The organism is Pseudomonas sp. Lz4W (assembly GCF_000346225.2).
Taxonomy (GTDB): Bacteria; Pseudomonadota; Gammaproteobacteria; order Pseudomonadales; family Pseudomonadaceae; genus Aquipseudomonas; species Aquipseudomonas paraversuta.
Genome location: NZ_CP017432.1, coordinates 1 through 57671 on the forward strand (window position 1 = coordinate 1; position 57671 = coordinate 57671).

The 57671-nt window shown below is 59.1% G+C and carries 52 protein-coding genes and 1 pseudogene (1 of these 53 running past the window's edge); 24 read left to right on the forward strand and 29 right to left on the reverse strand.

Annotated features, from left to right (window positions below; all coding sequences use genetic code 11):
* Positions 1-563: 563 nt before the first annotated feature.
* The 6 genes from dnaA to B195_RS00030 all read left to right on the forward strand — a co-directional run bounded on the left by dnaA (position 564) and on the right by B195_RS00030 (position 10480).
* Positions 564-2072 (forward strand): chromosomal replication initiator protein DnaA, encoded by a 1509-nt coding sequence (dnaA, locus tag B195_RS00005; protein WP_003437978.1) that lies wholly within the window; start codon positions 564-566, stop codon positions 2070-2072.
* A gap of 38 nt (positions 2073-2110) precedes the next feature.
* Complete coding sequence (gene dnaN / locus B195_RS00010; protein ID WP_003437977.1) at positions 2111-3214, forward strand: DNA polymerase III subunit beta; 1104 nt, start codon at positions 2111-2113, stop codon at positions 3212-3214.
* A gap of 21 nt (positions 3215-3235) precedes the next feature.
* Entirely contained in the window at positions 3236-4339 is a 1104-nt protein-coding gene (gene recF / locus B195_RS00015) for a DNA replication/repair protein RecF (protein WP_003437976.1), read from the forward strand.
* A gap of 5 nt (positions 4340-4344) precedes the next feature.
* Complete coding sequence (gene gyrB, locus B195_RS00020; protein WP_003437974.1) at positions 4345-6762, forward strand: DNA topoisomerase (ATP-hydrolyzing) subunit B; 2418 nt, start codon at positions 4345-4347, stop codon at positions 6760-6762.
* A gap of 344 nt (positions 6763-7106) precedes the next feature.
* Positions 7107-8762, forward strand: a complete 1656-nt coding sequence (locus B195_RS00025) for a GMC family oxidoreductase (protein ID WP_003437973.1) — start codon at positions 7107-7109, stop codon at positions 8760-8762.
* Between the two features lie 95 nt (positions 8763-8857).
* Positions 8858-10480: an MFS transporter gene (locus tag B195_RS00030; protein WP_003437971.1), complete on the forward strand. Its 1623-nt coding sequence runs from the start codon at positions 8858-8860 to the stop codon at positions 10478-10480.
* A 232-nt stretch (positions 10481-10712) separates the two neighbouring features.
* Here the strand turns inward: B195_RS00030 and B195_RS00035 are convergent, their stop codons facing one another.
* The 4 genes from B195_RS00035 to glyQ form a co-directional block, all read right to left on the reverse strand.
* Positions 10713-11495, reverse strand: coding sequence for a 1-acyl-sn-glycerol-3-phosphate acyltransferase (locus B195_RS00035; RefSeq protein ID WP_003437968.1), 783 nt, complete (start codon positions 11493-11495; stop codon positions 10713-10715).
* Between the two features lie 77 nt (positions 11496-11572).
* On the reverse strand, positions 11573-12109 hold the full coding sequence (gene gmhB, locus B195_RS00040; protein WP_029612713.1) for a D-glycero-beta-D-manno-heptose 1,7-bisphosphate 7-phosphatase: 537 nt from the start codon (positions 12107-12109) through the stop codon (positions 11573-11575).
* 8 nt (positions 12110-12117) lie between these two features.
* A complete protein-coding gene (gene glyS, locus B195_RS00045) occupies positions 12118-14172 on the reverse strand; it encodes a glycine--tRNA ligase subunit beta (protein ID WP_003437966.1) in 2055 nt (684 codons plus the stop codon).
* On the reverse strand, positions 14169-15122 hold the full coding sequence (gene glyQ, locus B195_RS00050) for a glycine--tRNA ligase subunit alpha (protein ID WP_003437964.1): 954 nt from the start codon (positions 15120-15122) through the stop codon (positions 14169-14171). The genes glyS and glyQ overlap by 4 nt, the downstream gene beginning before the upstream one ends.
* A gap of 81 nt (positions 15123-15203) precedes the next feature.
* Here glyQ and B195_RS00055 point away from each other — a divergent pair, with 81 nt between their 5' ends.
* Positions 15204-15761: a DNA-3-methyladenine glycosylase I gene (locus tag B195_RS00055; protein ID WP_003437962.1), complete on the forward strand. Its 558-nt coding sequence runs from the start codon at positions 15204-15206 to the stop codon at positions 15759-15761.
* 76 nt (positions 15762-15837) lie between these two features.
* Positions 15838-16725: a lysophospholipid acyltransferase gene (locus B195_RS00060; RefSeq protein ID WP_003437960.1), complete on the forward strand. Its 888-nt coding sequence runs from the start codon at positions 15838-15840 to the stop codon at positions 16723-16725.
* 80 nt (positions 16726-16805) lie between these two features.
* Here the strand turns inward: B195_RS00060 and B195_RS00065 are convergent, their stop codons facing one another.
* The 5 genes from B195_RS00065 to def form a co-directional block, all read right to left on the reverse strand.
* Positions 16806-17117: a hypothetical protein gene (locus B195_RS00065; RefSeq protein ID WP_003437958.1), complete on the reverse strand. Its 312-nt coding sequence runs from the start codon at positions 17115-17117 to the stop codon at positions 16806-16808.
* Positions 17118-17127: 10 nt separating this feature from the next.
* Positions 17128-18504 carry a Trk system potassium transporter TrkA gene (gene trkA, locus B195_RS00070; RefSeq protein ID WP_003437955.1) on the reverse strand — a complete coding sequence of 459 codons (1377 nt, stop codon included), beginning with the start codon at positions 18502-18504 and terminating at the stop codon, positions 17128-17130.
* A 19-nt stretch (positions 18505-18523) separates the two neighbouring features.
* Positions 18524-19834: a 16S rRNA (cytosine(967)-C(5))-methyltransferase RsmB gene (gene rsmB / locus B195_RS00075; protein WP_003437953.1), complete on the reverse strand. Its 1311-nt coding sequence runs from the start codon at positions 19832-19834 to the stop codon at positions 18524-18526.
* Positions 19831-20790 carry a methionyl-tRNA formyltransferase gene (gene fmt, locus B195_RS00080; RefSeq protein WP_003437951.1) on the reverse strand — a complete coding sequence of 320 codons (960 nt, stop codon included), beginning with the start codon at positions 20788-20790 and terminating at the stop codon, positions 19831-19833. Before fmt ends, rsmB begins: the two co-directional genes overlap by 4 nt.
* Positions 20791-21001: 211 nt before the next feature.
* Entirely contained in the window at positions 21002-21508 is a 507-nt protein-coding gene (def, locus tag B195_RS00085; RefSeq protein WP_003437949.1) for a peptide deformylase, read from the reverse strand.
* 396 nt (positions 21509-21904) lie between these two features.
* On the opposite strand from def, the gene dprA reads away from it, so the two are divergent.
* Both dprA and B195_RS00095 read left to right on the forward strand, forming a co-directional pair.
* Positions 21905-23002, forward strand: coding sequence for a DNA-processing protein DprA (gene dprA / locus B195_RS00090; protein WP_037001082.1), 1098 nt, complete (start codon positions 21905-21907; stop codon positions 23000-23002).
* A gap of 35 nt (positions 23003-23037) precedes the next feature.
* Positions 23038-23595 (forward strand): L-threonylcarbamoyladenylate synthase, encoded by a 558-nt coding sequence (locus tag B195_RS00095; protein WP_003437945.1) that lies wholly within the window; start codon positions 23038-23040, stop codon positions 23593-23595.
* Between the two features lie 150 nt (positions 23596-23745).
* Here the strand turns inward: B195_RS00095 and B195_RS00100 are convergent, their stop codons facing one another.
* Complete coding sequence (locus B195_RS00100) at positions 23746-24723, reverse strand: NADPH:quinone reductase (RefSeq protein WP_003437943.1); 978 nt, start codon at positions 24721-24723, stop codon at positions 23746-23748.
* Positions 24724-24884: 161 nt separating this feature from the next.
* Between B195_RS00100 and hemF the strand changes: the two genes are divergently transcribed.
* Both hemF and aroE read left to right on the forward strand, forming a co-directional pair.
* On the forward strand, positions 24885-25811 hold the full coding sequence (gene hemF / locus B195_RS00105) for an oxygen-dependent coproporphyrinogen oxidase (RefSeq protein ID WP_003437941.1): 927 nt from the start codon (positions 24885-24887) through the stop codon (positions 25809-25811).
* Complete coding sequence (aroE, locus tag B195_RS00110) at positions 25811-26632, forward strand: shikimate dehydrogenase (protein WP_003437938.1); 822 nt, start codon at positions 25811-25813, stop codon at positions 26630-26632. Before hemF ends, aroE begins: the two co-directional genes overlap by 1 nt.
* 84 nt (positions 26633-26716) lie before the next feature.
* Here the strand turns inward: aroE and B195_RS00115 are convergent, their stop codons facing one another.
* Complete coding sequence (locus tag B195_RS00115; RefSeq protein WP_003437937.1) at positions 26717-28285, reverse strand: SulP family inorganic anion transporter; 1569 nt, start codon at positions 28283-28285, stop codon at positions 26717-26719.
* A gap of 146 nt (positions 28286-28431) precedes the next feature.
* Complete coding sequence (gene betC / locus B195_RS00120) at positions 28432-29940, reverse strand: choline-sulfatase (protein WP_003437936.1); 1509 nt, start codon at positions 29938-29940, stop codon at positions 28432-28434.
* A 112-nt stretch (positions 29941-30052) separates the two neighbouring features.
* Here betC and B195_RS00125 point away from each other — a divergent pair, with 112 nt between their 5' ends.
* The 3 genes from B195_RS00125 to betT all read left to right on the forward strand — a co-directional run bounded on the left by B195_RS00125 (position 30053) and on the right by betT (position 33637).
* Positions 30053-30964, forward strand: coding sequence for a LysR family transcriptional regulator (locus B195_RS00125; protein ID WP_003437935.1), 912 nt, complete (start codon positions 30053-30055; stop codon positions 30962-30964).
* Between the two features lie 28 nt (positions 30965-30992).
* Positions 30993-31319, forward strand: a complete 327-nt coding sequence (locus B195_RS00130) for a DOPA 4,5-dioxygenase family protein (protein ID WP_003437934.1) — start codon at positions 30993-30995, stop codon at positions 31317-31319.
* A 320-nt stretch (positions 31320-31639) separates the two neighbouring features.
* Positions 31640-33637 carry a choline transporter BetT gene (gene betT, locus B195_RS00135; RefSeq protein ID WP_003437933.1) on the forward strand — a complete coding sequence of 666 codons (1998 nt, stop codon included), beginning with the start codon at positions 31640-31642 and terminating at the stop codon, positions 33635-33637.
* 91 nt (positions 33638-33728) lie between these two features.
* Here betT and B195_RS00140 read toward each other — a convergent pair whose 3' ends face one another.
* From B195_RS00140 to B195_RS00155, 4 genes are all read right to left on the reverse strand, one after another.
* Positions 33729-34469, reverse strand: coding sequence for an SDR family oxidoreductase (locus B195_RS00140; RefSeq protein WP_003437932.1), 741 nt, complete (start codon positions 34467-34469; stop codon positions 33729-33731).
* A 227-nt stretch (positions 34470-34696) separates the two neighbouring features.
* Positions 34697-37759, reverse strand: coding sequence for an efflux RND transporter permease subunit (locus B195_RS00145; protein WP_003437931.1), 3063 nt, complete (start codon positions 37757-37759; stop codon positions 34697-34699).
* A complete protein-coding gene (locus B195_RS00150; RefSeq protein WP_003437930.1) occupies positions 37756-38838 on the reverse strand; it encodes an efflux RND transporter periplasmic adaptor subunit in 1083 nt (360 codons plus the stop codon). The genes B195_RS00145 and B195_RS00150 overlap by 4 nt, the downstream gene beginning before the upstream one ends.
* Complete coding sequence (locus B195_RS00155) at positions 38835-39926, reverse strand: efflux RND transporter periplasmic adaptor subunit (protein ID WP_003437929.1); 1092 nt, start codon at positions 39924-39926, stop codon at positions 38835-38837. The genes B195_RS00150 and B195_RS00155 overlap by 4 nt, the downstream gene beginning before the upstream one ends.
* Before the next feature lie 118 nt (positions 39927-40044).
* Between B195_RS00155 and B195_RS00160 the strand changes: the two genes are divergently transcribed.
* A complete protein-coding gene (locus B195_RS00160) occupies positions 40045-41211 on the forward strand; it encodes an AAA family ATPase (protein WP_003437928.1) in 1167 nt (388 codons plus the stop codon).
* A 51-nt stretch (positions 41212-41262) separates the two neighbouring features.
* Here the strand turns inward: B195_RS00160 and B195_RS00165 are convergent, their stop codons facing one another.
* The 3 genes from B195_RS00165 to B195_RS00175 form a co-directional block, all read right to left on the reverse strand.
* Complete coding sequence (locus B195_RS00165; RefSeq protein ID WP_003437927.1) at positions 41263-42045, reverse strand: MetQ/NlpA family ABC transporter substrate-binding protein; 783 nt, start codon at positions 42043-42045, stop codon at positions 41263-41265.
* Positions 42046-42245: 200 nt separating this feature from the next.
* Positions 42246-43142, reverse strand: coding sequence for a sigma 54-interacting transcriptional regulator (locus B195_RS00170; RefSeq protein ID WP_003437926.1), 897 nt, complete (start codon positions 43140-43142; stop codon positions 42246-42248).
* 50 nt (positions 43143-43192) lie between these two features.
* Entirely contained in the window at positions 43193-43774 is a 582-nt protein-coding gene (locus B195_RS00175) for an alpha/beta hydrolase (protein ID WP_003437925.1), read from the reverse strand.
* 154 nt (positions 43775-43928) lie between these two features.
* Between B195_RS00175 and B195_RS00180 the strand changes: the two genes are divergently transcribed.
* Positions 43929-44408 carry a DUF962 domain-containing protein gene (locus tag B195_RS00180; protein WP_003437924.1) on the forward strand — a complete coding sequence of 160 codons (480 nt, stop codon included), beginning with the start codon at positions 43929-43931 and terminating at the stop codon, positions 44406-44408.
* Between the two features lie 65 nt (positions 44409-44473).
* Here the strand turns inward: B195_RS00180 and B195_RS00185 are convergent, their stop codons facing one another.
* Both B195_RS00185 and B195_RS00190 read right to left on the reverse strand, forming a co-directional pair.
* On the reverse strand, positions 44474-45121 hold the full coding sequence (locus tag B195_RS00185) for an HAD family hydrolase (RefSeq protein ID WP_003437923.1): 648 nt from the start codon (positions 45119-45121) through the stop codon (positions 44474-44476).
* A gap of 22 nt (positions 45122-45143) precedes the next feature.
* Positions 45144-45692, reverse strand: a complete 549-nt coding sequence (locus tag B195_RS00190) for a gamma carbonic anhydrase family protein (RefSeq protein WP_003437921.1) — start codon at positions 45690-45692, stop codon at positions 45144-45146.
* Between the two features lie 75 nt (positions 45693-45767).
* Between B195_RS00190 and prlC the strand changes: the two genes are divergently transcribed.
* Positions 45768-47846, forward strand: coding sequence for an oligopeptidase A (gene prlC / locus B195_RS00195; protein ID WP_165878373.1), 2079 nt, complete (start codon positions 45768-45770; stop codon positions 47844-47846).
* The gene (locus B195_RS00200) at positions 47843-48124 is read left to right on the forward strand and encodes a YheV family putative zinc ribbon protein (protein ID WP_003437919.1); all 282 of its coding nucleotides are present in this window, start codon (positions 47843-47845) and stop codon (positions 48122-48124) included. The genes prlC and B195_RS00200 overlap by 4 nt, the downstream gene beginning before the upstream one ends.
* A gap of 47 nt (positions 48125-48171) precedes the next feature.
* Here B195_RS00200 and B195_RS00205 read toward each other — a convergent pair whose 3' ends face one another.
* The 5 genes from B195_RS00205 to oscA form a co-directional block, all read right to left on the reverse strand.
* Positions 48172-49152, reverse strand: coding sequence for a sulfate/molybdate ABC transporter ATP-binding protein (locus B195_RS00205; protein ID WP_003437918.1), 981 nt, complete (start codon positions 49150-49152; stop codon positions 48172-48174).
* 3 nt (positions 49153-49155) lie between these two features.
* Entirely contained in the window at positions 49156-50028 is an 873-nt protein-coding gene (gene cysW, locus B195_RS00210; protein WP_003437917.1) for a sulfate ABC transporter permease subunit CysW, read from the reverse strand.
* 13 nt (positions 50029-50041) lie between these two features.
* The gene (gene cysT, locus B195_RS00215) at positions 50042-50860 is read right to left on the reverse strand and encodes a sulfate ABC transporter permease subunit CysT (protein ID WP_003437916.1); all 819 of its coding nucleotides are present in this window, start codon (positions 50858-50860) and stop codon (positions 50042-50044) included.
* A 90-nt stretch (positions 50861-50950) separates the two neighbouring features.
* Positions 50951-51964 carry a sulfate ABC transporter substrate-binding protein gene (locus tag B195_RS00220; protein WP_003437914.1) on the reverse strand — a complete coding sequence of 338 codons (1014 nt, stop codon included), beginning with the start codon at positions 51962-51964 and terminating at the stop codon, positions 50951-50953.
* A gap of 68 nt (positions 51965-52032) precedes the next feature.
* Entirely contained in the window at positions 52033-52215 is a 183-nt protein-coding gene (oscA, locus tag B195_RS00225; RefSeq protein ID WP_003437913.1) for a sulfur starvation response protein OscA, read from the reverse strand.
* A gap of 406 nt (positions 52216-52621) precedes the next feature.
* Here oscA and B195_RS00230 point away from each other — a divergent pair, with 406 nt between their 5' ends.
* Complete coding sequence (locus B195_RS00230) at positions 52622-52891, forward strand: TIGR02647 family protein (RefSeq protein ID WP_003437912.1); 270 nt, start codon at positions 52622-52624, stop codon at positions 52889-52891.
* Between the two features lie 179 nt (positions 52892-53070).
* Positions 53071-54345 (forward strand): annotated as a pseudogene (locus B195_RS00235) (class I adenylate cyclase); the annotation flags it as partial.
* A gap of 56 nt (positions 54346-54401) precedes the next feature.
* On the opposite strand, the gene rnk reads toward B195_RS00235, so the two are convergent.
* From rnk to cyaY, 3 genes are all read right to left on the reverse strand, one after another.
* Positions 54402-54815, reverse strand: coding sequence for a nucleoside diphosphate kinase regulator (gene rnk, locus B195_RS00240; protein ID WP_003437910.1), 414 nt, complete (start codon positions 54813-54815; stop codon positions 54402-54404).
* 144 nt (positions 54816-54959) lie between these two features.
* Complete coding sequence (locus B195_RS00245) at positions 54960-55181, reverse strand: DUF1289 domain-containing protein (protein ID WP_165439565.1); 222 nt, start codon at positions 55179-55181, stop codon at positions 54960-54962.
* Positions 55178-55510, reverse strand: a complete 333-nt coding sequence (cyaY, locus tag B195_RS00250) for an iron donor protein CyaY (RefSeq protein ID WP_003437908.1) — start codon at positions 55508-55510, stop codon at positions 55178-55180. The genes B195_RS00245 and cyaY overlap by 4 nt, the downstream gene beginning before the upstream one ends.
* Before the next feature lie 203 nt (positions 55511-55713).
* On the opposite strand from cyaY, the gene B195_RS00255 reads away from it, so the two are divergent.
* The 3 genes in view from B195_RS00255 to dapF are tightly spaced (at most 9 nt apart) and all read left to right on the forward strand, a layout consistent with a single transcriptional unit that may run on beyond the window.
* Positions 55714-55875 carry a lipoprotein gene (locus B195_RS00255; protein WP_003437907.1) on the forward strand — a complete coding sequence of 54 codons (162 nt, stop codon included), beginning with the start codon at positions 55714-55716 and terminating at the stop codon, positions 55873-55875.
* Between the two features lie 9 nt (positions 55876-55884).
* Positions 55885-57132, forward strand: coding sequence for a diaminopimelate decarboxylase (gene lysA / locus B195_RS00260; protein ID WP_003437906.1), 1248 nt, complete (start codon positions 55885-55887; stop codon positions 57130-57132).
* Between the two features lie 4 nt (positions 57133-57136).
* Positions 57137-57671, forward strand: partial view of a diaminopimelate epimerase gene (gene dapF / locus B195_RS00265; RefSeq protein ID WP_003437904.1) — the 5' portion only. The gene runs 296 nt beyond the window's last position; the window shows 535 of its 831 coding nt (coding positions 1-535); its start codon is at positions 57137-57139; the stop codon falls past the right edge of the window.

Here is a 57671-nt window from a genome sequence, read left to right on the forward strand (position 1 = left end):
GTCGTGCTACCTGGTTCGTCCACAACGGGCCGGAATGGCCCCCGTTTTAAGAGACCGGCGATTCTAGAGAAAGCAAGCCGATAGGTCAATTTCCAACCAACGTTTACTGCTAAATAGATGTTTGGCCTTTTGCACAGCCCATTCACCAGCCAACTATAAAAATAAAGAAACGAAGTATTTAAAGCTCTTTTATAAAGCTTATTAAACTTAGGGAAGCCATCTTCTGTGGATAACTCGCTCTAGGCTAGATAAATCAACGTTCTCAGAGGATGACAACACTGTCGAGAAGCCGTGCTCTGCCTGTGCTGCACCTTCGGATAAGCTGTGCACGAAAGGGCTATTTATCCACAGGCCAGTTATGCACAGAGTTTCGACCCCACTTGTGCAACGAGCTTAGGCCCGCTTATCCACAGACCTTATGCACATACCATTTGTCGCTTTGTTCACAGCCAAAAGGCGAATCTCCCCTTATAGGCAGGCAACCTACATGTGGATAAGTGGGCGAGTGCTCGCTACAATGGCGCCTGTTTTTGCCTCACCGGCTTTCAACTTAGGGGATATCCGTGTCAGTGGAACTTTGGCAGCAGTGCGTAGAGCTTTTGCGCGATGAACTGCCTGCCCAGCAATTCAACACCTGGATCCGTCCACTACAGGTCGAAGCCGAAGGCGACGAGTTGCGTGTGTATGCACCCAACCGCTTTGTTCTCGACTGGGTCAACGAGAAGTATCTGAGCCGTTTGCTCGAACTGTTGAATGAGCACAGCAATGGCATGGCGCCTGCGTTGTCCTTATTAATAGGCAGCAAACGCAGTTCAGCTCCTCGTGCAGCACCCAATGCGCCGCTGGCGGCCGCGGCTTCTCAACAAGCCCCGGCCCCGGCGAGCGCACCGACTGCCTCGGCTCCTGCGTCAGCGCCCGCACCTAAACAGTCGGCTCAAGCAAGCGAAGAACCTTCGCGTGCCAGCTTCGACCCGATGGCGGGTGCCAGTTCGCAACAGGCGCCTGTACGCGCCGAGCAGCGAACTGTTCAGGTTGAAGGTGCGCTCAAGCACACCAGCTACCTGAACCGCACCTTTACCTTCGAAAACTTCGTAGAAGGCAAGTCCAACCAACTGGCCCGCGCTGCGGCGTGGCAGGTGGCGGATAACCCCAAGCACGGTTACAACCCGCTCTTCCTTTATGGCGGCGTTGGCCTGGGTAAGACTCACTTGATGCACGCGGTGGGTAACCACCTGCTGAAGAAGAACCCGAATGCCAAGGTCGTGTACCTGCATTCCGAGCGTTTTGTAGCTGACATGGTCAAGGCCTTGCAGCTCAACGCAATCAACGAATTCAAGCGCTTCTACCGTTCGGTGGACGCCTTGCTGATCGATGATATTCAGTTCTTCGCACGCAAAGAGCGCTCGCAAGAAGAGTTCTTCCATACCTTCAACGCCCTGCTTGAAGGCGGCCAGCAAGTCATCCTCACCAGTGACCGTTATCCGAAAGAAATTGAAGGTCTTGAAGAGCGTCTCAAGTCGCGCTTCGGCTGGGGTCTGACGGTTGCTGTTGAACCGCCGGAGCTTGAGACCCGGGTCGCGATCCTGATGAAGAAAGCCGATCAGGCCAAGGTCGACCTGCCTCACGACGCAGCGTTCTTCATTGCCCAGCGCATTCGTTCCAACGTGCGTGAGCTCGAAGGTGCGCTCAAGCGTGTCATCGCTCACTCGCACTTTATGGGCCGTGACATCACCATCGAGCTGATTCGCGAATCCCTTAAAGACCTGCTGGCGCTACAGGACAAACTGGTCTCTGTGGATAACATCCAGCGCACAGTGGCCGAGTACTACAAGATCAAGATTTCGGACCTGCTGTCCAAGCGCCGTTCGCGCTCGGTGGCGCGACCACGTCAGGTCGCCATGGCACTGTCCAAAGAACTGACCAACCACAGTCTGCCGGAAATCGGTGACGTGTTTGGCGGTCGCGATCACACCACGGTCTTGCACGCATGCCGCAAGATCAACGAACTCAAGGAATCCGACGCGGACATCCGCGAGGACTACAAGAACCTGCTGCGAACTCTGACAACCTGATGACACCAGCGCAGCTTATTAAGGCAAGGGACTAGACCATGCATTTCACCATTCAACGCGAAGCCCTGTTGAAACCCCTGCAACTGGTCGCAGGCGTTGTTGAACGCCGCCAGACCTTGCCGGTATTGTCCAACGTGCTGTTGGTTGTCGATGGCCAGCAACTGTCGCTGACCGGTACCGACCTTGAAGTCGAGCTGGTCGGTCGGGTACAGCTGGAAGAGCCGGCTGAGCCAGGCGAAATCACCGTGCCTGCTCGCAAGCTGATGGATATCTGCAAAAGCTTGCCCAACGATGCCCTGATCGACATCAAGCTCGACGACAACAAGCTGGTGGTCAAGGCCGGGCGTAGCCGCTTTACGTTGTCCACCTTGCCAGCCAACGATTTCCCGACTGTGGAAGAAGGCCCGGGTTCGCTGACCTGCAACTTGCAGCAAAGCAAACTGCGACGCCTGATCGAGCGCACCAGCTTCGCGATGGCCCAGCAGGACGTGCGTTACTACCTCAACGGCATGCTGCTGGAAGTATCGGCCGGCATCATCCGTGCCGTGGCCACTGACGGTCACCGTCTGGCCATGTGCTCGATGAAAGCCGATATCGGCCAGCCGGACCGTCACCAGGTGATTGTCCCGCGCAAGGGTATCCTTGAGCTGGCGCGCTTGCTGACCGAACCGGATGGTGAAGTCAGCATCGTTCTGGGTGCTCACCACATCCGTGCCACCACCGGCGAGTTCACCTTCACCTCCAAGCTGGTAGACGGCAAGTTCCCGGACTACGAGCGTGTGCTGCCCAAAGGCGGTGACAAGATCGTGATTGGTGATCGCCAGGCACTGCGTGAAGCGTTCAGCCGTACCGCGATCCTGTCCAACGAGAAATACCGTGGTATCCGCCTGCAACTGGCCAATGGCCAGCTAAAGATTCAGGCCAATAACCCGGAACAGGAAGAAGCGGAAGAAGAAGTGGGCGTTGACTACAACGGCGGTTCGCTGGAAATCGGCTTTAACGTAAGCTATCTGCTGGACGTGCTGGGCGTAATGACCACTGAACAAGTGCGACTGATCCTGTCTGACTCCAACAGCAGTGCCCTGGTGCAAGAGTCTGACAACGACGACTCGGCCTACGTTGTTATGCCGATGCGCCTGTAACTTATGCACAGCCCAAGCTAGATGTCCCTCAGTCGTGTCACAGTCACCGCGGTGCGTAACCTGCACCCGGTGACCTTCTCCCCTTCCCCCCGCATCAATATCTTGTACGGCGCCAACGGCAGCGGAAAAACCAGCGTGCTTGAAGCCATTCACTTGTTGGGGCTGGCGCGTTCGTTTCGAAGCGTGCGGCTCAATCCGGTAATTGCCCACGAGCAACAGAGCTGTACAGTTTTTGGCCAGGTCGAGCTGGCTGAGGGCGGGCACAGCGCGCTGGGTATCTCCCGGGACCGGCAAGGGGAGTTTCAAATTCGGATCGACGGCCAGAACGCACGCAGTGCGGCACAGCTGGCCGAGATCCTGCCGCTGCAATTGATCAACCCGGACAGCTTCCGCTTGCTGGAAGGCGCCCCCAAGATCCGCAGGCAGTTTCTCGATTGGGGTGTGTTCCATGTGGAACCGCGCTTCATGTCGACCTGGCAGCGGCTACAGAAGGCCCTGCGGCAGCGGAACTCATGGCTGCGGCATGGTACACTCGACGCCGTTTCACAAGCGGCCTGGGACCGGGAACTGTGCCTGGCCAGTGCCGAAATTGATGAATACCGCCGCGCCTACATCAAAGCCTTGAAACCAGTCTTTGAGCAGACCTTAAGCGAGTTGCTACAACTCGAAGGCTTAACGCTGAGCTATTACCGTGGTTGGGACAAAGACCGTGAGCTGAGTGCCGTACTCGCCGCGTCCGTCCACCGGGACCAGCAAATGGGTCACACCCAGGCCGGACCACAACGTGCTGATTTGCGCCTTAAGTTGGGCTCAAACAACGCAGCAGAGATCCTGTCGCGGGGGCAGCAGAAGTTAGTGGTCTGTGCATTGCGTATTGCTCAAGGGCACTTGGTTAGCCAGGCCCGACGCGGCCAATGTATTTATCTGGTGGATGATTTGCCGTCCGAGCTGGACGAGCAGCATCGCAACGCCTTGTGTCGCTTGTTGGAAGACTTACGCTGCCAGGTATTTATTACCTGTGTAGATCACGAATTATTGAGGGAAGGCTGGCAGACGGAAACGCCAGTTGCCCTGTTCCACGTGGAACAGGGCTGTATCACCCAGACCCACGACCATCGGGAGTGAAGGCATTGAGCGAAGAAAACACGTACGACTCAACGAGCATTAAAGTGCTGAAAGGCCTTGATGCCGTACGCAAACGTCCCGGTATGTACATTGGTGACACCGACGATGGCAGCGGTCTGCACCACATGGTGTTCGAAGTAGTCGACAACTCCATCGACGAAGCGCTGGCTGGCCATTGCGACGACATCACCATCACCATCCACCCGGATGAATCCATCACCGTGCGCGACAACGGCCGCGGCATTCCGGTAGATGTGCATAAAGAAGAAGGCGTTTCTGCAGCCGAGGTCATCATGACCGTGCTGCACGCTGGCGGTAAATTCGATGACAACTCCTACAAAGTATCCGGCGGCCTGCACGGTGTAGGTGTGTCTGTTGTAAACGCCCTTTCCGAATTGCTGGTACTGACTGTACGTCGTAGCGGCAAAATCTGGGAACAGACCTACGTTCACGGCGTGCCTCAAGCTCCGATGGCTATCGTTGGCGAGAGCGAGACCACCGGCACCCAGATCCATTTCAAGCCGTCTGATCAGACCTTCAAAAATATCCACTTCAGCTGGGACATCCTGGCCAAGCGGATTCGTGAACTGTCCTTCCTGAACTCCGGTGTCGGCATCGTCCTCAAGGATGAGCGCAGCGGTAAAGAAGAGCTGTTCAAGTACGAAGGCGGTCTGCGTGCATTCGTCGATTACCTGAACACCAACAAGACTCCGGTCAACCAGGTGTTCCACTTCAGTGTTCAACGTGAAGACGGCATCGGCGTAGAAATCGCCCTGCAGTGGAACGACAGCTTCAACGAGAACCTGTTGTGCTTCACCAACAACATTCCGCAGCGCGATGGCGGTACGCACCTGGTGGGCTTCCGCTCTGCCCTGACGCGTAACCTCAACACTTACATCGAAGCAGAAGGTCTGGCCAAAAAGCACAAGGTCGCCACCACCGGTGATGACGCCCGTGAAGGCCTGACCGCGATCATCTCGGTGAAAGTGCCGGATCCGAAGTTCAGCTCCCAGACCAAAGACAAGCTGGTTTCTTCTGAAGTGAAGACCGCTGTTGAACAGGAAATGGGCCGCTTCTTCTCCGACTTCCTGCTGGAAAACCCGAACGAAGCCAAGCTGATCGTCGGCAAGATGATCGACGCGGCACGTGCCCGTGAAGCAGCACGTAAAGCCCGTGAGATGACCCGTCGTAAAGGCGCGCTCGACATCGCAGGCTTGCCGGGCAAACTGGCCGACTGCCAGGAAAAAGATCCGGCGCTGTCCGAACTGTACCTCGTGGAAGGTGACTCTGCTGGCGGTTCCGCCAAGCAGGGACGTAACCGCCGTACCCAAGCGATCCTGCCGTTGAAAGGCAAGATTCTTAACGTTGAGAAAGCGCGTTTCGACAAGATGATCTCTTCGCAAGAAGTGGGCACCTTGATCACTGCACTGGGTTGCGGTATTGGCCGCGACGAGTACAACATCGAAAAACTGCGTTATCACAACATCATCATCATGACCGATGCTGACGTCGACGGTTCCCACATCCGTACCCTGCTGCTGACCTTCTTCTTCCGTCAGCTGCCGGAACTGATCGAGCGTGGCTACATCTACATCGCTCAGCCGCCGTTGTACAAAGTGAAAAAGGGCAAGCAAGAGCAATACATCAAAGACGACGAGGCCATGGAAGAGTACATGACCCAGTCGGCCCTTGAAGATGCGAGCCTGCACTTGAACGAAGATGCCCCTGGCATCTCCGGAGAAGCGCTGGAGCGTCTGGTACACGACTTCCGCATGGTAATGAAGACGCTCAAGCGTTTGTCGCGCCTGTACCCACAGGAGCTGACCGAGCACTTCATCTACCTGCCGGCCGTTACCCTCGAGCAGTTGGGTGACCACGCTGCCATGCAGGAGTGGATGGTGAAATACGAAGCCCGCCTGCGTCTGGTCGAGAAGTCGGGTCTGGTCTACAAGGCCAGCCTGCGCGAAGATCGCGAGCGTAATGTCTGGTTGCCGGAAGTCGAACTGATCTCCCACGGCCACTCGACCTTCATCACCTTCAACCGAGACTTCTTCGGCAGCAACGACTACAAAACCGTTGTGACCCTGGGCGCTCAACTCAGCACTCTGCTGGACGAAGGCGCTTACATCCAGCGTGGCGAGCGCAAAAAAGCCGTGACCGAGTTCAAGGAAGCACTGGACTGGTTGATGGCCGAAAGCACCAAGCGTCATACCATCCAGCGCTACAAAGGTCTGGGTGAAATGAACCCGGATCAGCTCTGGGAAACCACGATGGACCCAAGCGTGCGTCGCATGCTGAAAGTCACCATCGAAGACGCGGTCGGTGCCGACCAGATCTTCAACACCTTGATGGGCGACGCCGTAGAACCGCGCCGTGAATTCATCGAGAGCAACGCACTGGCAGTGTCCAACCTGGACTTCTGATGGTGTAGCGAGCAGTACAAAAAAAGCCAACGCTAAGCGTTGGCTTTTTTTATGGGAAAAAATCCTGTGGCGCCAATAACAGTCCATGCTCAGTTACACAAAATTCCAGCAAACATCCCCACTACCCGCTGCCTTACAGATTTGTGCAAGGTGCATCGGGTGCTGATCCAGTCGCTGGGTTGCAGCGACTTTTGCGGGTCATGCAGTTGGGGATGCGCAATACCCGTCCCGGCACTTTTGAGGGGGCAGTGCAAAAACGCACAAGCCATGGGCGAAATCACGCGTTTCAAACTCGGAATTAATCAATACGATGGTGCAGGACAAGAACAATAAAAAGGTGATGCATGACATCAGCCAGCAAGGTGTACGACTTTATCGTGGTGGGCGCCGGACCTGCGGGTTCAGTGCTGGCGAATCGGCTGTCTGCCGATCCCCGTCATAGCGTGCTGCTGCTCGAAGCGGGCGGTCAGGATAACTACCCGTGGATTCACATCCCCGTGGGCTACCTCTATTGCATTGGTAACCCGCGTACCGACTGGTGCTTCAAAACCGAGGCCCAGGCCGGTTTGCAAGGCCGCAGCCTGAGTTATCCACGGGGCAAGGTGCTGGGTGGCAGTTCGTCGATCAACGGCATGATTTATATGCGTGGCCAGTCGAGCGATTACGACCGCTGGGCCGAGCTGGGCAATTCGGGCTGGGCCTGGAAAGACGTACTGCCGCTGTTCAAACGCAGTGAAAAACACTTTGCCGGCAACTCGGATTTGCACAGTGCTGACGGCGAGTGGCGGGTCGAGCAACAGCGCTACTCGTGGCCGATTCTGGATGCGTTCCGTGATGCCGCCGAGCAAAGCGGCATTGCCACCGTTGACGATTTCAACGGCGGCGACAATCAGGGCTGTGGATATTTTCAGGTTAACCAGCGGGCCGGTGTGCGCTGGAATGCTTCCAAGGCATTTTTACGGCCAGTACTCAAACGGCCTAACCTGACCGTATTGACCGATGTGCAGGTCGAAAAAGTCGTACTTGATCAAGGTCGCGCCACCCGGGTCAACGCCCGCAGGCAAGGTATCGAACAGGCCTTTACCGCCCGTCGCGAAATCATCCTGTGTGCCGGCTCCATTGGTTCTCCGGGCATCTTGCAGCGCTCGGGCATCGGCCCTCGCCCGCTCCTGGAAAGCCTGGGGATAACTGTGCAGCACGAACTGCCCGGCGTCGGCGGTAACCTGCAGGACCACCTGCAACTGCGTCTGATCTTCAAACTGACCAGGGCGCGCACCCTTAACCAGGTGGCCAATAGCCTGTGGGGCAAGATCGGCATGGGCCTGCGATATGCATACGACCGCAGTGGTCCACTGGCCATGGCACCGAGTCAATTGGGGGCTTTCGTCAAATCCGCTGCGGATCAACCTTCGGCCAACCTGCAATACCATGTGCAGCCGCTGTCCCTTGAGCGTTTTGGCGAGCCGCTGCACAGCTTCCCGGCTTTCACCGCTTCGGTGTGCAACTTGCGCCCCAAAAGCCGTGGCCGGGTTGATATCCGCTCGGCCAACCCGGACGACGCGCCGCTTATCGATCCCAATTACCTGAGCCACCCCGATGATCTAAAGGTCGCGGCAGATGCCATTCGCATGACCCGCCGCATCGTGGCCAGCCCTGCCCTGCAAGTCTTTTCACCCGAGGAATACCTCCCGGGCCTGGCGTTGCAGACCGAGCAGGAGCTCTATGAGGCTGCCGCGCGCATCGGCACCACGATCTTTCACCCGGTGGGCACTTGTCGCATGGGGCAGGACGCAGACGCGGTGGTCGATGCCGAGCTGCGGGTACACGGGGTGCCAGGCTTAAGGGTGGCAGACGCGTCGATCATGCCCCTCATCGTTTCAGGCAATACCTGCTCACCAACCTTGATGATTGGCGAAAAGGCCGCGCAGCTGATTCTTGCGGCGCCTGTTCACACACGAGAAACAGAAAACACCCGCACACAAGCAGCACCGGTCGCCTGAATGCGATCGTGGTTTCGGACGCAGTCATCCGCAACCGACAGTGGACAACAACAATAATCACTGTGGCCCCATTCATGGGGCTGAGGGCATTGCACATGTCAGACTCAATTGCACAACAGGCTGTTTCTGCCAAGGGAACAACCGGCCGTGAAGAACGAAAGATCATTTTTGCGTCATCCCTCGGGACGGTTTTCGAGTGGTATGACTTTTTCTTGTATGGCGCTTTGGCGACCGTTCTCAGCAAACAGTTTTTTGCCGGGGTCAACGACACCACAGCGTTCATTTTTGCCTTGATGGCCTTCGCCGCCGGCTTTCTGGTGAGACCCTTCGGTGCATTGGTATTTGGCCGGTTGGGCGACATGATCGGGCGTAAATACACCTTCCTCATGACCATCATTCTGATGGGTTTATCGACCTTTGCCGTGGGGCTGCTACCCACTTACACCAGCATCGGCATTGCGGCACCGATCATGCTCGTGCTGTTACGCATGCTCCAGGGGCTGGCGTTGGGCGGTGAATACGGCGGCGCGGCGACCTACGTGGCGGAGCACGCAGCGCCCGGCAAACGCGGTTTCAATACCAGCTGGATTCAATCAACTGCCACCCTGGGGCTGCTGCTGTCGCTGGTGGTGGTACTGAGCTGCCGCTACCTGACCGGTGACCAGTTTGAAGTCTGGGGCTGGCGCCTGCCGTTCCTGTTGTCCATCGTGCTGCTGGGCATCTCGACCTGGATCCGCATGAGCATGCATGAGTCCCCGGCCTTCGTAAAAATGAAGGCTGAAGGTAAAACCAGTAAATCGCCGATCCGGGAATCGTTCGGCAAGTGGGAAAACCTCAAGATCGTGCTGATTGCACTGTTCGGCATCAACGCCGGCCAGGCCGTGACCTTTTACACGGCACAGTTTTACGTACTGTTCTTCCTTACCCAGATGCTCAAGATGGACCCGGCCCAGGCCAATATGCTGCTCATCATCAGTGTGGTTATCGGCGCCCCGTTCTTTATCTTTTTCGGCTGGCTGTCGGACCGCGTAGGTCGTAAACCCATTCTGATGCTCGGGCTATTGCTGGCCACGGTGCTGTATTTCCCGCTGTTCAAAGGCCTGAGCCACTATGCCAACCCGCAAATCGATACGGCCAGCCGTCAGTCGCCGATTGTAGTGATGGCTGACCCGGCAACCTGCACCTTCCAGTTCGATCCGGTGGGTAAGGCGCGTTTTGACAGCCCCTGTGACAAGGTCAAGACCTTCCTGGTCAAACAGGGCCTGCCTTACACCTCCCAGGCCGTGGCGCCGGGCACTGATGTCCAGGTGTCGGTGGGTGAGACGCAGATCAAAGGCTTTGACGAAGCGGCCATGCGCGCTGCGATCAACGAAGCGGGCTACCCCGCCAAGGCAGATCCGAGTGCGGTCAACCAGCCGATGGTGGTGCTGATGATGGTTCTGCTGACGCTCATCGCAACCATGACCTACGGCCCACTGGCTGCAGTGATGGTGGAACTGTTCCCGACCCGGATCCGCTACACCTCCATGTCCCTGCCGTATCACATTGGCAATGGCTGGTTCGGCGGCTTTTTGCCCACCGTCTCCTTTGCCCTGGTGGTCTACACCGGGGATATCTTCTACGGGCTGTGGTACCCGGTGGTGATCACCGGGGTCAGCCTGGTAGTGGGCATGCTCTGCCTGAAGGAAACCCGAAACGTGGATATCGACAAGATATAAACGGCGATTACCCTGCAGGAGCGACGCTCGATTGCTTGCGAGCCCTTGAAAAGCTCGCTCCTACACAGGACAGGTATATGTCAGGCACAAAAAAACCGGCTAATCAGCCGGTTTTTTTAGTGCCTGGAAAAACTTATGCACGTTTTTCATTGAAAAGTCATGCCGCGAAATAAGTATATAAATCATTAAGTTACGGATGTTTTATGAAGATAATCCAAAACTTGTGCACAAGTTATCCACAATTCGCCTGGTCTGTGGTTGCAGTGGGTGCCGTCACCGGTGGCAGTGAACCCATTTCGCGCTGAGTGCTCTCGTTCCAGGCTTGCACCCGGTCATTGAGCTCTGCAATTGCCCGGGGCCCAGTGCCATTGGCGTACATCGGTTCGCCAATCACCAGCTCAATGGTGCCGGGTTTTTTCGCCCAGCCTGTCTTGGGCCAGTATTTGCCGGCATTGTGGGCTATCGGCAATACCGGCAACTCGGCGTTTACGGCCAGTGCGGTACCGCCTCGGGAAAACTTGCCCACCTGACCGAATGGCACACGTGTGCCTTCCGGAAAGATCAGCACCCAAATGTTGTCCTTGAGCAGCTCGTCGCCCTTTTTGGCGATGTGCTTGAGCGCCGCCTTGGGGTTGTCGCGGTCAATGGCAATCGGGCGCAGCATCGCCATCGCCCAGCCAAAGAACGGTACATACAGCAGCTCGCGCTTGAGTACCTGACTCAACGGCTGAAAGTAGGCCGAGAGAAAAAACGTCTCCCAGGTACTTTGATGGTTGGCCAGGATCACGCAAGGCTGTTGCGGAATATTTTCAGCACCCTTCACTTCAACCTGAATGTTAAGAAACACCCGGGTCAGCCACAGAGCGCAGCGGCACCAGTACACGTTAATAAACCGGTAACGCGCACGAAACGGCAGGAACGGGGCGACAAAAAAGCTCAGTGAGCACCACAGCAGGGCGCTGGTGCCCAGCAGCAGGTAAAAGAAGAAGGTTCTGATGGCCTGCAGTATCGACATAGCGACTTTTACCGTTGCGGATAAAGCACCGCTTAACCGGCCTGCACGAAGGGTTCAGGCGGGTGTTCGGGGGTGCTTTATTTGTGGATAAGTTCTGCGGCAACTGCCGCCAGATCGTCAAATATTAGGGTATTGACCGGTAACTTCTTGGCCAAAGTCAGCAGGCCTTTTCCGGTCTTTACCAAAACTGGCTGAGAATCGACGGCTTGTGCGGCCTGCAAGTCACCCAAACTGTCGCCGACAAACCAACATTCGGCCAAATCAGCACCGTAATGCTCGGCAATGGTCTGCAACATGCCCGGTTTTGGCTTGCGGCAAGCGCAACCCTCGTCGGGGCCGTGAGGGCAGTAAACAATCAAGCCGACCTCGCCACCCTGCTCGGCCACGAGCGCCCGTAAACGCTCATGCATGGCCTCCAGGGTCGCGACGCTGTAGTAGCCGCGGGCAATGCCGGACTGGTTGGTCGCGACCGCGACGGTCCAGCCCGACTTGCTCAACTGCGCAATGGCCTCGATCGCGCCAGGGAGCGGGAGCCACTCCTCGACAGACTTGATGTAAGCGTCGGAGTCATAATTGATCACTCCGTCCCGATCGAGAATCAGCAGTTTCAACAGTAAACCCCTTAGCCCAGCAGCGAAATGTCGGCAACGCCCAGGAACAGACCGCGCAAGCGCGCCAGCAGTGCATAGCGGTTAGCCCGCACACTCGGGTCTTCAGCGTTGATCATGACCGCTTCAAAGAACGCATCCACAGGCTCGCGCAACGATGCCAGACGTGTCAGCGCTTCGTTGTACTGGCGGGCAGCTGCCATTGGCTGTACTGCTTCGTCGGCTTTCTGGATGGCCGAGAACAGCGAGAACTCACTGGCATTATCGAAATAACGCGCCTCGACATGGGTCGAAACCGTGCCTTCAACTTTGCTCAGCAGGTTCGATACGCGCTTGTTCACCGCGGCCAGGGCGGCGGCTTCCGGCAATTGACGGAAGGCCTGTACTGCTTGCACACGCTGATCGAAATCCAGTGCCGAGGTCGGGTTCAACGCACGTACCGAAAGGTAAGTGGCGACGTCCACGCCTTCATCTTCGTAACGCGCACGCAGGCGGTCGAAGATGAACTCCAGCACCTGGTCAGCCAGGCCGGCCGACTTGATCTTGGCGCCGAATGCGCTGACAGCGAAGTTCACCGCTTCGGTCAGGTCGAGGTCGAGTTTCTTGTCGATCAGTATCCGCAAGATACCCAGCGCTGCACGACGCAGTGCATAGGGGTCTTTGCTACCGGTAGGCAGCATGCCGATGCCGAAAATACCGACCAGGGTGTCGAGCTTGTCAGCAATGGCCACTGCCGCGCCGGTCAGGGTACCCGGCAACTCGGCGCCAGCACCGCGTGGCATGTACTGTTCGTTCAATGCCAGCGCAACATCCTGCGGCTCGCCATCGTTGAGGGCGTAGTAGTAACCGGCAATGCCTTGCATCTCCGGGAACTCGCCGACCATTTCAGTGGCCAGGTCGCACTTGGACAGCAGGCCGGCACGGGCTGCGCGCTGTGCGTCGCCACCAATGCGCGGAGCAATCAACGCTGCCAGCTTGGAAACCCGCACCGCCTTGTCGTAAACGCTGCCCAGCTGCGCCTGGAACACTACGTTTTGCAGGCGCAGGTTGAAGCTTTCCAGAGTCTGCTTCTTGTCTTGCTTGAAGAAAAACTCGGCGTCGGTCAGGCGCGGGCGAACCACTTTCTCGTTACCCGAGACGATCTGCTGCGGGTCTTTGCTCTCGATGTTGGCCACAGTAATGAAACGCGGCAGCAACTTGCCATCAACGTCCAGCAGGCAGAAATACTTCTGGTTGTCCTGCATGGTGGTGATCAGGGCTTCTTGCGGCACATCGAGGAAGCGCTCTTCGAAAGAGCACACCAGCGGTACCGGCCATTCAACCAGCGCGGTCACTTCGTCCAGCAGGGCTGGCGGCACGATTGCGGTACCTTCCTGCATGGTTGCCAGTTCGGCCACACGCTTGGAAATCAACTCGCGACGCTCGTTGAAATCCGCCAGCACGTGGGCTTGGCGCAGGTCTTCGAGGTAGTTGGCCGGAGCGCTGATGCGCACACTTTCCGGGTGGTGGAAGCGGTGACCACGGGAGTCGCGACCGGATTTCTGAGCCAGGATCGTGCAGTCGATGACTTCATCGCCCAGCAACATCACCAGCCATTGGGTCGGACGCACGAACTCGACCTTGCGGGCACCCCAGCGCATGCGCTTGGGAATAGGCAGATCGTTCAGCGAGTCTTCAACGATGGTCGGCAGCAGGCTGGCGGTCGGCTTGCCGACGATGACCTGGCTGAAACGCAGTTTTGGACCGCTCTGATCGATTTCGCTCAGTTCAACGCCACATTTCTTGGCAAACCCGAGGGCCGCCTGGGTCGGGTTACCTTCAGCATCGAAGGCGGCCTGGCGTGGCGGGCCGTCGATGTTGATGCTGCGATCCGGTTGCTGGGTTTCGAGCTGAGTCAGCAGCACGGCCAGACGACGGGGCGCGGCGTAAACTTTTTTCGCGCTGAATTTCAAACCTGCGCTTTGCAGGCCTTTTTCAATCCCGGCCAGGAAAGCTTCGGCCAGGGTATTCAGGGCTTTTGGCGGCAGTTCTTCAGTGCCCAGTTCAACCAGAAAATCTTGAGCACTCATTGTGCAGCCTCCAACTTAGCCAACACTTCATCACGCAAATCAGGTGGAGCCATCGGGAAGCCGAGCTTGGCGCGGGCTTCGAGATACGCCTGGGCCACCGAGCGCGCCAGGGTCCGCACACGCAAGATGTACTGCTGGCGTGCAGTGACCGAAATGGCCCGGCGCGCATCCAGCAGGTTGAACGTGTGGGATGCCTTGAGCACCATCTCGTAGCTTGGCAGCGGCAGCGGTTGATCGAGCTCGATCAGACGCTTGGCTTCGCTTTCATAGAAATCGAACAGTTCGAACAGTTTGTCGACGTTGGCGTGTTCGAAGTTGTAAGTCGATTGCTCGACTTCGTTCTGGTGGAACACGTCGCCGTAGGTCACTTTGCCGAACGGGCCGTCAGTCCATACCAGGTCGTAGACTGAATCCACACCCTGCAGGTACATCGCCAGACGCTCGAGGCCGTAGGTGATTTCGCCGGTTACCGGGTAGCACTCGATGCCGCCTACTTGCTGGAAGTAAGTGAACTGCGTGACTTCCATGCCGTTGAGCCAGATTTCCCAGCCCAGACCCCAGGCGCCCAGTGTCGGCGATTCCCAGTTGTCTTCCACGAAACGAATGTCGTGCACCAGCGGATCCAGGCCGATGTGCTTCAGCGAGCCCAGGTACAGCTCCTGAAAATTAGGCGGATTGGGCTTGAGTACTACCTGGAACTGGTAGTAATGCTGCAGACGGTTCGGGTTTTCGCCGTAGCGGCCGTCAGTCGGACGACGACTGGGCTGCACATAAGCGGCGTTCCAGGTTTCCGGGCCCAGAGAGCGCAGAAACGTGGCGGTATGGAATGTGCCGGCGCCCACTTCCATATCGTAGGGCTGAAGCACCACACAACCTTGCTCGGCCCAGTATTGCTGGAGGGCGAGGATCAAGTCTTGGAAGGTACGCACTGCTGGCGTAGGCTGGCTCACAAATTCACCTGTTTCTTGGGCTGCGATTTAAAGAGCGGGAGTATACCCGATTCGGTCGCGCCTCCACCCCTTGGAGCCTATATGCCACGTTGTTTCTGGTGTCCAGAAGACCCGCTGTATGCGGCGTACCACGATCAAGAGTGGGGCGTGCCGTTGCGCGACGCGCATGGGCTCTTCGAGTTGTTATTGCTCGAAGGGTTCCAGGCCGGTTTGTCCTGGATCACTGTTCTGCGCAAACGCGAGCACTATCGCAAGGTCATGTTCGGCTTTGATGTGCAGCGTCTGGCAGCCATGACCGATGCCGAAATCGAGGCCTTGATGCTCGATCCCGGGATTATCCGTAACCGCCTGAAAATTACCGGGGCAAGGCGTAACGCCCGGGCCTGGCTGGCGCTGGATAACCCGGTCGAGTATCTATGGTCCTTTGTGGGCGGCAAACCGAAGATCAACCACTTCACTGAACGCCATGAGTTTCCGGCCGTCACCGCAGAGGCTGAAGCCATGAGCAAAGGGTTGAAAAAAGCCGGATTCACGTTCGTCGGACCGACCATTTGTTATGCCTTCATGCAGGCCAGTGGCATGGTCATGGATCACGCCACCACCTGTGACCGCTACGCTCAGCTGGCGAACGGCGGTTAGAATGCTGCCCAATACAGACCTACAGGAGCGAGCTTGCTCGCCCCTGCAGAAAACGTTTTTTTAAAGAGAAAACCCTGTGGAAAAGTTTAAAGGCGCCCTGCTGGTCGGGGCTCTGCGGTTATTCGCCATGCTCCCGTGGAGTGCGGTTCAACGGGTCGGCTCCGGTATCGGCTGGCTAATGTGGAAACTGCCCAATCGCTCGCGCGAGGTGGTGCGCATCAACCTGGCCAAATGCTTCCCCGAGATGGACCCGGTGGCCCGTGAACAACTGGTGGGACAAAGCCTCAAGGATATCGGCAAGAGCCTGACCGAGAGCGCTTGCGCCTGGATCTGGCCCGCCCAGCGTTCGATTGACCTGGTGCGTGAAGTCGAAGGCCTGGACGTGCTCAAGCAGGCCCTTGCCTCAGGTAAAGGTGTCGTCGGCATCACCAGCCACCTGGGCAACTGGGAAGTGCTCAACCACTTCTATTGCAGCCAGTGCAAGCCGATCATTTTCTACCGTCCGCCCAAGCTCAAGGCGGTAGACGAACTGTTGCGCAAGCAGCGCGTGCAGCTGGGCAACCGCGTGGCAGCGTCGACCAAAGAAGGCATTTTGAGTGTCATCAAGGAAGTGCGCAAAGGGGGGCAGGTAGGCATTCCGGCAGACCCGGAACCCGCTGAGTCGGCCGGTATTTTCGTGCCATTCCTCGGCACCATGGCCCTGACCAGCAAGTTCGTGCCGAACATGCTGGCGGGTGGCAAAGCGGTGGGGGTATTCCTGCACGCATTGCGCCTGCCGGACGGTTCGGGTTTCAAGGTGATTCTCGAGGCGGCCCCTGAAGCCATGTACAGCACCGACACTGAAACTTCGTGTGCAGCCATGAGTCAGGTGGTGGAGAAGTATGTACGGGCTTACCCGAGCCAGTACATGTGGAGCATGAAGCGCTTCAAAAAGCGTCCGCCTGGCGAGGCGCGCTGGTACTAGGGCGTTAGACCGCTGTATCTGTAGGAGCGAGCTGTGCGAAGGGCTCGCGAGCACGCTCGCTCCTACGCAGATCAGTGGTGTTAAAGCTGTTTATCCAGCTTCTTCAAAAACACGGTCATTTCTTTCTCGGCCTGTTTGTCGCCATGGGCACGGGCTGCCTCAAGCCCCTGCTCCCACGCCGTGCGGGCCGCCCCGCGATCCCCTGCCGCCAGATGCGCCTTGCCCAGCAATTTCCAGGCCGCGGAATATTTGGGATCAAACTCCACACAGCGCTGTAAATGCTCCGCCGCCTTGAGGTTTTCCCCAAGGTCGAGATAACCCTTGCCCAGGCCGAAGCGCAGCAGTGAGTTATCCACACCCTTGGCCAGCATTTTTTCCAGTGATTCGAGCATCCGTGACTCCTTAGAAAAAACTCAGGCCCACGTGGAACAGCTTCTCCACGTCGCGAATATGCTTTTTATCCACAAGGAACAAAATCACGTGGTCGCCGGCATTGATCACAGTGGAGTCGTGGGCAATCAGCACTTCTTCGTCGCGAATGATTGCGCCGATCGTGGTGCCCGGCGGCAAGTGGATTTCGCCGATCCGGCGGCCAATCACTTTGCTCGACTTCGAATCACCGTGGGCAATCGCTTCGATGGCCTCCGCTGCGCCCCGGCGCAATGAGTGCACGCTGACAATGTCGCCACGCCGCACGTGGGCCAGCAAGGTGCCGATGGTCGCCAGTTGCGGGCTGATGGCGATGTCGATTTCACCGCCCTGGATCAGGTCCACGTAGGCCGGGTTGTTGATGATGGTCATCACCTTCTTCGCGCCCAGGCGTTTGGCCAGCAGCGAGGACATGATGTTGGCCTCGTCGTCGTTGGTCAGGGCCAAAAACAGGTCGGCATCGGCGATGTTCTCTTCGAGCATCAAGTCGCGATCCGAAGCGCTGCCCTGCAGGACTACGGTGTTGTCCAGGGTATCTGACAGATACCGGCAACGCGCCGGGTTCATCTCGATGATCTTGACCTGATAACGGTTTTCAATGGCTTCGGCCAGGCGTTCGCCGATCTGCCCGCCACCGGCAATCACAATGCGTTTGTAGCTTTCATCGAGGCGGCGCATTTCGCTCATCACTGCGCGAATGTTGGCCTTGGCGGCGATGAAAAACACTTCATCATCTGCCTCGATAACCGTGTCGCCCCGGGGCGTAATGGGACGGTCACGTCGGAAAATTGCCGCTACCCGCGTATCCACATTCGGCATGTGTTCGCGTAACTGGCGTAACTGCTGGCCGATCAGAGGGCCGCCGTAGTACGCCTTGACCGCCACCAGCTGGGCTTTGCCTTCGGCAAAGTCGATAACCTGCAAAGCGCCGGGGTGCTCGATCAGGCGCTTGATGTAGTTGGTCACCACTTGCTCGGGACTGATCAACACGTCCACCGGGATCGCGTCGTTATCGAACAGTTCGCCACCCCGTGTCAGATAGGCGGCTTCACGTACCCGGGCGATTTTGGTCGGGGTGTGAAACAGGGTGTAGGCCACCTGGCACGCCACCATGTTGGTTTCGTCACTGTTGGTCACTGCCACCAGCATGTCGGCATCATCGGCCCCGGCCTGACGCAGCACATTGGGCAGCGAGGCGCGGCCCTGAATAGTACGAATGTCGAGCCGGTCGCCCAGATCCCGCAGGCGATCGCCATCGGTATCGACCACGGTAATGTCGTTGGCTTCGCTGGCCAGATGCTCGGCCAGCGAGCCGCCGACCTGACCTGCGCCGAGGATGATGATTTTCATGCCGTCAGTCCTTTGTCGATTAGCCGCGGGCGGCTGCGATCTTGATCAGTTTGGCGTAATAGAAGCCATCGTGCCCGCCCTCCTGGGCCAGCAACTGGCGGCCATGGGGCTGCTTGATGCCGAACTGACCGGCGATATCCAGCTCCCGCGCACCCGGCGTACGGGCCAGGAACGCCTCGATCACCTCGGTGTTTTCGGTCGGCAACGTCGAGCAGGTGGCGTAGAGCAGGATGCCGCCGACTTCCAGGGTTGGCCACATCGCGTCCAGCAATTCACCTTGCAGGGTGGCGAGTGCGGCAATGTCGTCCGGTTGGCGGGTCAGCTTGATGTCCGGGTGACGACGAATCACCCCGGTCGCCGAGCACGGTGCATCGAGCAGAATGCGCTGGAAAGGCTTGCCGTCCCACCAGGTGGCGGTGTCACGGCCATCGGCAGCAATCAGTTCGGCGCTCAGGCCCAGACGCTCAAGGTTTTCCCGCACCCGTACCAGGCGCTTGGCTTCCAGATCCACCGCCACTACGCCGGCCAGTTCTGGCTCGACCTCAAGAATGTGGCAGGTCTTGCCGCCCGGGGCGCAGCAGGCATCGAGTACCCGTTGGCCCGGCGCCAGGTCCAGCAGGTCGGCGGCCAGTTGTGCGGCTTCGTCCTGCACGCTGATCCAGCCTTCGGCAAAGCCCGGCAGGTTGCGTACATCGCAGGGTTCAGCCAGCACAATGCCGTCCTGGCTGAACACGCAGGGCTGAGCTTCGATACCGCTCTCGACCAGCAGTTGCAGGTAGGCATCACGGGTTTTATGGCGCCGGTTGACCCGCAGAATCATTGGCGGATGCGCGTTGTTGGCGGCGCAAATGGCTTCCCATTGTTGCGGCCAGAAAGCTTTCAGGGATTTTTGCAGCCAGCGCGGGTGTGCGGTACGCACCACCGGGTCGTGCTCCAGCTCGGTCAGCAGGGCTTCGCTCTCGCGTTGTGCATTACGCAGCACGGCGTTGAGCAGGGCTTTGGCCCAGGGTTTTTTCAGCTTGTCAGCACAGCCCACGGTTTCGCCAATGGCGGCGTGGGCTGGAATGCGGGTGTACAGCAGTTGATACAGACCCACCAGCAGCAGCGCCTCGACATCGGCGTCGGCCGCCTTGAACGGCTTTTGCAGCAGCTTGTTGGCCAGCGCCGACAAGCGAGGCTGCCAGCGGGCGGTACCGAATGCCAGATCCTGGGTCAGGCCGCGATCACGGGCCTCAACCTTGTCCAGTTGCAGCGGCAACGAGCTGTTGAGTGATGCTTTGCCGTTCAGTACTGCAGTCAGTGCCTTGGCGGCGGCCAGACGAGGATTCATTGCGCGCTTTCCGTTTGACCGAGGGTAATGCCGACGGCGAATTTCTCACGGCGACTGTTGAAAAAATCGCTGAAGTTCAGCGCTTTGCCGCCGGGCAATTGCAGACGTGTCAGGCACAACGCGCCTTCACCGCAGCCGACGATCAGGCCGTCTTTACTCGCTGCGAGGATTTGTCCCGGTGCGCCCCGGGCGTCGGCGACAGTGGCGGCCAGTACTTTCAGAGCTTCGCCATTGAGTGTGCTGTGGCAAATCGGCCACGGATTGAAAGCCCGAACCAGACGCTCCAGCTCCACTGCCGGGCGGCTCCAGTCGATGCGCGCCTCATCTTTATTCAGCTTGTGGGCGTAGGTGGCCAGACTGTCGTCCTGCACTTCGCCTTGCAGCGTGCCTGCCGCCAGGCCTGCGATTGCTTCAATCACCGCAGGTGGGCCCAGTTCGGCCAGACGGTCGTGCAGGCTGCCACCTGTGTCTGCACCGGTGATCGGGGTGACGGTCTTGAGCAGCATCGGGCCGGTGTCCAGACCCGCCTCCATGCGCATCACGGTCACGCCGCTTTCGCTATCGCCGGCCTCGATGGCCCGCTGAATCGGCGCCGCCCCACGCCAGCGTGGCAGCAAGGAGGCATGGCTGTTGATACAGCCCAGGCGCGGAATATCCAGCACCACTTGCGGCAGGATCAGACCGTAGGCCACCACCACCAGCAAGTCGGGCTTGAGGGCTGCCAGCTCGGCTTGAGCCTCGGGAGCCCGCAGCGTGGGCGGCTGCATGACAGCGATGTGGTGTTCCAGCGCCAGTTGCTTGACCGGGCTCGGCATCAGCTTTTGCCCGCGCCCGGCCGGGCGATCCGGCTGGGTGTAGACCGCGACGATCTCGTAAGGGCTGTCGAGCAGCGCCTTGAGGTGTTCCGCGGCGAATTCCGGGGTGCCGGCAAATACGATGCGCAGTGGCTCAGTCATGAATTACTCACTTGGAATGGGGGGGCGGGAGTAATCCCGATAGATGCCTGTAGTCGCTGTCGAGGTACGAGGCTGCGATCAGGTTCGACGCAGCTCTCGTCAATCACTCAACTTCGGTATGCCAGGCACTTGGGAATAGCTGGCTTTACGGGCTCTGCCCGATCGCAGCCTTAGTGCCTGGGCAGCGACTACAGAATTGAGATAAGGACTATCAAGCGTTCTGGCGGTGCAGTTTTTCCAGCTTCTTCTTGATCCGGTCACGCTTGAGCGTAGACAGATAATCGACGAACAGCTTGCCATTGAGGTGGTCGCATTCGTGCTGGATGCACACGGCCAGCAGGCCTTCGGCGATCATTTCGAAAGGTTTGCCGTCACGGTCCAGCGCCTTGATTTTTACCCGCTGCGGGCGGTCAACGTTTTCGTAGTAACCCGGTACCGAGAGGCAGCCTTCCTGATACTGGCCCATCTCGTCGGTGAGCATTTCAAGCTCGGGGTTGATCAGCACCAGCGGTTCGCTGCGGTCTTCGCTCAGGTCCATGACGACAATGCGTTTATGCACGTTGACCTGAGTCGCGGCCAGGCCAATGCCCGGCGCCTCGTACATGGTTTCAAACATGTCATCGATCAACTGACGGACTTCGTCGTCCACAACCGCCACGGGTTTGGCGATGGTGCGCAGACGCGAGTCTGGGAATTCGAGGATGTTTAAAATAGCCATAAGTTTGATTGATGCACTGTGTGAAAGATTCAAAAACGGTTGTCAGGTGGTCCTGAGGACATCGGGCAACCTGTGCAAAACGTCTCCTTCAGAGATAGCCCGCTCGGGCTCTGGCGTTTCACGCGAACGCACATAATAAAGGGATTCAGCAACGGATGAAACGACTAGCTGCCGGGCTGCCCGCGACTGGCCCGGGCCAGGGTGTGTCGCAGTTTGAAACCTATGGCCGCCGGCTCTGCCAGTCACTTCACTAAAATTGGGTTTCCACGTGCTGTTTCAAGGGCAGACCGGCCGTTCAGGAGGGTCTTTCCGGGCGTTTTCCAAACAACTTGTCAACAGACTTATCCACAGGTTGTGCTGTCTTTGAAGGCGCTGAAACCGATCAAGGATGATCCCATGCCGCTGCCTGAAATTTCCCCTGCCGAACTCGAAGCCCGCCTGCGTTTACATCGTTTGCCCGAGGTCGGGCCCCGGCGTTTTTACACCCTGCTCAGTGCATTCGGTTCGGCCAGCTCGGCGCTGAGCGCGCCCGCCAGTGCCTGGTCCGCCCTGGGGTTGCCGGCGGGCTGTGCCCAGGCCAGGCGCAGCCCGCAAGTTCGTGACGGTGCCAGCGCTGCATTGCGCTGGCTTGAGAGCTCCAGCCAGCATGTGCTGCTGCACGACCGGGCAAATTATCCGGCCCTGTTGGGGGAACTCAGCGATGCGCCACCGTTGCTGTTCGTGGCGGGAGATCCGGGCATTCTGGAAAAACCGCAATTGGCGATGGTCGGTAGCCGACGTGCATCAAGGCCGGGTCTGGACACTGCTGCGGCCTTTTCCCGCTGTCTGGCCGGGGCCGGATTTGTGATTACCAGCGGGCTGGCGGCGGGCATCGATGCTGCTGCACATGAAGCGGCGCTGGGCATTGGCGGGCAGACTGTGGGGGTGTTGGGCACCGGCCTGGAAAAACTTTATCCACAGCGCCATCGCGCCCTGGCCGATGCGATGATTGCCAGTGGCAGCGCGGTGGTTTCGGAGTTCCCTCTGGACGCCGGGCCACTGCCGGCCAACTTCCCGCGCCGTAACCGCATTATCAGCGGCTTGTCGCTTGGGGTACTGGTGGTCGAGGCCAGTGTCGCCAGCGGTTCGCTGATCACTGCCCGGCTGGCCGCCGAACAGGGGCGTGAGGTCTACGCGATGCCGGGTTCTATCCACCATCCGGGCGCACGGGGCTGTCATCAACTGATTCGCGATGGCGCCACCCTGGTGGAAACCGTCGAGCACATTCTGGAGCAGCTGCGTGGCTGGCGCTCGATGCCGATTACCACTACGGATCAGCTCGCGTCAGTCTGTCATCCGTTAGTGCAATTGTTGCAGGCAGCGCCTCACACCAGCGAAGCCCTGGTCAGCGCCAGCGGTTGGGACTTGCCCCGATTGCTCGCCGCGTTGACCGAACTGGAGCTGGAGGGGCATGTGGTGCTGGAGGGGGGGCGTTGGTTTGCTCGCCCCAGCTAAGTACACTGCGCACAGCACATATCCGGAGACATTCAATGATCAGCACCTGGCGCGTCCAACAAGCGGCAAGAGCCATTCGCGCAGGCGCGGTGATCGCCTATCCAACCGAAGCTGTTTGGGGTTTGGGATGCGACCCGTGGGACGAAGAAGCAGTTGAGCGTTTGCTGGCTATCAAGTCGCGACCTGTGGATAAGGGCCTGATTCTGGTGGCCGACAACATTCATCAGTTCGACTTTCTGTTTGAGGATTTCCCGCAGAAATGGCTCGACCGCATGGCCAGTACCTGGCCGGGGCCCAATACCTGGCTGGTGCCGCATCAGGGCCTGTTGCCGCAATGGATCACCGGTGTGCACGACACCGTGGCCTTGCGAGTGAGCGATCACCCCCATGTGCGCGAATTGTGTTCGCTGGTGGGGCCGATCGTTTCGACTTCAGCCAACCCTGCGGGATTGCCTGCTGCGCGCACGCGGCTGAAGGTTGAGCAGTACTTTCGTGGGCAGGTCGACCATGTATTGGGCGGTAATCTGGGCGGACGGAAAAATCCGAGCCTGATCCGTGATTTGGCTACCGGCAAGGTCGTACGCCCGTCTTAACAAACCTGTAGCAGCGCCCCAGACTCTGTAGGAGCGAGCTTGCCTTGTAGGAGCGAGCTTGCTCGCGAGCTTTTCCTCGAAATCGCTAAAAGCTCGCGAGGCAAGCTCGCTCCTACAGATGGGAGCACGCTCCTACAGGGGGTGGGGGGATCAAGGCACCAGGATGGTCGACCCGGTGGTGCGACGTGCCGACAATTCGGTCTGCGCCTTGGCCGCGTCACTCAGCGCAAAACGCTGGCTGATGTCGATCTGGATTTTGCCACTGCGGATCATCCCGAACAGCTCATCGGCCATCGCTTGCAGCTTTTCAGGGCTGCTGGCGTAGCTCGCCAGGGTCGGGCGGGTCACGTACAGCGAGCCCTTCTGCGACAAGATCCCCAGGTTCACCCCGGTCACCGCGCCCGACGCATTGCCAAAACTGACCATCAGCCCCCGTGGTGCCAGGCAGTCGAGTGAGGTAAGCCAGGTGTCTTTGCCAACGCCGTCGTACACCACCGGGCATTTTTTGCCGTCGGTCAGTTCCAGCACCCGGCGGGCTACATCTTCATGGCTGTAGTCGATGGTTTCCCATGCGCCCAGTGCTTTGGCGTGGGCGGCCTTTTCTGCCGAGCTGACAGTGCCGATCAACTTCACGCCCAGTGCTTTTGCCCATTGGCAGGCAATCGACCCGACGCCACCCGCGGCGGCGTGGAACAGAATGGTTTCACCGCCTTTGAGTTCGTAGGTCTGGCGCAGCAAGTATTGGGTGGTCAGCCCTTTGAGCATTACGCCAGCGGCTTGCTCAAACGAAATGTCCTCAGGCAGCTTCACCACATTGGCGGCAGGCAATACATGCAAGTCGCTGTACGCGCCCAGCGGTCCGGTGCCGTAAGCCACACGATCGCCGACTTTAACGTTGTGCACTTCACTGCCTACCGCATCGACAATGCCTGCACCTTCATTGCCCAGCCCGGACGGCAGCTCGGGTAGCGGGTACAAGCCGTTTCTGTAATAGGTATCGATGAAGTTGAGGCCGATGGCCTGGTTGCGTACGCGCACTTGCAGCGGGCCCGGCTCTGCGGGCTGGTAGTCGACATACTCAAGTACTTCCGGTCCGCCGTGGTTCCGAAACTGGATACGCTTAGCCATCTGCACTGTCCTTGCTGAATTGACGAGGCCACTATCCAACGCTTAAGCGTGATCTTCGTCAACTGCGGTGAAGCTGGGTGCGGTGTTATGCTAGCGGCCTTTGCCGCCGGCCCCGCTCTGAATGATGTGCCGCGTCGCTTGGCCCGATTTAAGGTGATGTCATGACTACCCGCACCGAGGCTGTAAAAGCCTACCTGCTCGACCTTCAAGACCGCATTTGCGCTGCTCTGCAGACTGAAGACGGTGGCACCCCGTTCGTCGAAGACGCCTGGGAGCGCCCGGCAGGCGGTGGGGGTCGCACCCGTGTGATGGAAAACGGCAACCTGATTGAAAAAGGCGGGGTTAACTTTTCCCACGTATTTGGTAGCGGCTTGCCGCCTTCAGCCAGCGCCCATCGCCCGGAACTGGCCGGTCGTGGTTTTGAAGCCCTGGGTGTGTCACTGGTGATCCATCCGCACAACCCCCATGTGCCGACGTCCCACGCCAACGTACGCTTTTTCATTGCCGAAAAAGAAGGCGAAGAGCCGGTGTGGTGGTTTGGTGGCGGCTTTGACCTCACCCCCTACTACGCCGTTGAAGAAGACTGCGTGCACTGGCACCGGGTGGCCGAACAGGCCTGCGCACCCTTTGGCGCAGACGTGTACCCGCGCTACAAGGCCTGGTGCGACAGCTACTTTCACATCAAGCACCGCAACGAGCCCCGCGGTATCGGCGGCCTGTTCTTTGATGACCTGAACCAGTGGGACTTCGACACCTGCTTTGCCTTTATTCGCGCCATTGGCGACGCCTATATCGACGCCTATCTGCCGATTGTTCAACGCCGCAAAAACGACGAATACACGGTCAAGCAGCGTGAGTTCCAGGAGTTTCGCCGTGGCCGCTACGTCGAGTTCAACCTGGTCTATGACCGTGGCACCCTGTTCGGCCTGCAATCAGGCGGCCGTACCGAGTCGATCCTGATGTCGCTGCCGCCGCAAGTTCGCTGGAGTTACGACTGGAAAGCTGAACCTGGCAGCGAAGAAGCACGTCTTACCGACTATTTTCTGCAAGATCGTGACTGGCTGGCATTGTCCGGGGAACCTGTCTGATGGACAGTTACGTGGTTTTTGGCAACCCGATTGCCCACAGCAAATCCCCGGTACTGCACCGACTGTTTGCCGAGCAGACTGCCCAGTCCATGCAGTACGAGACCTTGTTGGCGCCGCTGGATGATTTTGCTGGCTGTGCTTCGGCGTTTTTTCGCCAGGGTCGCGGCGCCAACGTCACGGTGCCCTTCAAGGAAGACGCCTACCGTCTGGCCAGCAGCCTTACGCCACGGGCGCAAAGGGCTGGCGCAGTCAACACCCTGAGCAAACTGGCTGACGGCACATTGCTGGGTGACAACACCGACGGCGCGGGGCTGGTGCGTGATTTGACGGTGAATGCGGGCTTCAGTCTCAAGGGCAAACGCATTCTGCTGCTGGGCGCCGGGGGCGCAGTAAGGGGTGCCCTCGAACCGTTACTGGCCGAGCAGCCGGCGTCGGTCACCATAGCCAATCGCACGGTAGAAAAAGCCGAAGTACTGGCCGAACTGTTCAGCGATCTGGGACCAGTGGCCGCCAGCGGCTATGACTGGCTGCGCGAACCGGTCGACCTGATCATCAATGCCACCTCGGCCAGCCTGGCCGGAGAATTGCCGCCGATTGCCAGCAGCCTGATCGAGCCGGGTAAAACCCTGTGCTACGACATGATGTACGGCAAGCAGCAGACGCCGTTTTGCGCATGGGCGGTCGAGCACGGCGCGGGTCAGGTCATGGACGGTCTGGGGATGCTGGCCGAGCAGGCGGGCGAAGCGTTCTTCCTGTGGCGCGGAGTGCGCCCGGATACGGCGCCGGCACTGGCTGAACTGCGCCGGTTACTGGCGCTGTAACCGCCACCCCAATCCTGTAGGAGCGAGCTTGCTCGCGAGCTCTTGGCTGCTGGTTCAAAAGCTCGCTCCTACAGGGGTACAGGTTTAACCCTCAAAAGAAATCGGGCAGTTGTCCGGTCCCTCGAGTTTTTTCAATTCCTCCACCACCTGCGGCCGTGCCCGGCGCAAGGTCAGACTACGGCCCAGGCCGCGCAAGCGTCGTGCTTCCTGGTGGAGCATTTCTACCCCCGAGTAATCAATAAAGTTGATGTGCTGCGCATCGATCACCACCCGCAACCCCTGGGTGCGTTGCAGGCGTACTTGCAGGTAATGGCTGGCGCCGAAAAAAATCGAGCCGCCTACCCGTAGAATCTCCTCGTCGCCATCGCGCCACTGTTGAATGCGTGGACGTGAAGTGCGTTTGAGATAGAAAAACAGCGAGGCCAGCACTCCGGCATAAATCGCTGTTTGCAGCTCCAGCAACAGGGTGGCGACGCATGTCAGCGCCATCACCACGAACTCGGCACGACTGACCCGCCACAGCGCGCGAATGCCCCGCGTGTCCACCAGGCCCCAGCAGATCAGCAAAATGCTGCCCGCCATCGCCGGGATCGGAATGTGTGCGATCAGTTTCGAACCCGCCACCGCAAACAACGTGACCCACAGCGCGGAAAACACCCCGGCCAGTGGTGAGCTGGCGCCCCCTTCATAGCTCAGCCCCGAGCGTGTGAACGAGCCCGACGACAGATACCCCGAGAACAGCGAACCCACCACATTGGACAAACCCTGTGCCCGGCTTTCCTGATTGGCGTCGATCATTTGCTGGGAACGTGTCGCCAGCGAGCGGGCGATCGACAAGCTGGTGACCAGCCCCAGCATGCCCACCGCCACGGCGCTGGGCAGCAGACGCAGGACCGTCTCGAGATCCAGGGGCAAGGGGCTGAAGGGCGGCAAGCGGCCGACAAACGACTGCACCAGTTCGACATGGCCAAATACCCCGGGCAGCAGCCATACAGCCAGGCTGGCAAGCCCCAGGGTCAGCAGCAAGGTGGGCCAGCGCGGCACCCACAGTTTGAGCACGATGCCCAGCACCAGGGTGCCCAGACCCAGCCCCAGCGAGGCGGGATCAAATTGGCGAATATGGGCGATCAGGGTCAACAGGCTATCCAGGGCCGTTGCCTTGCTCGATAAATGCAGGCCCAGCACGTTCGGCAATTGGCCCAGAGCAATCACAATGGCGGCGCCCAGGGTGAAGCCCACCACCACCGAGTGCGATACGAAATTGGCCAGCGCGCCGAATTTCAACATGCCCAGCAGCCACTGAAAAATCCCGGCCAGAAACGTCAGCAATAGAATCAGGCTGATGTAGTCCTGCGTGCCGGGCACTGCCAGGGGGCTGATGCTGGCATACAGCACGATGGAAATCGCCGCCGTCGGGCCGCAGATCAAATGCCACGATGAGCCCCACAGGCAGGCGATGATCACCGGCACAATCGCCGCATACAGCCCGTACTCGGGGGGCAAGCCTGCAATCAGCGCGTAGGCGATGGACTGCGGCAACGCCAGAATCGCCCCGCTAAGGCCCACCAGTGCATCGCGGCTGACGCTGACGCGGGTCTGTTTGGGCAGCCAGCTTAAAAATGGCAGCAGGTGGGTGTATTTGGGCCAGGCCATGGGGCTCTCGTCGGGTTAAACAGGTTCTCTGCAGGAGCGAGCTTGCCTCGCGATGGTTGTTAACGATAACGCATTGTTTGCTGAATAAACGAGGCGTCCCTCAGGCTATCGCCAGGCAAGCTCGCTTCTGCGGATTGCCCGTCGTTTTAGCCGCCGACCTGTGGATAACGCGCCTTGCGCTCAAGGTCGTCGAGGTCGATGTGGTTGCGCATGTACTGCTGGCTGGCGTCGACCCAGGGCTGGTGATCCCAGCTGGTCAACTTGCCTGTGGCCAGCGATTGGGTAACCAGGCGACGGCGGCGCTGGCTGGCGAGCACTTGCTGGTGAATCGCCGGAATATCCCATTTGGCCCGGGCCTCGGCCAAAAAGTCGTTGAACAGTGACTGGTGCCCGGGGCACTGGCTCAGCTCTTCGCGTTCACCCGGGTCGTTGTGCAAATCAAACAGCAGGCACGGATCGTCTTCGCTATAGATGAACTTGTAGGCACCACGGCGGATCATCATCAGCGGGCTGATCGTGCCTTCGGCCATGTACTCGCCAAACACTTCGTCATGCCCGCCTTCGCCCCGCAGGTGCGAGACCAGCGAGCGTCCGTCCAGGTCCAGCCCGGCCTCTAACGTACCGCCCGCCAGCTCGACAAAGGTCGGTAACAGATCGGCAGTGGATACCGCGGCGCCAACCCGGGCCGGTTCGAACTGCCCTGGTGCGTATACCAGCAACGGCACCCGGGCGGCCATGTCGAACCAGTGCATTTTGTACCAGAGCCCGCGTTCGCCCAGCATGTCGCCGTGATCGCCGGAAAACACGATAACAGTGTTATCGGCCAGCCCCGTGTCTTCAAGGGTTTGCAGCAGCTTGCCGATATTGTCGTCGATGTAGCTGCAGGCGCCGAAGTACGCACGGCGGGCGTCGCGAATTTTATCCACAGGCAGCGGTTTGTCCCACAGGTCGTAGGCCTTGAGCAGACGTTGCGAATGCGGGTCGAGGCTGGTCTGGGGCGGGGTTTCGGGTAACGGGATGTCTTCGTTGCAGTACATGTCCCAATACGGCTTGGGGATGGTGTACGGGTCGTGCGGGTGAGTCATGGAGACCGTCAGACAAAACGGCCGGTCGCCGTCCTGGCGAATATGGTCGAACAAGTATTGCTGGGCCTTGAACAGCACTTCTTCGTCGAAATCCAGTTGATTGGTGCGCACGCACGGCCCGGCTTGCAGCACCGAGGCCATGTTGTGATACCAGCTGGGGCGAGCATCGGGCTCATCCCAGTTGACCGACCAGCCATAGTCGGCGGGGTAAATATCACTGGTCAGGCGCTCTTCAAAACCATGCAGCTGGTCGGGCCCGCAAAAGTGCATCTTGCCCGCCAGCGCGGTGCGATACCCCATACGGCGCAGATAGTGCGCGTAAGTCGGCACATCTGCGGGCAAGTCCGCAGCATTGTCGTAGGCGCCGATTTTGCTCGGTAGCTGGCCGCTGACCAGGGTAAAACGCGAGGGCGCACACAGCGGGCTGTTGCAATAGGCGGCGTCAAACACCACGCCCTGCTCAGCCAGGCGGCTCAGGTTCGGCAGTTTTATCGGGGACGGGCCGTAGATCGGCAACAACGGGGCGGCCATTTGATCGGCCATGATGAAGAGAATATTTTTACCTGACATGGGGGCGGCCTTTCATGGTGAATATTTATGCGAAAGTGCTGACTGTCAGCATGATGGCCGGATAACTCGTGGTAAAACCCATGGACCGCAATGACTAGGATAAGCACAGCTAATGTATAAAGCCTTGGGCGATCTCTCTCTGGACCTGTTGCGCACCTTTGAAGCGGCCGCCCGCCACCGCAGCTTTACCGCGGCAGCCCTGGAGCTGGGCACTACCCAGCCGGCCGTCAGCCAGCAGCTCAAACGCCTGGAGTCGCGCCTGGGGATTCGCTTGTTTGACCGCATCTACCGCGGCATCGCCCTGACCGAGGCCGGGCTTGGCCTGTTTTTGCAGGTGCAAGCTGGTTTGCAGCAAATAGACGCGGGTTTGCAGGCGTTAAGCGAACAACCGGACCGTGAAGTGCTGCAAGTGGCTACCGATTTTGCCTTTGCTGCCTATTGGTTGATGCCCCGACTGCCACGTTTTCATGCGGCCTGGCCGCAAATTGACGTCAGTCTGGTAACCCGTGAGCGCAGCCATGATGCGCTGCAGGGTGATATCGATGTGGGGGTGCTGTTTGGTCAGGGGCGCTTCAGCCAGGGTGAATCCCGATGGCTATTCAATGAAGAAGTGTTTCCGGTATGCAGTCCGCACTTGCTGGCCGGGCAGACACTGCCGTTATCGGCCCGGGCCCTGGGGGACTTCCCGTTGCTGCAATTGCGCGGCGAACATGCCCGCCACTGGTTTGACTGGTACAGGCTGTTTGACGCCCTCAAGCTCGGCCCGCCGCCTGCCCCCGGCCAGCTGCGTTTCGACAACTACACCTTGCTGATCCAGGCCGCGATTGCCGGTCAAGGCATGGCCATCGGTTGGAAGCACCTTGTGGATAACTTGCTGGAGCAAGGGGTTCTGTGCCGGCCTTTCGCTGAATCGGCGCAATCGGCCAGCGGTTATTACGCGGTGATGCCTCAGCGCAAACGACGTAACCGGCTGGCCCAGGTTTTTGTCGACTGGATGCTGGCGGAGCAGAATGCCGAGCGATAGCCCACTCATTTCCTGCAGGAGAATCTTCATGCAACGCATCAAGGGTTATCACGCCCACGTATATTTCGACGCTACTACCATCGGGCAGGCGCGGGCCTTGTGTGAAGAGGCTGCGCAGCTGTTCGGCCTCACCATGGGCCGGGTTCACGAGCGCCCGGTCGGTCCGCACCCGGACTGGAGTTGCCAGTTGGCCTTCGGCCCCGAGTTGATCGGCGTAGTGCTGCCCTGGTTGGCATTGAACCGCCACGGCCTGGTGGTGTTTTTGCATCCCGATACCGGCCATGACCTGCTGGACCACACCGATCACGGGATCTGGATGGGGGCGGTACGACCCTTGAATCTGGCTGTTTTTTGATCAAAACATGGCGGGTTAAAAAAAAATTCAGCTTTTTTTCACCCCGGTAAATTCCTGCAAATCCTGATGGCCGGCAAAAGCCTGATAGCCCCACGCTATAACGGCTGAACGTTGGTCATGGCCATGTGTCATAGCTTTCCATGAGCTAACGTATGACACGTGAAGCTGAGGGCAGTGATTAGTTCTAAAAGGCCATCCATGTTTAACTTGAACGGTTATTCAAGTTAAACGGTGGTCCGCTGCCCGCTCACAACAGGAGGCTTACCTTTGCCGAACGCGCTCTTTTTGCTCTCGTTTTACCTCTACAAGGTGCACATCCAATGAGTGCTCCAGTGACGTCAGAGACGTCTCAAATTCGCATGAACCCGCCGGTGTTTTACTTTGCTGCCGCGTTTATCCTGATCTTTGGGTTAGTGGTTATTGCCACACCACAAGCCGCCGGTGAATGGCTGCTGGCGGCGCAAAACTGGGCGGCCAATACGGTCGGCTGGTACTACATGCTGGCAATGACCCTGTACCTGATCTTTGTGATCACCACCGCCTTGTCTGGCTACGGCAAGATCAAGCTGGGGGCCGATCATGATGAGCCCGAGTTCAGTTACCTGTCCTGGGCGGGCATGCTCTTTGCCGCCGGGATCAGCATCACGCTATTTTTCTTCTGTGTGTCCGAACCCCTGACCCATATGCTCGCCCCGCCGCAAGGCCCGGCCGGTACGTCAGAGGCTGCGCGCCAGGGCATGCAATTGCTGTTTTTGCACTGGGGCTTGCATGGCTGGGGTGTGTTTGCCTTTGTCGGCATGGCGCTGGCGTACTTCGCGTATCGCCACAACCTGCCGCTGGCGCTACGTTCGGCGTTGTATCCGCTGATCGGTAAACGCATCAACGGGCCCATCGGCTACGCCGTGGATGGCTTCGGCATCATCGCCACGGTGTTTGGTCTGGGGGCCGACATGGGGTTTGGGGTGTTGCACCTCAATTCCGGACTCGACTACCTGTTTGGCTTGCCGCACACCCAGTGGGTGCAGGTGGGTTTGATCACCCTGATGATGGGCGCTGCAATTCTGGTGGCCATTGCCGGTGTGGACAAGGGTGTACGGGTTATGTCCGACATCAACATGCTGCTGGCCTGTGCGCTGCTGCTGTTTGTGTTGTTCGCCGGCCCTACCCAGCATTTGCTCAACACTCTGGTGCAGAACATCGGTGACTATCTGGGCGCGTTGCCGACCAAGAGTTTCGATGTGTATGCCTACGACAAACCCAGCGACTGGCTGGGTGGCTGGACTGTGTTCTATTGGGCCTGGTGGATCGCATGGTCGCCGTTTGTAGGCCTGTTCATTGCGCGCATTTCCCGTGGTCGCACCATCCGCGAGTTCGTGTTCGGGGTGCTGTTGATCCCGCTGGGCTTCACTTTGGCGTGGATGTCGATCTTCGGTAACAGTGCCATTGATCAAGTGCTCAACCACGGCATGGTTGCCCTGGGCCAGTCGGCCATCGACGATCCCTCGCGCACGCTATACCTGCTGCTTGAAACCTACCCGTGGAGCCGGACCGTGATTGCGGTGACGGTGTTCATCAGCTTCGTGTTCTTCGTGACCTCGGCTGACTCCGGCACTGTGGTGCTCTCTACCCTCTCTGCGCGTGGCAACAACGCCGACGAAGACGGTCCGAAATGGCTACGGGTGTTCTGGGGCGCGATGACGGCCCTGGTGACCAGCGCGCTGCTGTTCTCGGGGAGCATCGATGCGCTGAAGTCAGCGGTCGTGCTCACCTCGTTGCCGTTCTCGCTGATTTTGCTGCTGATGATGTGGGGACTGCACAAGGCGTTCTACCTCGAGTCGCAGAAGAAGATTGCGCAGATGCACTCACTGGCGCCGGTGTCTCACGCCCGTCGTGGCGGCTGGCGTCAACGCTTGAGCCAGGCTGTGCACTTCCCGTCCCGTGACGAGGTGTACCGCTTTATGGACACCACGGTGCGCCCGGCGATTGAAGAAGTGAGTGCGGTGTTCCGGGAAAAAGGACTTAACGTCGTCACCCAGCCGGATCCGGCCAACGACAACGTGAGTCTGGAAATCGGCCATGGTGAGGAACACCCGTTCATCTACCAGGTGCAGATGCGCGGCTACTTCACGCCGTCATTCGCCCGGGGCGGTTTTGGCAAAAAAGAGCAATTGCGCAACCGCCGCTACTACCGTGCTGAAGTGCACTTGAGTGAAGGCAGTCAGGACTATGACCTGACTGGCTACACCAAAGAGCAAATCATCAACGACATCCTCGACCAGTACGAACGCCATATGCAGTTCTTACACCTGGTTCGCTGATTCGGGTAACGGATCGAGGTCAACGCGAGCAAGCTCGCTCCTGCAGGAACGGTGAAAATCCTGTAGCAGCGAGCTTGCCCGCCACTGGCCTTTAAACCAGTCCGCCATTGGCCCGCAGCACTTGCCCGTTTACCCACTCCGCCGCCGGACTCACCAGAAACGAGATGATTCTGGCGATGTCTTCGGGCTGCCCCAAGCGTTCCAGGGGTGGCATTTTGGCGAAGCTCTGGATCTGCTCTTCAGTCTTGCCCTGCATGAACAGTTGCGTCGCCACTGGCCCCGGTGCCACGGCGTTTACTGTGATTTGCCGGCCACGCAACTCTTTGGCAAACACCTGGGTCAGCGACTCGACCGCTGCCTTGCTGGCGATATAGACCGCATAGCCCGGCAAATTCATGCCCACCGTACTGCTGGAGAAATTGATGATGCGCCCGCCGCTGTTGAGCCGGGTGGCCGCTTCGCGCAGGGTGTTGAAAGTACCCCGGGTGTTGATGTTGAAGGTCTGTTCGTACAGTTCATCGCTGTGTTGCGCCAGCGGCAACACTTTGAGCACGCCTGCGTTATTGATCAGCACATCGATTTTGCCCAGTTGCTCTTCAGCCTCATCGAACAGCCGCGCGACGTCCGCGGCACTGGCCACATCGGCCTGTACGGCAATGGCTTGATGCCCCGCACTGTGCAGTTCAGCAACCAGGGCTGAAGCTTCGTCGGCACTGTTGGCATAGTTGATAACGACGGCAAACCCTTCGCCGGCCAGTTGTCTGGCAATCACGGCACCGATGCCCCGGGATGCACCCGTGATCAGCGCGACTTTAGGCAGAGAAGTACTCATGGCAACACTCCATAGTGGATTTGGCGTGGGGCTAGATTCACATCTGTATCCAGGCAGATAAAGATGGTGAATTCGATAGCGGTATTCGCAAACGCCCAACAATCCTCCCGCCCTCTTGTGGGCGCGGGCTTGCCCGCGATTGCAGCAACTCGGTTGAAACTGTCACACCGGGTCGTTTGCATCGCGGGCAAGCCCGCTCCCACAAGGGATATCGCCCTCAGAGGGCATCAGGCATGGGCGGGTGGCGCGTCCTTGCTTTCCTTGATCTTGTACCAGGCCACGTACAACGCGGGCAGGAACAACAGGGTGAGCAAGGTGGCGGAAATGATGCCGCCGATCATGGCGTAGGCCATTGGCCCCCAGAACACGTCACGGGCAATCGGGATCATGCCCAGGCTGGCCGCAGCAGCGGTCAGCAGGATCGGCCGGCGGCGGTGCTGGGTGGCTTGCATGACCGCGTGCCAGGGGTCGTAGCCATCGCGTTCGTACTGGTCGATCTGGGTCACCAGAATCACCGAGTTGCGCACGATGATCCCCACCAGGGCCAGAATCCCCAGGATCGCCACAAAGCCCATCGGCGTGCCGGTCGGCACCAGCGCCAGCACCACACCGATCAGCCCCAGTGGCGCCACACTCACCACCAGGAACATCTTCTGCACGCTTTGCAGCTGGATCATCAGGAAGGTCGCCATCAGAAACAGCATCAGGGGCACCACCTTGGCGATCGGGCCCTGGGCCTTGGCGCTTTGTTCAACCGTGCCGCCGGTTTGCAGGGTGTAGCCCTGGGGCAGGCTGGCGGCGAACTTGTCGACTTCCGGCTTGAGCTTGGCCACCAGATCGGTCGGTTGCATCGAGCCGCGCACCGAGGCCTTGAGGGTCAGGGTGGGAATCCGGTCGCGGCTCCAGATCAGCGGTTGCTCCAGTTCGTAGCGCACGGTGGCAAAGGCCAGCAACGGAATCGAGGTGCCGCTGGGGGTGGTGATTTGCAGGTTCAGCAGGGTTTCCGGGCTGCCCCGCTCGCTGCCGACGGCACGGCCTATGATGTTGATCAGGTAGATGTCGTCCTTGACCTGGCTGACCGCCGCGCCGCTGACGATGCTGTTCATCACATGGGCGACGTCTTCGGATGACAGCCCGAACTGGCGGGCCTTGTCCTGGGCAATGTCGATGCGCAGTACCTTGCCCGGTTCGTTCCAGTTGAAGATGGTTTCACCGACGTTGGGGTTGGCGTCCAGCACGGAGGCCAGGTCGAGGGAATACTTGCGTACCAGATCGATGTTTTTGCCACTGACCCGATATTGCAGCGGCTGACCCACCGGCGGCCCCAGTTCCAGGGTGTGCACAAAGCTGCCGACCCCAACGTAATCTTCACGCAGGCGTTTATTGAGACGTTCCATCAGGGCATCCCGGCTATCCAGCCCGGTGCTGACAATCACCAGCTGGGCGTAGAACGGGTTTTGCAGTTGCTGGTCCAGTGGCAGGTAGAAACGAATCGCGCCCTCGCCGATGTACGAACTCCAGCGCAGGATATCCGGGTCGCCCTTGAGCGACTCTTCAAAGCGCTGGGTGACCTTGAGGGTTTCCTGAATCGAAGCGTTTTGCGGCAGGTTCAGGTCCACCAGGATTTCCGGGCGATCGGAGGCCGGGAAGAACTGGTTCTGCACCAGCCCCATGCCGAAAATGGCCAGTACGAACATCAGTACCGTGACGCCGATGGTCATCCAGCGGTGGCGCATGCACCAGAGCAGGCCATTATCGAAGGACCGGGCCAGGCGTCCGGGTTTCTCGGGCTTGGGTTTGACCTTGGAACTGAGGATATGCACCCCCAGTACCGGCGCAAACAGTACCGCCACCACCCACGACACCAGCATCGCCACGGCAATCACCGCAAACAGGGTGAAGGTGTATTCCCCTGCCGAGCTGTTGTTGAGGCCGATGGGCACGAAGCCTGCCACCGTCACCAGGGTGCCGGTGAGCATGGGGAAGGCCGTGGAGTGGTAGGCAAAGGTCGCCGCTTGTTCCTTGGTCTCCCCCAGCTCGAGCCGGGTGATCATCATTTCCACCGTGATCATCGCGTCGTCCACCAGCAGGCCCAGGGCGATAATCAGCGCACCCAGGGATACCCGCTGCATGGCAATGCCGGTGAACTCCATGAACACAAAGACCAGCGCCAGCACCAGCGGGATCGAGATCGCCACCACCAGGCCCGCACGCAGCCCCAGGCTGAGGAAACTCACCGCCAGCACGATGACCACCGCCTCAAACAGCGCACTGGTGAAGCCGCCTACGGCCACCTCTACCACCTGCGCCTGATCGGAGACCATGTGCACGCCCACCCCCACCGGCAGTTCGGCGGTGAGGTCGTCGATGCGTTGCTGCAGCTGTTTGCCGAACTCTTGAATGTTGCCGCCGTCGATCATGGCAATCGCCAGACCGATGGCAGGCTTGCCGTTGTAATGGAACATGGGCGCGGACGGGTCGACGTAACCGCGGCTGATTTCGGCGATATCGGCCAGCCGGTAGAAGCGGTCGTTGACCCGCAGGTTCACCGCTTCCAGGTCTTCGACACTGTGGAACTGTCCCGAAGTGCGGACCGACATTCGCTCGGGCCCGGCTTCAACGACCCCGGCCGGGGTCACGGCGTTTTGCGCCTGCAGGCTTTCCAGAACGTGTTGTTGATCGAGGCCCAGGGCCGCCAGTTTGCGGGTCGAAAAGTTCAGGTAGAAGGTTTCATCCTGCTCACCGATGGTCATCACCTTGCCGCGATTGGGCACATCGCGAATCCCGGTGCGCACCTGTTCGACGTAGTCGCGCAGCTGGCGCATGGTGAAGCCGTCGCCGGTAAAGGCGAAAATGGTGCCATACACATCACCGAACTCATCGTCGAACCCCGGGCCCTGAATGCCCTGGGGGAAATCGCCGCGAATGTCGTTGATCTTTTTGCGCACCTCATACCAGATATGGGGAATGGCATCGGCCTTGGTCGTGTCCTTGAGGAACACGAAGACCGTGGATTCGCCGGGCCTGGTATAGCTTTGCACGTAGTCGAGAGAGTCCAGCTCCTCGAGCTTTTTCTCGATGCGGTCAGTGATTTGCAGCCGGGTTTCATCGACCGTGGCACCTGGCCATCTGGTCTGGATGACCATGGTTTTGATCGCGAAGGACGGGTCTTCCGCGCGGCCCAGGTTCATGTAAGAAAAGATCCCGGCGACCACCGCCATAAACATCAAGTACCAGACAAACGACTGATGTTTCAGAGCCCACTCGGACAGGTTGAATTTCCCATTCATTGCGAGCTTTCCTTATCGAATCTGACTTTCTGTCCGGGGGTGAGGCTGTTGACGCCGGCGCTGACCACGTAATCGCCGTTTTTCAGGCCACCCTGGAGCAGCACGGTTTGCGCGTCACGGCGCAGCACGTTGACGTCACGCGGGCTGACGGTTTTGGTCTGCGGGTCGATGACCCAGATGCGGCTGTGACCGTCGGTTTCCTGCAGGGCGGTGAGCGGTAATTCAAAGTGCTCGGCAATCGGGCTGCTGACGGTCACGCTGACCGAACTGCCGAGGCGAAAGGCTGGCGGGGTCTGGTCCAGGGTCAGCCTGGTGCGCCGGGTGCGGGTTGCACTGTCGGCTTGCGGGGCGATTTCGCGGATATGGGCGCTGGTGTTGACGTTCGGGTCGAGCTGGCCGGCGACCAGAAACTCGATACCTTTGGGTAGCGCCTCGGCCAGGGGCCCGGGCAGATCAATCACCGCCTCCTTGATTTCAGGGCGGGCCAGGGTGACCACTTCTTCGCCGACGCTGACCACCTGCCCTGCTTCGGCGTGCCATTGGGTGATTACCGCGTCATGGTCGGCGCGCAGGTCGCAGTAACTGAGCTGGTCCTGTGCCTGGCTGACCGCGGCCACGGCCTGCTGCATGGAGGCCGCGGTGGTTTTGAGGTCGGCCTGGGCCGTGTCCAGTTGCGCCTGGGCGCCGACCCCGCGGTTGAACAGCTCCTGCTGGCGCCGGGCGTTGGCTTGAGCGTTGATCAATTGCGCCTGCACCTTGGCCAGGTCGCCCTGGGCCGAGCGCAGCTGGTTTTGCTGATCGGTGGGATCGAGGTTGGCCAGAATGTCCCCTTGCTTGACCACTGCGCCCACGTCGTAATGACGGCGCACGATACGGCCCGGCACGCGAAAGCCCAGGGTGCTTTCGTAGCGCGCTTCGATGTTGCCGGCAAAGCGCCCGAGATTGTCGGAAAGCATCGGCTGAGCCACCACATACAAGGCAGGGCGGACAGGCTCGGGGGCTTTTTTCTCGGAGCAACCCGCCAGCAACAAGGCTGCCAGCGGCACTGTCCACAAGTGGTTAATCAATGATCGGCTCATAACCGGGCTCCCCCGCTCGGGATGGGCGCGACTTCAACCTTCATGCCGGGGTGCAGCAATTGTCCGCCTGCGACCACGACCTTTTCTCCGTCCTTGAGACCTTCACTGACTATCACGCTGCCGGTCAGGTAGCGTCCGACCTTGACCCGTTGCAGGCGCACGATGCTTTGCTCGTCGGCGATCCATACGGCAGGCTCGCTGATGTCTTTGGTCAGGGCGGACCAGGGCAGCTCAATGCTGCGACTGGGGGGCGGGGTCAGATTGACGCTGACAATCGAACCCAGATCCATGCCTTTGGGCAACGCGTCCAGTTGCACCTTGATTTGCAGGGTGCCGCTTTGTGCCGACACGGTGGGGGTGATCTCGCGGATCTGGCCGTTAACCTTGATCGCCGGATTACTCAGCAGCGTGACTTGCACGGTAGGGTTTTTCGGCGGCTCGATAAACAGTGATTCATACACGTTGAACACCGCGTCGCGGGCTCCGTCGCGGGCCAGGGTGAAAATCGGCATGGTGGCCTGCACCACTTGCCCCACTTCGGCCTGGCGCGCGGTAATCACACCCGGCGCCTCGGCCTGCAATTGGCTGTAGCTCAGTTGCTCGCGGGCATTGGCCAACTGCGCCTGTGCGGCAGTCAGGGCACTTTGCGCGCTGAGCCGGGCAGCATTGGCAGCATCGTATTCGCTTTGGCTGGTGTAGCCTTTTGGCAGCAGTTTCTGCTGCCGGATAAATGCGGCACGGGTCTGGACCACTTGGGCCTGTTGCGCATTGACGCTGGCCTGGGCCGTTTCAACCTGGATTTTCAAGTCTTTGGGGTCGAGACGGGCCAGCACCTGATTGGCCTGGATGTGGTCACCGACATCGACCTTGCGCTCGATGATTTTGCCGCCGACCCGGAATGAAAGCTGGGTTTCGACCCGGGCCTGAATATCGCCGCTGAGTTGAATTGGCGGGGCAAATTCCCGGGTGCTGACCTGTTGTACATAAACCCGCGGGGACAAAGGCTCAGTGGGCCTCTCTTTGCCGCAAGCGGTCAGAAGTACCAAAAGGCTCAAGCCCATAACAGCCTTGTTTCGTGGACCAGCCATGCAAGCTCCTTTGCGTGATGCTGTTTTACATCCTGATACGACACACAGCGTAGAACAGGGTTCGGCGTCTGTGGGACTCTATGTGCACTGCACCTGTAGCTGTACTTCGAGGTCAACCATGCTCACCACCCTGGCTGTGGCCAACTACCGCTCCATCAACCAATTGGTGGTGCCCCTGGCCAGACTTAATCTGATTACCGGCCCCAATGGAAGTGGCAAATCGAATCTTTACCGTGCCCTGCGTTTATTGGCCGAAACCGCCCAGGGCGGGGTGATCAACGCGGTAGCCCGTGAAGGAGGGCTGGAATCAACATTCTGGGCCGGACCGGAGGTGATTTCACGACGCATGAAGCTCGGCGAGGTGGATATCAGCAGAACCGTACTCAGTGGCGTAAAGCGCCTGCGTCTGGGCTTCGCTGCCGATGATTTCAGCTATGCAATTGCCTTGGGGTTGCCACCGAACGATGAGACTTCGTCGTTCAATCTCGATCCGCAAATCAAGCACGAGAGTATTTGGTCGGGACCGATTTATCGCAAGGCCAGCGAGCTGGTTGAACGTAAAGGTCCGGTGGTCCGGTCCCGTGATGGCCGCGCCTGGAAGGTGTTGGCGCAGCACACGCCGGTTTTCGACAGTCTGTTTGATCAGGTCGGCAGTATGGATGCTTCGCCGGAAGTCTTGCAGTTGCGTGAGTCCATTCGCGGCTGGCGTTTTTATGACCACTTTCGCACCGACCCCGATGCCCCCGTTCGCCAGCCGCAGCTTGGCACCCGCACCCCGGTCTTGCATCACGACGGGCGCGACCTGGCAGCCGCGTTGCAAACCATTATTGAGATCGGCGACCCTCAAGCGTTACACACGGCAATCAGCGATGCCTTTCCCGGTGCGCGGCTGCAGATCCAGTTTGTTTCCGGCGGGCGCTTTGCCCTGGAGTTCTATCAGGAGGGGCTGCTGCGGCCATTGTCGGTGGCTGAACTGTCAGACGGCACCTTGCGCTACCTGCTGCTGATCGCAGCCCTGCTCACCCCTCGCCCACCCACCATGATGGTGCTGAACGAACCCGAGACCAGCCTGCATCCCGATCTGCTGCCGGCCCTGGCGCGGTTGATCATTCGTGCTTCGCAACAATCGCAAGTCTGGGTGGTGTCCCACGCCCGGCGTCTGATCGCGGCGCTGCAGCAAGATCTTGAGTGCAACTGCATCGTGCTGGAAAAAAACTTCGGCCAGACCGAGATCGTTGGCCAGCGCCTGCTGGATCAGCCCGCCTGGTACTGGGCGGACAAATAAAAACGCCGACGCTTTAAAAGCCGTCGGCGTTTTCACAAGGGCGGGCGTTGTTTAGAACGCAGGGACTACCGCACCTTTGTATTTCTGTTCAATGAAGGCTTTGACTTCAGGGCTGGTCAGGGCCTTGGCCAGCTTCTGGATCGCGTCGCTGTCCTTGTTGTCAGGACGGGCCACCAGGAAGTTCACGTATGGCGAATCGGCGCCTTCAATGATCAGCGCGTCGGTGGCCGGGTTCAGGCCCGCTTCCAGCGCGTAGTTGGTGTTGATCATGTCCAGGTCAACCTGATCCAGCACCCGTGGCAGCAGCGCGGACTCAAGTTCCTTGAACTTGAAGTTGTGCGGGTTCTTGGCGATGTCTTTCGGTGTGGAGACAGCATTGGTCGGGTCTTTGAGTTCGATCAGACCGGCCTTTTGCAGCAGGATCAACGCACGGCCACTGTTGCTGCCTTCGTTCGGGATGGCGATGGTCGCGCCGTCTTTCAACTCAGACAGGTTTTTGACTTTTTTCGAGTAGCCACCGAAGGGTTCAACGTGAACGCCGATCACGGTCACCAGATTGGTGCCTTTGCCTTTGTTGAAGCTTTCGAGGTACGGCAGGGTCTGGAAGTAGTTGGCATCCAGGTGCTTCTCGGCCACTTGTACGTTGGGCTGTACATAATCGGTGAACACTTTGACTTCCAGATCCACGCCTTCTTTGGCGAGGGTCGGTTTGATCAGCTCAAGGATTTCGGCGTGGGGTACCGGGGTCGCAGCGACCACCAGTTTCTCGCCAGCCTGTGCCAGGCCTGCAGTCAAAGCAGCCGCCAATGCGGTAAACAACAGAACCTTTTTCATGCAATGCCCTTAAGTGTGTGACCGTTCGGATGACGGTTTTATTGGAAGACGAAACGAACAATACCGAGATTCTTTATTCCCGAACAATAATATTTATTCAGCTTCTTATGCCATTTTGTTCACTTGCGATTTTCGTCGCAACCGTGGGAGCCGGCTTGCCGGCGATGCCATTCCTGGCTCGCCCGCTTCCACAGTGATGCTCAGGTCAACAGGTTTTTCAGTGCCGCCAGCTCCTGCGCCGTTGCGCCTTTGATGAACAGCTCAATCTGGCTCAGGGTGTCGGGCAGGTTCAGATGCTCGGGCTGGATCTCTTCGCCGGTACTGACCAGCAGCGCAAAGTGGATCACGTTCTCCAGCTCCCGGGTGTTGCCCGGCCAGCTGTGACGTTCCAGGACGCGCTGGGCACTGGTGCTGATAAAGGGCACGGGCAGGTTCAGGCGCTGGCTATAAATACCCAGAAAGTATTCCGCCAGCGACAAGATATCCCCGGGCCGTTCGCGCAAGGCCGGCAAGTCCAGGCGGCCTTCGCTGAGGTAGTGATACAGCCGTTCGTGGAACTTGCCGGCACTCACTGCCTGCGCCAGATCAATGCTGGTGGCCGCGACCAGGCGCACGTCTACCGGGCTCGGCTGATGGGCGCCCACGCGGGTGACTTCGTGGGTTTCCAGGGCGGCCAGCAGCTTGACCTGAATTGCCAGCGGCAAATCGCCGATTTCGTCCAGATACAACGTGCCGCCATTGGCCGAGCCGAACCATCCGGCACGGCTGCTGGCCGAACTGTTGTGTGCACCCGGGGCGTAGCCGAACAACTCTGCGTCGGCATAGGTGGGGCTGATCGCACCGCAGTTCACCGATACGAACAGGCCGGCGCGATCACTGCCACGGTGGATGTGGCGGGCGAGCAACTCCTTGCCGCTGCCGGTCTCGCCGCGAATCAGTACCGGCAACGCGCGTGGTGCCAGCTGTTCAAGGTCGTTGCGTAGCTGGCGCGAGCGCGGATCAACGAATACCAGCGCTTTGGCGCGAATACTCAACGGGCTTTTTTCAGCGTCGGGAAAGGTCAGCAATGGCTGACCGAAGGTTTCATGCAGGCTCATGGCTGGCTCCCGCCCGCCGCCGATGGGTGGGCGCGGGCGTTACAAAAAATTCATGCGCGGCGCAGTGCGCCTTGCTCGATGCGGGTTTGCAGGCGGTACAAAAAGGCGAACCCTTGTTCCCAGCGCTGGTGACCGGATTTGACGTTGATATGTCCGGCGCCGCTGATGATCCCGATCTTGGCACCCCACTGGCGGGCAAACTCCATGGCCCGTGGCGCACTGACCGCGGAGTCGTTATCGGAGCTGACAATCTGGCTCGGGAACGGCAACGGTTGCCGGGGAATCGGTGCAAAATTACGCAAGGCCGGGGCGCAGGCCGGGCGTTCGACATCGGCCGGGGCCACCAACAAGGCACCGCGTACCTGGCTCAGCAGGCTGGACGGCGCGCGCTCGGCCCAGTGCGCCACCGTGATGCACCCCAGGCTATGGGCAATCAGAATCACCGGGGTGCTGTCGGCGGCGATCGCTTCGGCCAGGGCTGCGATCCAGTCTTCACGCCGCGGCGTCAGCCAGTCGTCCTGCTCCACCCGGGTACTGTTCGGTAAGCTGTTTTGCCAGTGGGTTTGCCAATGATCGTCGGACGAACCTTGCCAGCCCGGCACTATCAAATAGCGTATCGATTCGTTGCCCATGGGTGTGCGTCTCCAGCGGTATGTGTGTTACCGAGTCAGTATAGGGACGGTTTTTAGATTCTCTAAGGAATAAGAAGCTATTTATTAATAACCAAAAAATCATTTTCGGCGCTGGGCTAAGCTCAGCACATCGTCCACTCCAAGAGCTGCCGCCATGAAAAGCCTGGTCGACCATCTAAGCCAATACGCCGCTTATCACCGTGACCCGCGCAATATCGTCAGCCATTTCATTGGTATCCCGCTGATCGTGGTGGCTGTTGCGGTGTTGTTGTCGCGCCCGCAATGGGCAGGGGTTTCTCCCGCGGTGCTGCTGATGCTGGGGGCGGCGGTGTTTTACTTACGCCTGGAGCTGCGCCTGGGGCTGCTGATGACGCTGCTGTTGGGTCTTGCCGTATGGCTGGGGCACAGCCTGGCGGCGCTGAGTACAGGCGCGTGGCTGGGCTGGGGGGTTGGCTTGTTTGTTGTCGGCTGGGGGATTCAGTTCGTCGGGCATTACTACGAAGGGCGTAAACCGGCGTTTATCGATGACGTGACCGGGCTGATCGTGGGGCCGCTGTTTGTGGTGGTGGAGCTGGGCTTTTTGCTGGGCTGGCGCGGGGATTTAAAGCGCGAGATCGAGGCGCGGCAGGTTTGACTGTGTGGGAGCCCGCTTGCTGGCGATGGCTGCATCGCTGGCAAGCCAGCTCCCACAGCCTTTTGTCAGCCTTTGAATGCCTGATGCAGCTGGGCCAGCGTCTCAAAGTGGTATTTGGGGGCGAAGGAATTCAGCTCTTCAAAGCTGCCAAAACCATAGCCCACGGCTGCCGCGTCCATGCCGTTGTCCCGGGCACCGATCAGGTCATGCTTGCGGTCGCCGATCATCAGGGTCTGGGTCGGGTCCAGCCCTTGCTCCTGCATCAAATGGGCAATCAGCTCGACCTTGTTGGTGCGGGTGCCGTCCAGTTCGCTGCCGTAGATCACTTTGAAGTGTTTGGCGAAATCAAAATGCCGGGCGATTTCCCGCGCGTAGACGTGGGGTTTGGACGTCGCGATAAACAGCTGGCGGCCCTGCCCTTGCAGCTCTTCAAGCAGTTGCTGGACGCCGTCGAAGACGTGGTTTTCATACAGGCCGGTGACCGCAAAACGCTCGCGATAGAAGCCCATCGCTTCCCACGCCCGAGCCTCGTCAAAGCCATAGGTGGCCATGAACTGTTGCAGCAGGGGCGGGCCGATGAAGTGTTCGAGTTTGCTCAGGTCGGGCTCATCAATGCCCATTTTGCCCAGGCCAAACTGGATCGAACGGGTGATGCCTTCACGCGGGTCGGTCAGGGTGCCGTCGAGGTCGAACAAAACGTTTTGGTAATGCATGCAGGGCTCCAGAATGGTGAGCTTAAACCGGCTGGTCGTAGCCTTCGGCCAGGTGCTGGTCTTTGAGTTTTACGTAGTTGCCGGCGCTGTAAGTGAAGAAGGCCTGTTCTTTTTCGGTCAGTTCGCGCACTTGCCTGACCGGGCTGCCGACATACAGAAAGCCGCTGGCCAGACGTTTGCCCGGGGGAACCAGGCTGCCGGCACCGACTATTACCTGGTCTTCGATGATGGCGCCGTCCATGACGATGCTGCCCATGCCGATCAGGATACGGCTGCCCACGGTACAGCCATGCAGCATGACTTTGTGCGCGATGGTCACGTCATCGCCGATCAACAGCGGGAAACCGTCCGGATTAAAGGGCCCGGCGTGGGTGATGTGGAGCACGCAGCCGTCCTGCACGCTGGTGCGCGCGCCGATGCGGATGCGGTGCATGTCGCCGCGGATGACGGTCAGCGGCCAGACAGAGCTGTCGGCGCCGATCTCGACATCGCCGATCACTACCGCCGAGCGATCGACAAAGGCGCGCTCGCCCAGGGTCGGTGTGTGCTGCTGGAACGGACGAATGGACACAAATTGCTTCCTTCTTTAGCAGTGATAGGGCGTAGCAGTGCTGCGGTCTGCAGCGATTGTAATTAAGATGGCCCAATGTTTCTTCAAGCCAAGGTGCCTAACGTGAGCGAGAACAACCCTCTTTTGCAGCCCTACGACCTGCCGCCGTTCTCGGCGATCCGTCCTGAGCACGTACAGCCGGCCATCGAGCAGATCCTCGCCGACAACCGCGCCGGCATTCAAAAAATCCTCGCCGACCAGGGTCAGAAGCCGACATGGGCCGGCCTGGTATTGGCGATGGATGAGTTGAACGACAGACTGGGCGCCGCCTGGAGCCCGGTCAGCCACCTGAATGCGGTGTGCAACAGCGCCGAACTGCGCGAAGCCTACGAGGCCTGCTTGCCTGCATTGAGCGCCTATTCGACCGAGATGGGCCAGAACCGCGAACTGTTCCAGGCCTTCGAAGCCCTGGCCCACAGCCCGCAAGTAGCGGACTTCGACCAGGCACAAAAAACCATTCTCGAGCATTCGCTGCGTGACTTCCGCCTGTCGGGTATCGATCTGCCGCCAGCCGAGCAAAAGCGCTACGCCGAGGTGCAGAGCAAGCTGTCGGAGCTGGGCAGCAAGTTTTCCAACCAGCTGCTGGACGCGACCCAGGCCTGGACCAAGCACATCACCGACGAAGCTGCGCTGGCGGGCCTGACAGAGTCGGCCAAGGCGCAAATGGCGGCAGCCGCCCAGGCCAAAGGCCTCGACGGCTGGCTGATCAGCCTGGAATTCCCGAGCTACTTCCCGGTCATGACCTACGCCGAAGATCGCGCCCTGCGTGAAGAAGTCTATGCCGCGTACTGCACCCGTGCCTCGGACCAGGGCCCGAATGCGGGCAAGTTCGACAACGGCCCGGTGATGGAAGAAATCCTCGACCTGCGCCAGGAACTGGCCCGGCTCCTGGGTTTTGCCAGCTTTGCCGAGCTGAGCCTGGCCACCAAAATGGCTGAAACCCCGGATCAGGTGCTGACCTTCCTGCGGGATCTGGCCAAGCGCAGCAAGCCATTTGCCGTCCGCGATCTGCAGCAGTTGCAGGCCTATGCTGCCGAGCAGGGTTGCCCGGAGCTGAAAAGCTGGGACAGCGGGTTCTTTGGCGAAAAGTTGCGCGAACAGCGTTACAGCGTGTCCCAGGAAGCACTGCGGGTTTACTTCCCGATCGACAAGGTACTGGGCGGCCTGTTTGCCATTGTGCAGAAGTTGTACGGCATCGAAATCGCTGAAATCAAGGGCTTTGATACCTGGCACCCGGACGTTCGACTGTTCGAAATCAAGGAAAACGGCCAGCACATCGGGCGTTTCTTCTTTGACCTCTATGCCCGCGCCAACAAGCGTGGCGGTGCATGGATGGACGGCGCTCGTGATCGCCGTCGCACCGCTGCCGGCACCCTGCAAAACCCGGTGGCCAACCTGGTGTGCAACTTCACGCCGGCGGTTGCGGGCAAGCCTGCGTTGCTGACCCACGATGAAGTCACCACGTTGTTCCACGAATTTGGTCACGGCCTGCACCACATGCTGACCGAGATCGAGCACGCGGGCGTGTCCGGTATCAACGGCGTGGCCTGGGATGCGGTCGAGTTGCCAAGCCAGTTCATGGAAAACTGGTGCTGGGAACCTGAAGGCCTGGCGCTGATTTCCGGTCACTACGAAACCGGCGAAGCCCTGCCCAAAGACCTGCTGGACAAGATGCTCGCGGCCAAGAACTTCCAGTCCGGGCTGATGATGGTTCGCCAGCTGGAATTCTCGCTGTTCGACTTCGAATTGCACGCCACCCATGGTGACGGGCGCAGCGTGGCGCAGGTGCTGGACGGTATCCGCGACGAAGTGTCGGTCATGCGTCCGCCGGCCTACAACCGCTTCCCCAACAGCTTTGCGCATATCTTTGCCGGCGGTTACGCGGCGGGTTATTACAGCTACAAATGGGCTGAAGTGCTGTCGGCGGATGCTTTCTCGCGCTTTGAAGAAGAAGGCGTGTTCAACCCGCAAACCGGCAAGGCTTTCCGTCAGGCGATTCTGGCCCGGGGCGGTTCGCTGGCACCGATGGAGTTGTTCAAGGACTTCCGTGGTCGTGAGCCTTCGATCGACGCGTTATTGCGTCACAGCGGTCTGACCGAGGACGCGGCAGCATGAGTGACACACCGGTGAACGTGACCAAAAAACGCTTTATCGCCGGGGCTGTCTGCCCGGCGTGCAGCGAGCCTGACAAGTTGATGATGTGGAACGAAGATGACGTACCGCACCGCGAATGCGTGGCCTGCGGTTATTCGGACACGTTGAATGAACAAGGCCTGTCGGTGCCCAAGGAATTGGGTACGCGGGTGAATGTTTCAGCCCTGAAAAAAGCCCCGGACCCCAAGGTCCAGGCCGTTCAGTTTTTTCCGAATCCGAAGCTGAAAAAACCGGAATAAAACACCCGCAGGAGCGAGCAAGCTCGCTCCTGCGACAGGTGTTGCTGTCAGCCCTTCTGCCATACCTTCGGCTTGAAGAACAACGTCTGGCCACGGGCCAGATCGGTCAGGCTGTCGTGGTCCTTGACCACTTCAACTTCGATCAGCTCGCTTTGCCCTTCAACTTTCAACGTCACCCGGGTGGTCGCACCCAACGGGCGGATGTCGCGTACCTCGGCACCATGGTGGTCTTCGAGTTCATGCCGCGACAGCGACACTTCGTGCGGGCGGAACAGCAGGTGCTGGTCTTCACCGACATGCAGGCGGTTGGAGTCGCCCAGAAAGTGGTACACGAAATCGCTGGCCGGGTTTTCGTAGACTTCGCCCGGTGAGCCGATCTGCTCGATCACACCCTTGTTCATGACCACGATGCGGTCGGCGACTTCCATCGCTTCTTCCTGGTCGTGGGTCACGAATACCGAGGTCAGGTTGATGTCTTCGTGAAGGCGCGCCAACCAGCGGCGCAGCTCTTTACGGACCTTGGCATCAAGCGCGCCGAACGGTTCGTCCAGCAACAGCACCTTGGGCTCTACGGCCAGGGCGCGGGCCAGGGCGATACGCTGGCGCTGACCACCGGACAATTGCTCAGGGTAACGATCCGACAACCAGTCCAGTTGCACCATGTTCAGCAGTTCATGAACTTTTTCGGCGATGCGGGTTTCACTCGGGCGCTCTTTTTTCGGCTTCATGCGCAGGCCGAAGGCGACGTTGTCGAACACCGTCATGTGGCGGAACAGGGCGTAATGCTGGAACACGAAACCGACGTTGCGATCGCGTACATCGTGGCCCGAGACGTCTTCACCGTGGAACACGATGTTGCCTTCGTCCGGAGTTTCCAGGCCTGCGATGATGCGCAGCAAGGTGGTTTTGCCACAGCCGGACGGGCCGAGCAGGGCCACCAGTTCGCCGCTGTGAATGTCCAGGTTGATGCTGTTCAGGGCCTTGAAGGCATTGAAGTTCTTGCTGACGTTACGGACTTCGATCGACATGGTTTATTCCTCCGCGGCGCTGGCGCGCAGGCGGTTAATACGGGATTCGCTCCACTGCTTGAGCAGCAGGATGAAGAGCGCCAGGATCAGCAACAGGGTGGCCACAGCGAAGGCGGCAACGTGGTTGTACTCGTTGTAGAGGATCTCGACGTGCAGCGGCAGGGTGTTGGTCACCCCGCGAATGTGCCCGGAAACCACCGACACCGCGCCAAATTCGCCCATCGCCCGTGCAGTACACAGCACCACACCGTAGATCAGGCCCCATTTGATATTGGGCACCGTGACGTGCCAGAACATCTGCCAGCCATTGGCGCCCAGCAGGCGTGCGGCTTCTTCTTCCTGCGTGCCCTGCTCCTGCATCAGCGGGATCAGCTCACGGGCGACGAAGGGCACGGTGACGAAGATGGTTGCCAGCACAATACCCGGCAGCGCGAACACGATCTGGATGTCGTGGTCCTGCAGCCATGGGCCCAGGAAGCCCTGGGCGCCGAACATCAGCACGTAGACCAGACCGGCGATGACCGGCGATACCGAGAACGGCAGGTCGATCAGGGTGACCAGGATGCTTTTGCCGCGGAAGCTGTATTTGCTCACGCACCAGGCTGCGCTGACGCCGAACACCACGTTCAGCGGTACCGAAATCACCACCGCAATGATGGTCAGCTTGAGTGCCGACAGGGCGTCGGGTTCGAGAATGGCGTCGAAGAACGTGCCGACGCCCATTTTCAAACCCTGGGACACCACGATCAGCAGTGGCAGCAACAGGAACAGGGTGAAAAACAGCCAGCCGAAGCCGATCAGCAGGCGCCGCGACAGCGGGCTGCCACGGCGGGCGGCGTTGGCTACGGTCGAGGCGCTCAGTGTTGAATTGGACATGGTCAGGCCTCCTTCACGGTTTTTCGATGCGCCGCTGAATCAAATTGATCACCAGCAGCAAAATGAAGGAAACCACCAGCATCATCACGCCAATGGCCGTGGCACCGGTGTAGTCGTATTGGTCCAACTTGACCATGATCAGCAGCGGCAAAATTTCAGTTTTGAACGGCATGTTGCCGGCGATGAAAATCACCGAGCCGTACTCGCCGACGCCACGGGCAAAGGCCAGGGCAAAACCGGTCAACCAGGCCGGCAACAAGGCCGGTACCAGGATGTAGCGGAACACTTGCAGAGGCTTGGCCCCCAGGCAGGCGGCGGCTTCTTCGATTTCACGGGGGATATCGGCCAGCACCGGCTGCACGGTACGCACCACAAACGGCAAGGTGACGAAGGTCAGTGCCAGGGTGATACCCATCGGGGTGTAAGCGATTTTGAAGCCCAGGTCGGCAGCGAACTGGCCGATCCAGCCGTTGGGGGCATACAGCGCAGTCAGGGCAATACCCGCTACGGCAGTCGGCAGGGCAAATGGAAGGTCGATCATGGCATCGATGACCTTGCGCCCGGGGAAGGTGTAGCGCACCAGGATCCAGGCCAGCACAGTGCCGATTACACCGTTGATGATCGCGGCAAAGAAGGCCGTACCAAAGCTCAGCTGCAATGCAGCCAGCACTCTGGGGGCGCTGATGATGGCCCAGAACTGGTCCCAGGTCAGTTGGGCGGCATGTACAAACATCGCCGCCAGTGGAATAAGCACGATGAGGCTGAGGTACACCAAGGTGTAACCCAGCGTCAGCCCGAAGCCGGGTATGACGGGGGAGATACGACGCGACATAAAAGTCCTTGGTTAACGCACGAAGCCCGCAAACCGATTGCGGGCTTAATGTTCTAGCTTTCAGCGAGGCTAACGCCCCGCTCCCACAGGTTATTGCGCCTGGTAGATCTGGTCGAACACGCCACCGTCATTGAAAAATTTCGGTTGCGCAGTCTTCCAGCCGCCGAAGTCTTTGTCGATAGTCACCAGTTCCAGTTTCGGAAACTGCGCGGCGTATTTGGCAGCGACTTTTTCGTCACGGGGACGGTAGAAGTTCTTCGCTGCTATTTCCTGACCTGCCGGGCTGTACAGGTGCTCGAGGTACGCTTTGGCGATCTCGGCATTGCCTTTTTTGTCGGCGTTTTTGTCGACTACAGCTACTGGCGGTTCGGCCAGAATCGACAGTGAAGGTACGACGATGTCGAACTTGTCAGCGCCGCCATCTTCTTTCAGGGCCAGGAAAGCTTCGTTTTCCCACGCCAGCAGTACGTCGCCCTGACCGTTGTTGACGAAGGTAATGGTCGACCCACGTGCACCGGTATCCAGCACCGGTACGTGTTTGAACAATGTTTTCAGGTATTGCTTGGCTTTTTCCTCGTCGCCACCGTTGGCTTTAAGGCCATAGGCATAGGCTGCAAGGAAGTTCCAGCGTGCGCCGCCGCTGGTTTTAGGGTTCGGGGTAATCACCGACACCCCGTCTTTGGTCAAATCAGCCCAGTCCTTGATCCCTTTAGGGTTGCCCTTGCGCACCAGGAACACGATGGTCGAGGTGTAAGGGGTGCTGGCATCCGGCAGGCGGGTTTGCCAGTTTTCCGGCAGGGAGCCTTTATTCAGTTTGGCGATTTCGTCGATGTCACCGGCCAGGGCCAGGGTCACTACGTCGGCACGCAGGCCATCAATGACGCCGCGCGCCTGTTTGCCCGAGCCGCCATGGGATTGCTGGATTTTGACGTTATCGCCGGGATGGCTGGCTTTCCAGAAATTGGTGAATTCTGCGTTGTAATCCTGGTACAGCTCACGGGTCGGATCGTAGGAAACGTTGAGCAATTCGTAATCTTTGGCCACAGCGGAGCCAGCAAAAATGGCACTGGCCAGCGCGGCCAAAGCGTAACGGCGTAGGGACATAGGTGAGGCTCCAAAGCATGCGTTTTTAGTTTTTATAAGCGTACCCGGCTGAGTACGCGTTCAACGATTCAGCTGGTTTTCTGGGTGGAGTTCTGCAGCCGGAATTTCTCTTTACGTTCGATTTGAACCACCTGAGCGTTGTGCACGGTGATTTCCACAGCACCAAAGCGCAGGTCTCGAAGCGCGCTCTGGATTTCCCGCAGAATGGTGGCTTCGTCCTGACCGTCAACGCTACGCAGAGATGCGCTCATGGTGTGCTCCTGAAAGATGGAATGGCTGGCGTGAGGGCAATAGTAGTGAGGCGGGGATATTCTTAAAAATACTATTTAAGAATGCTTATATAACTGAAAACTCATTTCTCCCTGAATGCCCGGATAACGCTCGGCTGCAGGCGCGCGCTGGCGTGGCATAGGCACAAAGCTATTTGGTTGCAATGGCGGGCGGATGCCGATGCGAGCAAGATTGCGCCTGCTGAGATTCGATTTGATCAGGCGCAAATGACGACTGCGACTACACTCCCAGAGCCTCGCCTGCGCGTCGACGCGAGGCAGGTACGACACGCTGCTTTACAAAGGTGGGAACTATCACTGGACAGCCAGCGACAGTGCGATCACTTTAGAGCGGAAGTCGTCTTTTCCTGCATAGTCTGGAGTCTTTATGTCGTTTACCCCTGAGTTGGTTGCCGAACTGGAAGTCCTCGCACAATTTAGTCTGGACAGTTCCCAGGAGGGTTTGAAAGTCCATCAAAGCGCTGATAAAAAGCTGGTTGAAGCTGCCAAGCGCCTGTATGCAAAAGATCTGATCACTCAGCCGGATGGTGGTTACCTCACGAGCCTGGGACGTGATGCAGTTGAACATGTGCAAACCCTGTTGACGATTCTGACTACCAAGCCTTTTGTAGCCGTACCCCTGGCAGAACTTGCCTGACGCCACGCATCGCCCTCGGGATCTAAAAGAATCATGATTCCGCGGGCACACTTCCTGCCCCGCGTAAAAAATCTGACGTCAAAAACACAATCGTTCTAAGCCTTTCTTGTGGCTGGCTGTAAACTCCCGTTCTGTAGCTCCCTACTTTTTCTTACCTGGCGAGCCGGTTTGAGTGTGAAATGACACCCCACCCTGAAATGCATTGCGCCTTCCATGAGGGAGTTGACCGACCGATTCTCAATCAACTGCGTGGGCGCTTCCTGACGGTCAATCAAGGACGTCTGGCCCGTGCAATGGAAGGCCTTGCACCACGTCAGCAGCGATTGCTGAACCTGCTGGCGCTGCTATTTCATGTGAACCACCCGTTATTGCCCGGCTATGTGTCGGACTGCACCCCGGCCGGGGTGTCAGGTTATGAACCCGATGCCGACACACTCGCCCTTGCGCAGCATCTTGTCTGCAACTTTTCCTACACGAGCTGTTCAGCCAGGCCGCAGTTGATTCATGGGCTTTTTTTGATGGGCAGTCTGGGGACGTTGGCCCAGACCGATCAAAGCGACATGGATGTGTGGCTTTGCCATGGTCCGGATTTGTCGCAAGTGGCGTTGCAGGCATTGCGCAACAAATGCCATCGCCTGGAGCAGTGGGCGGCGAGCCAGGGCTGTGAAGCCCACTTCTATCTGATCGACGCGCAACGCTTTGCGCGGGGCGAACGTGAGGTTCAGCCGTGTTCGGGCAATGGCAGCACAACGCAGCACAATTTGCTGCTCGATGAATTTTATCGCACCGCCATCTGGCTCGCGGGGCGCATACCGCTGTGGTGGTGGGTGCCGGTCAATGCAGAAGTCCGGTATGACGAGTTCACCCGTAATTTGTTGAGCAAAGGCCTTATCGGATCCGGTGAGGTGATTGATCTTGGGCATCTGGCGCACATTCCGCCAGGCGAGTTCCTGGGCGCCGGGCTGTGGCAATTGTTCAAGGGCATAGAGTCGCCCTACAAGTCGGTGCTCAAGCTGTTACTGATTGAGGTCTATGCCAGCGAGCACCCGCAGGTGCACTGCCTGAGCCTGCGTTTCAAGCAGGCGGTATACGCCAACCAGTTGAATCTCGATGAGCTGGACCCTTACGTGGTGGTGTACCGGCGTATCGAGCGCTACCTGATTGCCCGTGGTGACCTGCGACGACTGGAGCTGGTGCGCCGCAGCCTGTACCTGAAGGTTAATTGCAATCTGACCGGCAGCGCCGTACCGCGCGGGGTGCCGTGGCAGCGCCAGTTGCTTGAGCGCCTTACCCGGGAGTGGGGCTGGGGGGAGTGTCAGCTGGCTTCGCTCGACAATCGTTCGCAGTGGAAGGCTGAAGAGGCCTGCCACGAACGCCTGGCGCTGGCTCAAGAGCTGAGTGTCAGCTATCGGTTTTTGAGCCGGTTCGCCCTTGATGAGCAGGCTGGCGCGTTGCAAAGAAGCTGGGGTAGCGCCGCGAAGCCGAGCGCTACCGTCGTGACGTCGGGGGCTTAAGCGGTAAAGTCGGCGGGGGCTTTTGGCTGGTATTCCACTTCGAGCAGTTCCAGCTTGAGGGTTTTGCCGCCCGGCGCTGGCCAATTGATGTGCTGGCCTACTTGCAGACCCAGCAGTGCGCTGCCGACGGGCGCCAGAATCGAAATCTTGCCTTCGTCCGCATTGGCGTCCTTGGGGTAAACCAGGGTCAGGCGATAGTCCTTGCCACTGCTTTCTTCGCGGCAATGGACACGCGAGTTCATGGTCACAACGCCAGCAGGCACTTCTTCGTGGCCGACGATGGTTTCGGCGCGATCGAGTTCAGCTTGCAAAGCCTCAACGCCAGGAGTCGTTTCCGGCAGGCTGTCGATGAGTTGCTCAAGACGCTGAACGTCCAGACGGGTGAGGATGAGTGGGGTTGGGGTGCTCATGACCTGGCAGACTCCTTTTTTCTGCACAAAAAAGCAAAACCCCGCCGGAAAATGGCGGGGTTTTGACGAACCTCGTTAGTGCGAGGCGAACCCGGACACTACCACAGCAAAATAAATACACAAGCTGGTGACAGTGATCCGGGGTCAGTGGCCTGGCATGCGGCGTTGCCGGGCCTGTTCACAAATCACCCGACGCCGCTGGTCGTCTGCCGAGCGCCACTCGCGGATATCTTCAACGTGGCGAAAGCAGCCCAGACACACTTTGTGTTCATCCAGCCGGCAAGTGCTGATACATGGGGACGGTACTGCCGGACTGATATTGCTGTACAGGGGTTTAGCGGGTTTAGCAGGAGCAGTCACAATCAGATCTCTTCAAATTCCAGCTCGGCGCCTGCGTGTTCCTTGGTCAGCCGATGGACCATTTCGCTGAGCAACTCGTCGCTTTTATCGCACTTCCACGAACTGCGTTTTTCATCGTAGTCAAAGTGAAAACCGCCATTGGGAGCGGCAAGCCAGAGCTGAAGCACAGGTGCCTGGCGGCTGAAGATCAGCGCTTTGCCATTCTCAAACTTGACCGTCAGGATTCCGGCGGAATTTTCTACATCTACGTCCAGATTACAGTCGTCGAAGATGTCTTCCAGATTTTCCTGGGTGGCATCGACCAGATCGTGAAAACGGGCTTCAGTCAAACTCATGGTGGAACCTCGTAGTGTCTAGTCATGCTCGGAACTCGCAAGATACGGGCGCTCCAGGCCGATTGCAAACCCTAAGACAGCGTTCGGCCAACCACCACTGATTATCCAGACAGGTGCTCCTGTTCGAGCTGTCTGCTGCATAGGCAAGCTGGTAGGCGCTGGGTATACTCGGGCGCAATTAACGCTTTCCAAAGGATTTCGCCATGAAGCGCCTGATCTCTTCTATTGCTGCGCTCGTCGCGGTCGCCTGCCTTGTTTCTGCCTGTGGTCAAAAAGGTCCGCTGTATCTGCCCGATGACAGCCAAAACCCCGATGACCAAGCGAAATCGTCGCAATCGCAATCGCAAGCGCATAAGCACCAATAAGGGAACACCATGGACGCTTTTAACTATCGGGACGGCGAGCTGTTCGCTGAAGGTGTCGCACTGACGGCCATTGCCGAGCGCTTTGGCACGCCGACGTACGTTTATTCCCGGGCGCACATCGAGGCGCAATACAACGCTTTTGCCAATGCGCTGGACGGCATGCCGCACCTGGTGTGTTTTGCGGTCAAGGCCAACTCCAACCTGGGCGTGCTCAATGTCCTGGCGCGTCTGGGCGCCGGTTTCGACATTGTGTCCCGTGGTGAGCTGGAGCGTGTGCTGGCCGCGGGCGGCTCGGCAGACAAAATCGTGTTTTCCGGTGTCGGCAAGACCCGCGACGACATGCGTCGCGCCCTGGAAGTGGGCGTGCACTGTTTCAACGTCGAGTCCACCGATGAGCTGGAGCGCCTGCAAGTGGTGGCCGCCGAGCTGGGTGTTCGCGCGCCGGTCTCACTGCGGGTCAACCCGGACGTCGATGCGGGTACGCATCCGTACATCTCCACCGGCCTCAAGGAAAACAAGTTCGGCATCGCCATTGCCGATGCCGAGGATGTGTACATCCGCGCCGCCCAGTTGCCGAACCTGGAAGTGGTTGGCGTCGATTGCCATATCGGTTCGCAACTGACCACCCTCGAGCCTTTCATCGATGCCCTCGACCGCCTGCTGGGGCTGGTTGATCGCCTGGGCGATTGCGGCATCTATCTGCGTCATATCGACCTTGGCGGTGGCCTGGGTGTGCGTTACCGCGATGAAGAGCCGCCACTGGCCGGGGATTACATCAAGGCCGTGCGCGAGCGTCTCGACGGTCGTGATCTGGCGCTGGTATTTGAGCCGGGCCGTTTTATTGTGGCCAACGCGGGCGTACTGTTGACCCAGGTTGAGTATCTCAAGCACACCGAGCACAAAGATTTTGCCATCGTCGATGCGGCCATGAACGACCTGATTCGCCCGGCGCTGTACCAGGCCTGGATGGACGTGACTGCGGTTCGCCCGCGTGACACTCAGGCCCGTGCTTACGACATCGTGGGGCCGATCTGCGAAACCGGCGACTTCCTGGCAAAAGACCGCCAGTTGGCGCTGGCTGAAGGTGATTTGCTGGCTGTGCATTCGGCCGGTGCCTACGGCTTTGTCATGAGCTCGAACTACAACACCCGTGGTCGCGCCGCAGAAATTCTGGTGGATGGCGACCAGGCGTTTGAAGTTCGCCGCCGCGAGACCGTAGCTGAGTTGTTTGCCGGCGAAAGCCTGTTGCCGGAGTAATCCCATGTTGCTGCGTTTTACTAAAATGCACGGGCTGGGCAATGACTTCATGGTTCTCGACCTGGTCAGCCAGCACGCGCATATTTTGCCCAAGCATGCCAAGCAATGGGGTGATCGGCACACGGGCGTCGGTTTCGATCAGCTGTTGCTGGTCGAAGCGCCGAGCAATCCTGAGGTGGACTTCCGTTACCGGATCTTCAACTCCGACGGTTCCGAAGTTGAGCAGTGCGGTAACGGTGCACGCTGCTTCGCGCGCTTTGTGCTCGACAAGCGTTTGACCACCAAGCGCCAGTTCAAGGTCGAAACCAAAGGCGGCATTATCGAACTGAATGTGCGCAGCGACGGGCAAATCAGCGTCGACATGGGGCCGCCGCGACTGGTCCCCGAAGAGATCCCGTTCATTGCCGACGCCCAGGCGCTGAGCTATGAACTGGATGTCGACGGCCAGCGCGTTGAACTGGCAGCCGTCTCGATGGGCAACCCCCATGCGGTGTTGCGCGTTGACGATATCAACGCTGCGCCGGTGCATGAACTGGGGC

Excerpts from the sequence above, each read along its gene's own strand:
- B195_RS00255 (WP_003437907.1), top strand. The coding sequence starts at position 55,714 with ATGAAGCGCCTGATCTCTTCTATTGCTGCGCTCGTCGCGGTCGCCTGC.
- B195_RS00140 (WP_003437932.1), bottom strand. The coding sequence starts at position 34,469 with ATGAGTACTTCTCTGCCTAAAGTCGCGCTGATCACGGGTGCATCCCGG.
- betC (WP_003437936.1), bottom strand. The coding sequence starts at position 29,940 with ATGTCAGGTAAAAATATTCTCTTCATCATGGCCGATCAAATGGCCGCC.
- recF (WP_003437976.1), top strand. The coding sequence starts at position 3,236 with ATGTCCCTCAGTCGTGTCACAGTCACCGCGGTGCGTAACCTGCACCCG.
- B195_RS00165 (WP_003437927.1), bottom strand. The coding sequence starts at position 42,045 with ATGAAAAAGGTTCTGTTGTTTACCGCATTGGCGGCTGCTTTGACTGCA.
- lysA (WP_003437906.1), top strand. The coding sequence starts at position 55,885 with ATGGACGCTTTTAACTATCGGGACGGCGAGCTGTTCGCTGAAGGTGTC.
- B195_RS00145 (WP_003437931.1), bottom strand. The coding sequence starts at position 37,759 with ATGAATGGGAAATTCAACCTGTCCGAGTGGGCTCTGAAACATCAGTCG.
- B195_RS00170 (WP_003437926.1), bottom strand. The coding sequence starts at position 43,142 with ATGAGCCTGCATGAAACCTTCGGTCAGCCATTGCTGACCTTTCCCGAC.
- glyS (WP_003437966.1), bottom strand. The coding sequence starts at position 14,172 with ATGAGTGCTCAAGATTTTCTGGTTGAACTGGGCACTGAAGAACTGCCG.
- dnaN (WP_003437977.1), top strand. The coding sequence starts at position 2,111 with ATGCATTTCACCATTCAACGCGAAGCCCTGTTGAAACCCCTGCAACTG.
- B195_RS00180 (WP_003437924.1), top strand. The coding sequence starts at position 43,929 with ATGAAAAGCCTGGTCGACCATCTAAGCCAATACGCCGCTTATCACCGT.
- cysT (WP_003437916.1), bottom strand. The coding sequence starts at position 50,860 with ATGTCGCGTCGTATCTCCCCCGTCATACCCGGCTTCGGGCTGACGCTG.
- trkA (WP_003437955.1), bottom strand. The coding sequence starts at position 18,504 with ATGAAAATCATCATCCTCGGCGCAGGTCAGGTCGGCGGCTCGCTGGCC.
- B195_RS00130 (WP_003437934.1), top strand. The coding sequence starts at position 30,993 with ATGCAACGCATCAAGGGTTATCACGCCCACGTATATTTCGACGCTACT.
- B195_RS00115 (WP_003437937.1), bottom strand. The coding sequence starts at position 28,285 with ATGGCCTGGCCCAAATACACCCACCTGCTGCCATTTTTAAGCTGGCTG.
- cyaY (WP_003437908.1), bottom strand. The coding sequence starts at position 55,510 with ATGAGTTTGACTGAAGCCCGTTTTCACGATCTGGTCGATGCCACCCAG.
- B195_RS00200 (WP_003437919.1), top strand. The coding sequence starts at position 47,843 with ATGAGTGACACACCGGTGAACGTGACCAAAAAACGCTTTATCGCCGGG.
- rnk (WP_003437910.1), bottom strand. The coding sequence starts at position 54,815 with ATGAGCACCCCAACCCCACTCATCCTCACCCGTCTGGACGTTCAGCGT.
- B195_RS00155 (WP_003437929.1), bottom strand. The coding sequence starts at position 39,926 with ATGGCTGGTCCACGAAACAAGGCTGTTATGGGCTTGAGCCTTTTGGTA.
- def (WP_003437949.1), bottom strand. The coding sequence starts at position 21,508 with ATGGCTATTTTAAACATCCTCGAATTCCCAGACTCGCGTCTGCGCACC.
- B195_RS00100 (WP_003437943.1), bottom strand. The coding sequence starts at position 24,723 with ATGGCTAAGCGTATCCAGTTTCGGAACCACGGCGGACCGGAAGTACTT.
- B195_RS00230 (WP_003437912.1), top strand. The coding sequence starts at position 52,622 with ATGTCGTTTACCCCTGAGTTGGTTGCCGAACTGGAAGTCCTCGCACAA.
- hemF (WP_003437941.1), top strand. The coding sequence starts at position 24,885 with ATGACTACCCGCACCGAGGCTGTAAAAGCCTACCTGCTCGACCTTCAA.
- dprA (WP_037001082.1), top strand. The coding sequence starts at position 21,905 with ATGCCGCTGCCTGAAATTTCCCCTGCCGAACTCGAAGCCCGCCTGCGT.
- B195_RS00025 (WP_003437973.1), top strand. The coding sequence starts at position 7,107 with ATGACATCAGCCAGCAAGGTGTACGACTTTATCGTGGTGGGCGCCGGA.
- B195_RS00205 (WP_003437918.1), bottom strand. The coding sequence starts at position 49,152 with ATGTCGATCGAAGTCCGTAACGTCAGCAAGAACTTCAATGCCTTCAAG.
- B195_RS00065 (WP_003437958.1), bottom strand. The coding sequence starts at position 17,117 with ATGCTCGAATCACTGGAAAAAATGCTGGCCAAGGGTGTGGATAACTCA.
- aroE (WP_003437938.1), top strand. The coding sequence starts at position 25,811 with ATGGACAGTTACGTGGTTTTTGGCAACCCGATTGCCCACAGCAAATCC.
- B195_RS00035 (WP_003437968.1), bottom strand. The coding sequence starts at position 11,495 with ATGTCGATACTGCAGGCCATCAGAACCTTCTTCTTTTACCTGCTGCTG.
- B195_RS00175 (WP_003437925.1), bottom strand. The coding sequence starts at position 43,774 with ATGGGCAACGAATCGATACGCTATTTGATAGTGCCGGGCTGGCAAGGT.
- B195_RS00185 (WP_003437923.1), bottom strand. The coding sequence starts at position 45,121 with ATGCATTACCAAAACGTTTTGTTCGACCTCGACGGCACCCTGACCGAC.
- B195_RS00095 (WP_003437945.1), top strand. The coding sequence starts at position 23,038 with ATGATCAGCACCTGGCGCGTCCAACAAGCGGCAAGAGCCATTCGCGCA.
- prlC (WP_165878373.1), top strand. The coding sequence starts at position 45,768 with ATGTTTCTTCAAGCCAAGGTGCCTAACGTGAGCGAGAACAACCCTCTT.
- B195_RS00055 (WP_003437962.1), top strand. The coding sequence starts at position 15,204 with ATGCCACGTTGTTTCTGGTGTCCAGAAGACCCGCTGTATGCGGCGTAC.
- B195_RS00160 (WP_003437928.1), top strand. The coding sequence starts at position 40,045 with ATGCTCACCACCCTGGCTGTGGCCAACTACCGCTCCATCAACCAATTG.
- betT (WP_003437933.1), top strand. The coding sequence starts at position 31,640 with ATGAGTGCTCCAGTGACGTCAGAGACGTCTCAAATTCGCATGAACCCG.
- fmt (WP_003437951.1), bottom strand. The coding sequence starts at position 20,790 with ATGACTGAGCCACTGCGCATCGTATTTGCCGGCACCCCGGAATTCGCC.
- oscA (WP_003437913.1), bottom strand. The coding sequence starts at position 52,215 with ATGAGCGCATCTCTGCGTAGCGTTGACGGTCAGGACGAAGCCACCATT.
- rsmB (WP_003437953.1), bottom strand. The coding sequence starts at position 19,834 with ATGAATCCTCGTCTGGCCGCCGCCAAGGCACTGACTGCAGTACTGAAC.
- B195_RS00220 (WP_003437914.1), bottom strand. The coding sequence starts at position 51,964 with ATGTCCCTACGCCGTTACGCTTTGGCCGCGCTGGCCAGTGCCATTTTT.
- B195_RS00150 (WP_003437930.1), bottom strand. The coding sequence starts at position 38,838 with ATGAGCCGATCATTGATTAACCACTTGTGGACAGTGCCGCTGGCAGCC.
- B195_RS00125 (WP_003437935.1), top strand. The coding sequence starts at position 30,053 with ATGTATAAAGCCTTGGGCGATCTCTCTCTGGACCTGTTGCGCACCTTT.
- B195_RS00030 (WP_003437971.1), top strand. The coding sequence starts at position 8,858 with ATGTCAGACTCAATTGCACAACAGGCTGTTTCTGCCAAGGGAACAACC.
- cysW (WP_003437917.1), bottom strand. The coding sequence starts at position 50,028 with ATGTCCAATTCAACACTGAGCGCCTCGACCGTAGCCAACGCCGCCCGC.